The organism is Sulfurimonas sp., assembly GCF_029027585.1.
Taxonomy (GTDB): domain Bacteria; phylum Campylobacterota; class Campylobacteria; order Campylobacterales; family Sulfurimonadaceae; genus Sulfurimonas.
The window spans coordinates 2,422,202-2,479,872 of sequence record NZ_CP093397.1 but is presented as its reverse complement, the minus strand read 5'-3'; the positions used below and the strand labels follow the sequence as shown (position 1 = coordinate 2,479,872).

Here is a 57,671-nt window from a genome sequence, read left to right as displayed (position 1 = left end):
TATCTCGCCGAGTAAGCTATCTTGGCTATACAACGCTTCTTTAATAGTACTATCGATACTTAACTCATCTAAAATTATTTCCATTTCTACATTAAAGAGGCTATCTAACAACGATATGACTCCTAAAAAATAGACTTTTGATGATAAATCAACAACATCACTATTTTGAATCTGCTTTGAAACAGTAACCATCAAATTAGTTCTATTTTGAAGAAGTTGTAAAAGTGGGCTTTGTATTTCTGAGTCTTGTTCTGAAGCATTTGTAGAGTAAACCATAAGCATGAGCCACTCAGTCAATGGAGTTCTTCCCATTAGAGTAAGAATTTGACGAATTGAAGATATCTTATTTCTAAAGTGAAAAGAGCCTGAATTTACAAATTTTAGAAGTTGTAAAGAAATCGCATGATTTTTTTCAAACTCTCTAACTATATCATCAACAGTAACATTACTCATAATAAAATTACATAGATTTATCGCTTTTAGTGAATTTGGATCAAATTTCTCTTGTTTTAATATTTTTGGTTTAGAGAAAAAATAACCCTGAATAAAATCCCCTTTTAGTATTTTTGCTTTTTCAAACATCTCATGAGTTTCAACCTTAGTAAATATTATTTCAACAGGATACTCACGCAATTTTTCAACCGTAGATGCTAAACTATTAATATCTACTTTAAAATATGAAATATATTTAAGTAGTTTAGAAAATTTTTTAATTATATCTATGGATAAGAGAACATCATTAATGGCTAAGGTATAGCCCATTTCATATAGTTTAATAATTCTTTGTTCTACAAATTCATTCAAATCTATATTTGCTCCAATAGCAAATATAAAATGCTCTTTTGGAATGCAAAGAACAACATCATGCATTAGAAATTTTTTATCAGCTTTTATAAATGCTTTGTGTTCTCCTAAAAGATTTTTAACGCCAAACTTGTTTAGTACATTGCTTAAAACTGTAACGGTTGCATGCCTATCATTTTTAATATTTGAACTTTGAGTTGAATCTCTATAAAGTAGTTCATAAGCAAAAATATTCTCATTCATATCTAAAATTGGCTGTCTTGCAATATATAAACTTGTATTCATTTCTACTCTTTGTCTAGGTATTTCTTATTATTATACAAGAATATTCTTAAGCATACAGCAAGTCAAAGATAGATACTATATAGTATACTATATATTTGAGGTAAATATGAAGCCAAAAGATGAAATAACTAGAAGTCTTCTTATCGATAGAAATACTTGGGACGAATCAATGAAATACTCAAGAGGACGATACAAAATGAGTTTAAGTAAAGTCATAGAGTCACTTCTACAAGAATGGCTAGCTAAAGAGAAAAGAAAGCCTTTAGATGATGAAAGACAAGGTAAATTTTTTAATTAATATTCTTAAATTTACCTAGCATAAGCCCTATTTGGTGCAGAGCTTTCGTCATAATCTAAAAGTTTTAAAATACTTTTTTTATTCATCTTTCTTGCAAAATCAACAGCACTAAAGCCCTTTACATCAACAGCTTCCTTATCTACACCCTTTTGTAAAAAAAGTTCTGCTATTTCTGCCCTTCCATAACAAGCAACCCCCATCAAAGGAGTAAATCTACTTCTTCTGTTTGTTCTATTTACATCTATACCTTTGTCTATCATATAACGAACCAACTCGATAGAGTTAAATGCAATAGCATTATCTAAGATACTAACACCTTCATCATCAAACTCATCTATATCAGCACCATTATCTATTAGTAGCATTAACAAATCCATATCACATCTTTTTTGAAGTGCGTATGCTAAAACAGACTCTCCACTTTCATTCATCTCATTTACATTTCCACCATCTCTGATGAATTTTTTAACACTTATAAAATCATTATCTTTTAAATATTCTATCCATTTATCCATAATGGAAGTATATATAAAACTTTATTAGTACTTTTTTAGTATAATCCCAACATAAAATTACTTAAGCGAGAATTCATGGAAATCATACAAACAACAGATGCCTTTAAAGCATTGATACAAGATATAAAGTCAACAACAGATGGATATAGAGATCCTTTGGCATTTGGTATATGTAGAGTAGATTTAGGTCAGCTAAATGTAGAAAAAACTCTTCAAGCAACTTACCCCCTTATAAATTGGGATGAAAATTTTGGCAGTGCGACTATTTTTGTAAGAGCGTTAGCAGAGCAAGGTAAAGAGGTAGATTTTTCAAAAAGTGAAATTGTTTTTGATATTAATCTAGAATTTTTAAGAAATTGTTTAAAAGCTTTTACTCCATATTCTGATGAAGCTTACGGAGATGCTCACAAAAACATACAAGTTATTTCTGCACTTTATGCACAAATAGTGAATAGTGGAAGTTTTGAGGGAGAATTTAAAGTAACATTTATTTTTGATGATGCTCCATTGCAAAGTGTTGAGGCAACTTATCTTAAGTTGTATGCACTTTCTCAAGCAAAAGTTCCTCTAAGAGATTTAAATCTGGATGGTGCCTTCGGAGCACTTCCAAATGTTGCTTGGTCAAGAGGTGAACCAATCGAACTTGAGTATTTAAGAGAGTTTGAAATAGAGTTAAAACTTGCAAATGAGTATCCGCATATCGATTTTGTTGATAAATTTCCAAGATTCTTACAACATATCATTCCTCAAGACAACACAAGAATACTAGATACTTCTAAAGTAAGATTTGGTGCACAACTAGCTGCTGGAACAACAGTAATGCCTGGTGCTTCATATATCAACTTTAATGCAGGAACTACTGGTTCTGTTATGGTTGAAGGTCGTATTTCTTCTTCTGCTATCGTAGGAGATGGTTCTGATGTTGGCGGTGGAGCGTCTATACTTGGCGTACTAAGTGGAACAGATGGAAATCCTATCTCTATTGGTAAAAATACACTTCTTGGAGCAAACTCTACTTGCGGGATTCCTCTTGGAGATGCTTGTATCATAGATGCTGGTTTATCTATTTTAGAAGGTACTAAAGTTGGCATCTATCCAGCGGAACTTAAAAAAATCATGGAAGTAAATACAAACACCAATATGAAAGGCGAAGTTTTCAAAGCTAAACAACTAGCATTTTTTAATGGTATCCACTTTAGACAAAATTCAATGACAGGTGAAGTTACAGCTTCTCGTTCAACAAGAGAAATTAAATTAAACGCTGATTTACACTAAATTTCTTACATAAACTTACTTTTAGTTTCTTAATACTATAATGAATATTAGGTAAAAGGAGTAAGTTTATGAATATCTCAAATAACATTTCATCAATACAAGCTCATCAAACTATGATGAATACAAATGCAAACAATATTGCAAATGTAAACTCCACTGGCTATATACCTTCTGACACAAAAATTATAAATCAAGAAAATTCTGTATCAACCCACACTAGAAAAGCAGATAACAATGGCTCGACAAATTCTCAAACTGACTTAAGCAAAGAGTTACCAGAACAAATAGTCATCGAAGATGCAACTGAAGTTAATGTGACGGCTATTAAAACGCAAGACGAGATGCTTGGCACACTTTTAGATATAAAGGCTTAGTCCTAGCTATTGCGTTAAAATATTCATACTTTGTAAATTTTTTAAAATCTCAGACTCTTTATCAAAATCATCAATATTACTTCCTACTTTTAAAGTACTAAAAATAGCTTTTCCAACAACTACTCTACCCTCTTTACCTTCTTTATTTGTTTTAATGCCCCAAACATTATGAAAAATAATGATTTCCCCATTAAAAATACCTACATATAAAACAATATGCCCTTTTTTATATAAAAGAGTTTCAAACGGAACGGCTTTTTCTTTGATTATTTTAATTTTTTCTTCATTATTTAGATGCTTTAGTGAAATGATTTTACCAACTTTTGCTTGTTGAGATGAGTTTCTAGGTAGCCAAATTCCAAAAGGCGCATATAAGTCACGAAGCATTGAAGAGCAATCTCTTTGTCCGTAGATGCCACCCCAACCATAATTAGATTTAAACATTTCACTCATTATGTTTGTGAGCGCTTTTTTATTTAAACTTAAAACATCTTTTGTTGCGATACTTTTTGATATTTCAACTCTTTGAAACATCGCTTTAGTGTTTTTGTATGAAGAGATAGCTAAAGCTTCATATTTATTTTCATCTTCAAATATGATGGCTAACATCATTCCTATTTTTGAGTGAAATAAGAAAGTTCCATCTTTAGAATAAAGAGGGATATTTTCTTTTATAAAAAAAACTTGCTGGGCTTTTTGCCAAGCATCTACATGTTTTTGCGATAAAAAAACCATTTCACTTGATTTTATCCAACCAGAAGTAAAACTACTAAAAACATATACCCACTCTTTATCTTTTGAATAGTGGGAAACAAATAGTGGTTTGTTTGCATGAAGTGTGCTATTTTGCAAATAATCAAAAGGAAAACCCTCTCCTGCGATAGTTGGGTCTTTAAGTAGTGGTTTAATCGTCGGGAAAGCTCTTATATTTACTTCCCTTAAAGTTATTGCTTTTTTATTTAAAGTTGCGTAATCGCTAAAGTTTGCATTTTCTAACATCTCATCAAAAAAATCTTGTTTTAATAACGCAAAATTTTCTCCATAACTAGTACCAACTTTATAGGAATAAAATGGCCATTTAACTTCTTCTACACTTTCTCTTGGCTTAGAGTTGTTCCATACATTAAAGTAGTACTTTTCATATTTTTTTTGAATTTTGTATATTCTTACACTTAAGTTTAAATCTTTTGTAAAAAAATCCACATCTTGAGGAATAAATTTTAAATCAGATATTTCTATATTTTTCTTTGTTTGTTTCTCTTTTATATTTTCTTTTACTTTAACTTCTGATGAAGAACATGCACCAAACAACAACGCTATAAAAACTAAAACTATATATTTCAAATTATTTTTTCCTATATTAATCAACATCACCAAATCTACAAACAACTCTTCCAATTACCTCTATTTCATTAGGGTTAAGCGTTTGAGTTGAGTAAACTTTATTGTCAGATATTATATCTATTTTTCCATCTATTCTTTTTTGAACACGCTTTATAAAGAGTCCAGCTTCTGTTCTGACAGTAAATATACCGCCTCTTTGAAGGTCAGTTTTTGCTCTATTTATAAACACTATATCATTATAACTAAAAGTAGGTTCCATAGAATCACCAGAAACATTTATGGCTTCAATATTTTTTATATCTTTATCTCCGCCAAGCATAAAAACAAACTGCTCTGGAATCTCAAGTTCTTCTATCTCTTCGCATTGCTCATCTGTTCCGCCACCAGCACTTGCATTAACATCACTATAGTATTTAATCATATAGTATTTATTTGTAGCCTCTACAAGACTCTCAGGTGACTGACCATACAGCATCCAGTTTATTGATATACTTCTCAATGCACAAAAATCCATTAATTCACCAAATGGAACCTTATTTCTTTTTTTCATTGTTGCAAAGTTCATTTGAGATACACCAAGTATATCAGCTACATCTTTGTCAAATATTTTCTTAGAATTATACTCAGCAGATACAATGCTCTTAATCTCTTCAACTATTTCCAAAAAACTTTTCATTACATTTCTCCTACATTTTTTTAAATTATAATACATTTTTGAAAGAATGTCAAAGAAAGTATGACAAAATGTCATACTTTTTAGTAATTTACTAAAAAAATTGTAATATTTTGTAAATTAAATAAAGGATATGAAATGTCAATCATTATTATTAACGCTCAAAGCCTACTTGAAAGGTTTGAGAATTCTATTGAAATGTGGGCTAAAAAGTTTTTTAATCTTTAAGTTCGTCTTTTTCTCGTTTTTCGTATTTACTTTTGTGGTAACCACCTAAAATAAAAATCATAAATAATACAAAAAGTATCATCATTATTGCATTCATTATCCACATTATAAACTTCCTTTAAAACTAGTGTAATTTTGTCTTATAGCGTCATATAAAACTATACCTGTACTTATTGCTAAGTTTAGGCTTCGCCCCTCATTAGTCATTGGGATAGTTATATTTTGCTCTTTGTATTTGTTTAAAATCTCTTCTGGAATTCCTGCTGTTTCACTTCCAAAAAATATAAAGTCACCATCTTTAAACTCTGCTTCAAAGTATGGTCTGTTCGTTTTTGTTGTTGCAAAGTGTGCGTTATTTTTTATGTCGTTGTTATCAAAAAAATCATCTATACTTTCCCAAACATGCAAATCTAATTTGTCCCAATAATCAAGCCCTGCACGACGCACAGCTTTTTCATCAATATCAAAAGCAATAGGTTTAATGAGATGCAAAGAAGCACCTGCATTTACACACAAACGCCCGATAGCACCTGTGTTATTTGGAATCTGAGGATTTACTAAAACGAGATTAAACAAGTGAACTCCTAAAATATAACTGTTTTGTTTGCGTAAACAAAAATTCTATCTTCAAGTGCTAGTTTAAGTGCGTGAGATAGAACCACTTTTTCTGCATCTTTACCAGAGCGTTGCATATCTTTCCAGCCATAAGCATGATTTACATGTATAACTTCTTGAGCAATAATTGGACCTTCATCAAGGTTGTTATTTACAAAATGAGCAGTAGCCCCAATAATTTTTACACCTCTATCATAAGCCTGTTTATAAGGGTTTGCACCTATAAATGCAGGTAAAAATGAGTGATGGATATTTATGATTTTATGCTCATAAGTTTCAACAAACCTAGGAGTTAAAATGCGCATATATTTTGCCAAAACAATATAATCAACACTCTCAAAAGAATCTATACATTTTATGATTTTTTCTTCATGTTCTGGACGCTCACAACCTTCATGTGAAATACAAACAAAAGGTATATCAAATTTGTTTACTAAAGATTCTAGTTTATCGTAGTTAGATATAACAGCCACTATATTAGCATCTAGCTCCCCTGCCTCATGACGAATTAAAATATCTCCTAGTGCATGTAGCTCTTTTGTTGCCATTATGATTATATTTTTCTTTTTAGGTTTTACCACTCTTACACTGGCACTTTGAGGCAATGTGTTCTTAATAGCGTCACATAAACTATCAGCATCTATATCTCCCTCAACAACACTTCTCATAAAAAATTTATTATTATCTCTATCAACAAACTCACTATTTGAGATTATATTTAAATTATTGTTGAAAAAAATTGTAGATACTTTATAAACTAAACCTTTCTCATCATTTGCATCTATTAATACTATATATTGACTCACGCTTTTTTTCCTTTTTCTAACTCTTGTGTTCTTTGTTCTATGTTTGCTAAAGCGTACTCTAAAAAATTAAGAGTCATATCTAGCTTAGCTTCTATATTTGTATTGTTTGGAGCTTGAAAACCTTCAAACAATACAAGAAGTCTTTCTTTCATTGAATTTAAAAAAAATATTTCTCCATCAGTTGTAGGAATAATTATCTCTTGTATTTTTGGTGTTAGTTTTGATCGAGTCATCTGAACTTGTTTGATTTTTTTTGGCTTTATTGAACTACTTAAAACTTTTTTAGTCATTTCATTATCTTCCATCTCTGCCAATGTTGATAATATTGCATCTTTTAATTCCATTATTTTAATAACCACCTTTCAAATTCATTAAATTCAACATCTGCTTCCATTTTTAGAAAAAACTCTTTCATTTGCGTATTTACATTCAAAAACTTTCTTCTCTCTCCAGATAATCTTTTTATAGCGATTTTTGCTTCACTATTTGTAGGGTTTTCTTTTAAGATATTTTTGTATATATCCAAGGCTTCATCTTTAAGTCCTTGAAGCTCATAAATATTTGCTAGTGTAAGAGTTTGCATCTTTGTTTAAAATCTATTTTGAGATATAGTTGGCAATGATAGAGCCGATTTCACTAGTTGAACAAACTTCTTTAGCATCAAATTGTGCTAAATCTTGCGTTCTATAACCTTCTCTCAGCGTTCTCTTTATTGCTGCATCAATTTTATCTGCTGCCTGAGCTTCATCCAAAGAATATCTAAGCATCATAGATGCAGATGCAATAGTAGCAATAGGATTAGCTATACCTAAACCTGCAATATTTGGAGCTGAACCATGAATAGGCTCATAAACACCTATTTTAGAACCTATAGATGCTGATGGTAAAAGACCGATAGAACCAGATAGCATACTAGCTTCATCACTTAATATATCTCCAAAAATATTTCCTGTTAGCATTACATCAAACTGTTTTGGGTCACGAATAAGTTGCATCGCCGCATTATCAACATACATATGACTTAGTTCAACTTCTGGATACTCTGCTGAAATTTCAGTAACAACATCTCTCCAAAGTTGAGAAACATCTAAAACATTTGCCTTATCAATAGAGCAAACTCTTTTGCTTCGTGTCATTGCAATTTGAAATGCTTGATGTGCGATACGCGTAATTTCTGATCGAGTATAAACCATAGTGTTCCAGCCCTTATCTTCATCACGACCTTTAGGCTCACCAAAATAAAGACCACCAATAAGCTCACGAACAACCATCAAATCAACACCTTTAATCACAGATGGTTTAAGCGAAGATGCATTTATAAGTTCATCATAAACGATAGCAGGACGGAGATTTGCATAAACACCAAGCTCTTTTCTAAATCTTAAGAGTCCACTTTCTGGTCTTAACTCTCGAGCAAGATTATCCCATTTATCTCCACCAATAGCACCAAAAAGTACAGCATCTGAGTTAAGTGAAATATTGATAGTTTCGTTTGGAAGAGGGTTTCCTGTCATATCGTAAGCGATACCACCCATAAGAGCCTCTTCATACTTAAAATGAAAACCTGAACAAGCTGAAACAGCATCTAAAACCTTCACTGCCTCATCTATTATTTCAGGACCTATCCCGTCACCTTTTATTATTGCAATTTTATAGTTTTTCATTATTTACCTTTAATCTCATTTTGTGCAAAGTTCATTAATCCACCAGCATCTATTAGTTCTTGCATAAACTCAGGAATAGGACTAAATTTATATGTTTTATTTGTTGTTTTATTTGTGATTGTTCCAGCATTCATATCTACGCTCACTTCATCACCTTCACTAATCTCACTACTTTGTTCAAGTTCAAAAATAGGAAGACCCATATTAAAAGCGTTTCTATAAAAAATTCTTGCAAAAGTTGGAGCGATGATAGCAGCAACTCCAGCAGCTTTTAGTGCTATGGGAGCGTGTTCTCTTGAACTTCCACAACCAAAATTATCGCCAGCTACTATGATGTCGCCTTTAGCCAGTTTACTTACAAAGTCTGGAGCAGAATCTTCCATAACATGAAGTGCTAGTTCTTCTGGTACAGAAGTATTAAGATATCTCGCAGCTATAATTAAATCCGTATCAATATCTTTTCCAAATGTCCAAACTTTTCCGCTAATATTTGCTTTTTGCATATAAATTCCTAGATTTTATATAATATTTTGGGATTATATCCAAAATGATATTTCAATCATATAAAGTAAGATTTTTTGACCATCACATAGTTATCAAGTTCACAAATACTTATAATAATTAACTTATTTTTAATCAAAAAAGGAGTATTGTTCCATAAATTCCCCAAAAGAGTTAAATCTTGGGTAAAAACACAAAAGGATGTATACATGAGTGACCTTATTGAAGGGTTTTTAGGTAAGTCTGTGGATGGTAAAAAGAGTAGATTACCAGCAAAGTTAGATTATATTCAAAGTGCAACAGGGTTGTTTTTAGGTTTATTTATGTGGGGGCATATGTTTTTTGTATCAACAATTTTGATAAGTAAAGACTTTATGTACACACTTACAAAGTTTATGGAAGGAAGTATGTTTTTTGATGAGCCTAAACCAGGTTTAGTATCTCTTGCTGTTGGTACTATTTTTATTATATTCATCATTCATGCTGCTATGGGGTTAAGAAAACTTCCAGCAAACTTTAGACAATGGCAAATTTATAGAACTCACATGAAAATGATGAAGCATGACGAAACTAGCATGTGGTTTATCCAAGCTGTTACTGGTTTTTCAATGTTCTTCCTTGGTTCAGCTCATTTATTCCTTATGTTAACTCAACCTGGCACAATTGGACCATACGGTTCAGGCGACAGAATGTTAACACTGTGGCCTTTTTATCTTATGCTTCTTTTTGCAGTAGAACTACATGGAAGTATAGGTCTTTATCGTCTCTGTATTAAGTGGGGATGGTTTGAAGGTGAGGATGCAAAGAAAACAAGAAAAACTTTGAAAAAAGTAAAATGGATAATAACTGTCTTTTTCTTAGTTCTTGGTCTTGCTACTCTTTTAGCATACTTAAAAATCGGTATGGACCATTCAGATAGAGCGGGTGAAAGATACCATCCAACTACACAAATAGAAAAAAATTATAATGTAAACACAGAGGTAAAAGCATGAATGTAAAATATTGCGATGCGTTAGTAATCGGTGGTGGATTAGCAGGTCTTAGAGCTGCGGTTGCTTCACAGTCAAAAGGTTTAAGTACAACAGTTTTAAGTCTTGTTCCTGTTAAGCGTTCTCATTCAGCTGCTGCTCAAGGTGGTATGCAAGCGAGTTTAGGTAACTCTAAAATGAGTAGAGGTGACAATGAAGATGTTCACTTTGCAGATACTGTAAAGGGAAGCGATTGGGGTTGTGATCAAGAAGTAGCTCGTATGTTTGTTACTACTGCACCAAAGGCTATTCGTCAATTAGCTGCTTGGGGAGTGCCTTGGACAAGAATCACAAAAGGTCCAAGAGAAGTTGTAATGAATGCTGAGAGAACTACTTTAGTTGAAGATGAAGAAGTGCATGGTTACATTCACTCCCGTGACTTTGGTGGAACTAAAAAATGGAGAACTTGTTATACAGCAGATGCAACAGGTCATACAATGCTTTTTGGTGTTGCTAATGAAGCTTTAAAGCACAATGTAAACATTGAAGACAGAAAAGAAGCCATTTCACTTATACACGAAAACAATCGCTGTTATGGTGCAATCGTAAGAGATTTAGTTACTGGTGAGCTTAGTGCTTATGTTGCAAAAGGTACTTTAATCGCAACTGGTGGATATGGAAGACTTTACAAGCAAACTACAAATGCTGTTATTTGTGAAGGTATCGGTGCAGCAATCGCTCTTGAAACAGGAATAGCAACACTTGGAAATATGGAAGCTGTACAATTTCACCCAACACCAATCGTTCCATCAGGAATCCTTCTTACTGAAGGTTGTCGTGGTGATGGTGGTATTCTTAGAGATGTAGATGGTTACAGATTTATGCCAGACTACGAACCAGAGAAAAAAGAACTTGCTTCTCGTGATGTTGTAAGTCGTAGAATGCTTGAGCATATTAGAAACGGCAAGGGTGTTAAATCTCCTTATGGTGACCACTTATGGTTAGATATTTCTATCTTAGGTCGTGAGCATATTGAAAAGAACTTGCGTGATGTTCAAGAAATTTGTCAAATTTTTAATGGAATTGATCCTGCTGATGAAGGTCCAAAAGGTTGGGCTCCAGTTCTTCCTATGCAACACTATTCAATGGGTGGAATTAGAACAAAAGCAACAGGTGAATCTCAAAAACTAGATGGACTTTTCTCTTGTGGAGAAGCTGCTTGCTGGGATATGCATGGTTTTAACAGACTTGGTGGAAACTCAGTTAGTGAAACAGTTGTTGCTGGTATGATTGTTGGTGATTATTTCGCTGATTTTTGTTCTTCTAATGACATAGATATTAGTTCAAAAACTCTTCAAGCAAGTATTGATGATAAAGAAAAATATATGCATGACCTTGTTAATAAAGAAGGTAAAAATGATATATTTGAAATTAAAAATGAGATGAAAGCTATCATGTGGGACAAAGTTGCGATTTTCCGTGATGAAGAAGGTCTTACAGAGGCAGTTCATAAATTAGAAGAACTTTATAAAAAATCACTTGATGTTAAAGTAGAGTCAAAAACTCTTTGCGCTAATCCTCAACTTGAAGAAGCGTACAGAGTTCCAATGATGCTTAAACTTGCTCTTTGTGTAGCTCTTGGTGCAAAAGAGAGAAAAGAAAGTCGTGGTGCTCACTACAGAGAAGATTACCTAAAGCGTGATGATGCAAACTGGTTAAAAAGAACTCTTGCTTCATGGAATGAAGGTGATACTTTACCAACTCTAACTTATGAAGACTTAGATATTATGAAAATGGAAATGCCTCCAGCATTTCGTGGTTATGGTGCAAAAGGTATGATGATTGAGAATGACTTAAGTGTTAAGCGTCAAGAAGAAGTAGATAAGATGCGCGAAGATATGGAAGCAGATGGTAAAGATAGAATCGAAATTCAAGATGCTATTATGCCTTTTGAACTACAACCAATTTTTAAAGCTGAAAATGAAAGACTTGGAGATAAAAAATGAGCAGAACAGTAACTATAAAAGCATTAAAATACAACCCTAACTCAGTAGCATCTAAGCCTCACATGGTTGAGTATAAGCTAGAAGAAACTGAAGGAATGACTCTATTTATTGCTCTAAGTAAAATCAGAGAAACAATGGACCCAGATTTATCTTTTGACTTTGTATGTCGTGCAGGTATCTGTGGAAGTTGTGGAATGATGGTAAACGGAACTCCTCAACTTGCTTGTCGTACTCTTACAAAAGATTATGATGATGGCGTTCTTGAACTTTTTCCAATGCCAGCTTTTAAACTTCTAAAAGATTTATCAGTTGATACTGGTAACTGGATGAATGATATGAGTAAAAGAATCGAGAGTTGGATTCATACAAATGAAGATGTTGATATCTCAAAACTAGAAGCTCCATCTGACCCTAAGATTGCAGAAGAAGTTTTTGAAATCGATCGTTGTATCGAATGTGGTATCTGTGTTGCAGCTTGTGGAACTAAGCTTATGCGTCCTGATTTTGTTGGTGCTGTTGGACTAAACAGAGTAGCAAGGTTCTACGCTGATCCACATGATAATAGAACTGATGAAGATTATTATGAGCTAATTGGTGATGATGATGGTATCTTTGGTTGTATGTCACTACTTGCTTGTGAAGACAACTGTCCTAAACACTTACCGTTACAAAGTAAAATAGCGTATATGCGCCGTAAACTAGTAGCACTTCGTTAAAACTTACCTAAAGGATGATATGAATTTATCATCCTTTAAAAAGAGAGTCCATGCATATAATAAATGATTTTTTTCTTCTAACTTGGAAAGAAGATGCAAAACAACTGTTTTCGAGTCTTGGTGATATTAAAACATTTTTAACATCTACTTTAAAATCAAATCACGAAGCTTTTTGTGATTATACTTCCATCTTACTTATCGTAACTCCATCAAATATAGATAATTTTTCAGATATATCTGAGGCACGAGAGGCTATGAAGTTTCTTGTTGGTCTAAATGAATGGGATAAGCAAAGAGTTCAGTATATTCAAAAAGAGCTTCTCTTCTTTTTAAATGCAAATGGCAATATCAAACTAAATAAAGAGATACAACAAAGATTTGACAGACTAAGAAAAGAAAACATTATAGGTTATGAAATAAGTAGACGACTTATAAGCTTATTAGCTCTCATAGAAGTAAAAGAAGAAGAAATTCAACCCATTCATGTAGTAAAAGCTAAAACTGGTTCAAACTTCTTTGAAAGTGCTTTAAACTCACTCTGTACTGCGGTTGATAATCTAAAAAATGGCGTAGAAGATGAGTATCTGTATGAACGATTAACAATCATACCTAAAAAGATAAGAAGTGAAAAATTTTCTATCGGAATAACAGGTGTTATGAATGCTGGTAAATCTACACTTTTAAATGCTCTTTTGGGCAAGGAGATATTGGGGACTTCTGTTATACCTGAAACAGCAAATTTAAGTATTATAAAGTACGCAAAAAAACCAAGTGCAAAGGTTAACTTTTGGACTAAAAGTGAATGGGAAAATATAGAAAAAAGTGCCCTTACTCTTGAGAGTATGAAACCTTTTATAAAAGAAACAAAAGAACACTTCAAAGATAATTTGAATACCTATATTACAAGTGATGGTTTTAGTGCTAAGATAAGCATAGACGAACTCCCTTCTTATACTTCAGCAGAACATTCAGGTAAAAAATGTAACTTAGTTAAAAGTGTTGAGCTATACACAGATTTAAAGTTTGTGGAAAATGGAGTAGAAATTGTTGATACTCCCGGATTAGATGACCCTGTAATCCAAAGAGAAGAGATAACAAAAGGCTATCTTTATGAGTGTGACTTGATGTGTCACCTAATGAATGTAAATCAATCAGCGACACAAAAAGATATAGAGTTTATAACTGACACCCTGCTCTATCAAAGCATTGCGAGACTCTTAATCGTTATAACTCGCATAGATACCGTAAGTAAAAAAGAGCTAGATGAAGTTATTGAATATACAAAACAAAGTATAAAAACAAAACTTAAAAATTTAAATAAAGAAGCACAATTTAATTCAATAATAAATAAGATTGATTTCATTCCAATTGCGGGGAAAATGGCACTTATGCATCGCATAGGTAAAGGTGAAGAAGCTACAAAAATCGGCTATCCACTTGAAAAAACAGGAATTTTAGAAATTGAGAGTTATCTAAGTGATGTACTTTTTGGAGATAATTCACAAAAGGCTCTTTTAGTAATAGAGTCAAATACAAAAGAACTCATAGTCATAGCAAAAAGTTCACAAGAAACTTTAGAGATAGAGAAAAAACTACTAGGCAAAAGTGCTAGTGAGATTGAAAATGAGCATACGAAATATCAAGAAGAAATAGTAGAAATAAAAACAAAAATCACAAAACTTAATCAAGATATAAATGAATCAAAAGAAGAGTTGATAAGCTACTTCTCAACTCTTAAAAATATGTCTAAAAATAAGATGACTTCCTTGCAAAATATTATAAAAAGAAGAGTCTTAGATGATGTATCTTATGAGATACGAAAAAACAAAACAAAACCTGAGCAGAGTAGAATATCCTCTATCATAGAAACTGGCATAAAAGATGGTTTTATTGATTTGCTTCGAGATTATAGATACCAATTTCAAAAAAGATGCAAAACTCTTTTGAAAAAATACAAAGAGATTTTGAAGAATTTAAAGAAGCTGATGATAACACAGGAGATGCAAAAGAGTTTTTTGAAAAACATTTTGGAGCCTTAAATCTAGTAAGCAGCAACTTAATCTTAATAGAACAAGTAAATAGTGCCATCAAATCATCTTCAAAAAAAGATATAGATGCCTTAGATAAGAAGTGTGAAGAATTTTTCACTCAAGCTTTTAATGACTTATATGAAAAATTTAATAAAAAAATAAAAAAAATAAATATTGATTTAGTTAACCAGTTTGAAGCAACTTGTAAAGAACCTGTTAAAAAGATAGAGTTTGATATGAACACAAAAGAAGAAAACATAAAAAAAGCTAGACAAAGAGTGCAAGACAAGTCCTTTGATACCGCTAAAAGATTATCTAATATTGAGCAAAAAATAATGTTAATTCAAAAAGTCACAGATGATTTAAAACATCTTGGAGAAAATTCATGAGTAAGTTAGATCTGTTTATCGCCTCTTACAAAGATAAATTTATTGAAATCACTCCAGAGTTTGATGAAAATCTTTTAGGACTAATCAAAAAAACAAGTTACGCTATGCTTGATGAAAAAATGTCACCTAGCAAAGAGTTGCGAGATGCACTTTTGAAACTAGAAATCAGAGCTAAAGAGCCTATGAAGGTTGCTATTACAGGACAATTTTCTAGTGGTAAATCAACTTTTTTAAATGCGCTTCTTTCAAAAAACATACTACCAACAGGAATAACTCCTGTTACATCAAAAGTAAACTATATACGATATGCTGATGAATTAAAAATTCGCATACGATATAAAGATGGACGAGATGAGTATCAAAGTGTTGAAAATATTTCAAAGTTTACTGACCAAAGAGAAGTTGTAGAGGAGATAGAATACCTAACCCTTTATGTTCCACTAGAACTTTTAAAAGATATAGTTTTTGTTGATACTCCGGGTCTTAATTCTCAAGCCATTACTGATACAACAACAACGCAAAGAGTGCTAAAAGAAGTAGATGGAATCATCTGGTTATCTCTCATTGATAATGCTGGTAAACTTAGTGAAGCAAAGGTTTTAGAACAGTACCTAAATGAGTATCAAGGAAAATCACTTTGTGTTTTAAACCAAAAAGATAAGTTTGAGCCTTCTCAAGTTCAACAGAGTGTTGAGTATGTTAAAAAAAGCTTTGGGGAGTATTTTAGTGATGTTATTCCTATCTCAGCGATTCAAGCACTTGAATCAAGAAGTCATGATAAAAACACACAAACTCAAGAAGAACTTGAAGAGTTTTTAAAATCACTTTCAACTAGTTTAAAATCTTCTAACTCAATTAATATTCAAAAAGAGTATGAAAAGTATCAACAAAAAATAGAAAGTATTTTGAGTAGTGATTTGAGTAAAAATATAGACCTACTAAAAGAGTCTAATATCGAACTTGTTTTAAACTTTATTGATGAAAATATTCGCCCTTTGGCAAACAGCTCAAAAGATTTTGCTATAAAAAAAGATATAGACTTGATTTGCACAGATTTAATAGAGCAGCATAAATTATTTTTAAAAATCTACAATGAGCTAGATGCAGAACTTAAAGAGTTTGAAGTTGAAGCAGATGAAAAATTTGCAGATTTGAAAAATAGATTTACAAGAAAATTAAAAGACGCTTATAGTAGAATAGAAGAAATCATAGACACTATTGCCAATGATATATATAATCACATCGAACAAGTCACCAAAACTAGATACTCCAAACAAAAAGCAGGCTTATTGAAGAACAAAACTGTATTTGAACCTGTTGAGTACAAAGTATCTAAAATTGCCTCAGACGCTATTTATAAGCATCTGTTTTATGATGATGATATCGTCGGAAAAATGTTTAAAAAATATGTTCGGAATTTAAAAGAGATTCAAGATGAAGTGAATGAAAATAATGCTTTAGTTTATGAAATGCTTAAAAAGAAAATCAGAAGATGGCAAAATCCATATGAGTTTATAAGAAAATCAAAACAAGTTGATTCTGATATAGAGTTTGCTAATATTCGTAAATTTGCGTCTAAGGCTTATGAAAACATACTAAAACCATATAGTGATGAAATCCACTCATCTTATGCAAAAATAAGCTCAGAGTTTAATCATTTAAGTTCTGCTGTAAGTTTTAACTACCAAAATGCAACTGGAGTTTGTGTTGGATTTTTAGAAAAAAAAGTTGAGCAGTCTATAGAGCTTTATGAACAAAATCCTACAAAATTTTCTCTTTATCAGCCAAAACTACAAGAGATAAAAGAAAGGTTAAAGATTAGTTTTCATCTGTATGAACTTCAAAATATGATGAACACAAACAATACATTTTTAAATAAAAACTACGATAGATTAGTGGAAGAGTTTAAGCATATAAACAGTGAAAAGCATGACTTTTTACAACAAAGAAAAGAGCGTCATAACAAAAATATAAGTATTTTAAAAGAACTACGAATCAGTTGAGTTTAAAGCCACTCTCGTGGCTTCATTAATCAAACCTGCTGAGTCCTCTGAATCCTTTGGATAGGTACTTTTACCTATTTTTATATCTATCTTTATACTACCTTTTGCATCTACAAAAGGCTCTTTGAAAGCATTTAAAATTCTCTCAAATAAGATATCAGAATTTTTATCTTCTAAATACTCGTTAAAAACAATTAAAAAACCATTTTGTGAGATGTGAGATAGCATATCTTCATCACGAATAGACTCTAAAAGCCTATCCCCTACTTCAACTATAAATTCATTGGCTCTTTGCTCATTTCTTAATTTTACTTCTTGAAAATTCATAACTTTAACAACAGCTAATAAAAAATATTTTTTTATGTCTGTGCGCTCTTGATATTTGTTCACTTATAACTATATCAATATTACTTCTGTTTGGTAATTCTGTAACTGGATTATAGTATGCTTTTTTAATTAGGATAGATTTGTTTTCGTCATACCTTTTTATGGTACGACTTTGATGAAAGTTAAAGTAAAGACTAGTAAAAAGTAAAACTACTAATACAGATATAATATACATCATCATCTTAAGCTCTTTATGTTTTAAACTGCTCTAGTTTAGTAGAAAGTTCATCTGTTAAGCTATTTAGATGTTCAGCCGCACTTGCTATCTCTTCAACGCTTCTTGCATTTTCTGAAGATATAGAATTTATCTCTTTTATACCATCAACTATTTTATTTAGTTGATTTCCTGTAATTTCAAAATCTTCAACAACTTTATCACTTGCTACAGTAGCTTTATGAACTAATTCTGTTGTTGAATTTATTTTACCTTCAACATCTGTTGATATACCAGACAACTCTTCCATCTGCTTAGAATTTGCATTCATCTCATCACTAGCAGATGCTGTTGATTGAACAATTACATTAATAGTTGCATTTATCTCAGCCAATGATTTTTGAGTTCTCTCAGCTAGTTTTCTTACTTCATCAGCAACAACAGCAAAACCTCTCCCATGTTCTCCTGCTCGAGCAGCTTCTATGGCAGCATTTAGTGCAAGTAAATTTGTTTGTTCTGCAATATCAGAGATAACAACAAGAACATCTTTAACTTGTTCTGTGTCGCGAGAAAGCTCTTCTATTTTCATAGCTAGTTCAATTTCTGATTCAACACTTCTTTGAACTTTTGATGTAAGAATTATAATTTCATCTCTAGCATTATTTAACATATCATTAGCTTCAAGCATCTCTTGTTTTGATTCCAGTGCGTCGTTAATGGCAATTTTTATTTGCTTTTGTGTACTTGAAGCATTTTCAGTTGTTTCATCTACAATTTTTACAGATTTTTCAACATTTGAGCCAACTTGAAGAGCAGTAACTGAAAGTTCATTTGATACAGATGAGTTCTCAAAACTTGATTTCTTAGCCCCATCTACGCTATCATGAACCTTTCTTATAAATTCATTTATGTAATCAGCAACATCTTTTATCTCATCTGTACTATTGATAATAATTCTTTTAGTTAAATCACCCTCACCTTTTGCTAAATCTTTAGTTATACCAAGTATGCTTCTGATCGGTCCTACTATTATTCTATCTGCTATAAAACTAACTATTAAACCAATAATTATTGCTAAAACTAAAGAGGTAATAATTATTTTCATAGTTAAAGCCGTTATTTGATTATTTGAATCTTGACGCATCTGTTGTACTTGAGCCTCAATATTATCAATATATTCTCCAGTACCAACTATCCAATTCCACTGCTTAAATAAAATAACATAAGACATTTTAGGTACTGGTTTGTCTGAGTCTGGCTTTGACCAGCTATACTCAACCATTCCTTCTCCCTTAGCTTTTGCTACTCTAACCATCTCATTAAAGAGATAAACACCATTAGGGTCTTTTACTTTTGACAAATTTTTTCCATCAAGTGCTGGTTTTATCGGATGCATAACCATTTTAGGAGCTGTATCGTTTATCCAAAAGTATCCACTTTTTCCAAAACGCATAGCAGCTATTGTTTTTAAAGCTTCTTTTTTCATACCCATCGTAACATCTGAAACATAAGCACCCGTTCCAATTATCCATCCATAAGGTTTAAACTTTTTAACAAATGAAACTTTTGGTTGTGGTTTTTCAAAGCCAGGTTTTGCCCAGTGATAGTCAACAACACCTTCTCCTCCTGATTTTACCGCTTTAACCATGTTATTAAAAAGATAAACACCATTAGGGTCTTTAAATCTTGAAAGGTCTTTTCCATCAAGTGCTGGTTTTATTGGATGCATTATCATTCTGGAGACACTATCGTTTATCCAAAAATATCCACTTTTTCCATATCTAGCAGATGCTACTATGGATTTTAGATATTTTTGAAGTTCTGTTTTTGACATTTTGTTTTTATTTTGATTGTAAGCTTTTGTGATTATTCCAAATAAAAAGTTAGTTTGACCTTTAAGATCAGCTTCAACCTCTTTTTTTATTTTATCTGCTGCTGTTCTTTTGTAAAATGATTCAATAGATTTAATAGCAACACTTACATAGTTTTTAAGTTCATGCTCTTTACTAGCATAAGCTTCTTTTTTATACTTGACAATATTGGCTTCTGTCATAGCATTAATATTATATACAGACTGTAATATAATAGCTATAGAAACAGCAATAATTGTAACAATGATTAAAACAATAATTTTCATTTTAACAGACATAACAACTCCTTTCGTATGATATTCGGGCACCCAATTTTTTAAAACTTTTTTCATTGTATCATAAAAGTATCACGAAAGGTAATAAAAATAGTAAATTTAGTTAAAAATTGTACTATCTTTTGAGGTTATTTGTTGTTTGTAACATTTCATCACTTGTTGTGATAACTTTTGAGTTAGAATCATAAGCGCGTTGTCCAGTTATAAGGTCTGTTAATTCAACAACTAACTCAACATTACTAAGTTCCACAAAACCTTGTCTAAGTATGCCTAAGCCATCTACCCCTGGAGTTCCTTCAACTGGCTGACCAGAAGAGTCTGTTTCTAGATACAAGTTATCTCCAAGAGAGTGAAGTCCTGCTGGGTTTATATAGTTTGTAGTTAATATTTGTCCAACAACTGCTGCTTGAGTTTGTCCTGGTTGAATAACTGTAACTGTTCCGTCAGTTGCTATACTAACATTTGTTGCATCTTCAGGTATCACAATTTGAGGAACAAGAGTATATCCATCACTGTTTACCATTGTTCCGTTATCATCTATCTTAAAAGCACCATTTCTTGTATAAACTTCTGTTCCATCTGGAAGTTCAAGTTTAAAAAACCCTTTACCTGTTATGGCAATATCTAGTTGATTGTTAGTTTGCTTCAGGCTTCCTTCTGAAAATATTTTGTTAATTGCTGTTGGTCTTACACCAAGTCCGACTTCTATACCAGTAGGACTTTTTGTAACATCACTTGTAGCAGTTCCTGCATAAGACATAACCTTATACATCAAGTCAGAAAATTCTGCACGAGATTTTTTAAACCCTATTGTGTTTACATTGGCAATATTATTTGCTGTTGTATCTATCTGTGTCTGCATCGCCAACATTCCTGTTGAAGCAGTATAGAGTGATTGCATCATCTTAAAATCCTTTTGTCTATTTTTCCCGCAAAGGAACAAGTCCCTTTACTCCGCTTGCGCCACTGAGGCGACTAAAGTTACGCTTTTCTTGCTATTTTGTTAATTGCATCGCTATTCATATCGTCCATTTGTACTTTCATAGCTTTTTGGTACATTTCAACTAAACGATTTGTTTCTATCATCTGTGTCATCATTTTTACAGCATTTACATTACTCTTTTCAGTAAAACCTTGCAAAACTGCCCCTGTTTCTTCTAAGCTAAATAAGTCATCCATCCCATCATATCGATAAAGTCCATCTGCTTCTTTTTTCAAAAATGCAACATTATCAGGATTTGCAATAAAAAGCTTAGATGCTAAAACAAGATTTGTACTATTTGGAATGTTTTTATATAGTTGACCATTTTTGTCAACTTCTATGATATTTTCATCTTCATTAAATTCGATATTTCCACCTGCTTCAAAATAATCGCTAGGTAAAACTTCATGACCCTGTTTTGTTACAAGTACTCCATCTTCATTTTTAGTAAAAGAACCATCTCTTGTAAGTCTTACACCTTGAGGAGTTTTTACCAAAAAGAATAATCCTTCTCTTGAAAGCGCGAAATCCATTGGATTATCTGTGAGTTGCATATTACCAACAGAGTGGTTTGTATAAGCATCTACAACCTGAGGCGCCTTTGTTATTGTTCTATTTAAAAAAGCTGCACCATTTTCACTATGATTATCATGAGGTAACTTATCTCTTGCTTCTTTATATATACGCATAAAATCGCCTACAATTAAATTATCTTCCTTGAAGCCAACGGTATTAACATTAGCAAGATTATTGGCGATAGTATCCAAACGATTAAACTGAGTAACCATTCCTGCTGCCGCGCTATAATATCCACTTTGCATAAAATCCCTTTATTTAGCAATATTTTTTAATGTTCTAGCAAACTATGTTCCAAAAAATAATATATGAAATTTAAGACTCATTTAATCTGTTTTCGGTATAATCCACTCTTTAAAATAACTTAAATACTACACTTACTAAGGACTTCTTTTATAATGACAGCAAAAGAACTAAACAAAGCTATTGATTCATTTTTTAGCGAACGAAAATCAAAAGATTGCGCAACCTACGAATCTTTGATAGAACTTTTTGAAAAACAACCAACTACTTCACAAGCAAAAAATATATTTAATTTAATGACAAAGCATAAAACTTGTCTTTATACTTCAAGTGAACATGCAAAAAAATTAAATGATAAAGAAGCAAAAGCAAGACAAGATGCTCAAAGAAAAATGCTTGCAAATAACGAGTCTGACAAGTTTGACATACTCAAAGAACATGAACTATTAGAGTGGTCTCGCTCTGACTCTCCTGTTCGTATGTATCTTCGTGAGATGGGACAAATCCCTCTTTTAACAAAAGAAGAAGAGATAGAAATAAGTAAAAAAATAGAAGGTGGAGAGAGTATAATTATAGATGCTATCTGCTCTGTTCCTTATTTAATAAAATTTATCTTGGACTACAGAGAACCTTTAATCAATCGAGAAAGAAGAGTAAAAGAGCTTTTCAAAAGTTTTGAAGATGAAAAAGAAGATACTGATGATGGTGTCGATGCACCAGAAACCTCTCCTGAAGATGAAAAGAAAGTTTTAACAGCAAAAGATAAAAATAGAGTTGAAAAAGTTACTTTTTGTTTTAAAGCATTAGAAAAAGCAAAAAAAGACTGGTTAAAAATATCTGAAAAAGCTCCTCAGGGTGTAGATATAGAGATTACCCAAGATGTTGTTCATTATTTTCTTAGCATGACATTTAAAAAAGCTGTTTTAAAAAATAAACTACTAGATTTAGGACCAACATCTAAACTTATCAATGAACTTGTTAAAGCTATGGAAACAGCACTTAAGAGTGATGATGGTTTTGATAAAGAGCTAAAAAGACTAGAATATAAACTACCACTTTTCAATGCGACACTAAAAGCTAATCACAAAGTATTGGTAGATAAAATCCAAGAGCTTAATAAAGAAAATATTGCCGGAATGGTTCCAGAAGCAACGATGGTTAGCACATATATGGAAATTAAAAAACTTGTTCAAACAAAAGAGGCAAGTAAAAATAGTTTTGATATGGAACCCGACAAACTTTCAGATATTTTAGAGCAAATAAAACGCGGAAAAAATATTAGTGAAATTTCTAAAACTAAAATGGCAAAATCAAATCTTAGACTTGTTGTTTCTATCGCTAAAAGATATACAAACCGTGGATTACCTTTCCTTGACCTTATTCAAGAAGGAAATATTGGACTTATGAAAGCAGTTGATAAGTTTGAATATCAAAAAGGTTATAAATTTTCAACTTATGCAACTTGGTGGATTCGTCAAGCAATTAGCCGTGCTATTGCTGATCAAGCTAGAACTATTCGTATCCCAATTCATATGATTGAAACTATTAACCGTATCAATAAAATCATGCGTAAACACCTTCAAGAACATGGTAAAGAGCCTGATGTAGATAAAATTGCTGAGGAAGTTGGCTTGTCTGTTGAGAAAGTTAAAAATGTTATTAAAATCACAAAAGAGCCTATCTCTCTTGAAGCACCTATTGGTAACGAAGAAGATGGTAGGTTTGGTGACTTTATAGAAGATAAATCTTCAGTATCTCCAGCAGAATCAATCCTAAAAGATGACTTAAGAGCTCAAATAGAAAATGTGCTAGAGCAGTTAAATGAAAGAGAAAAAGCTGTTATAAAACTTCGTTTTGGAATCATGGACGATGAAAGCGATAGAACACTTGAAGAAATCGGAAAAGAACTTAGTGTTACTCGTGAACGCGTTCGTCAAATAGAATCAAGTGCTATTAAAAAACTAAAACACCCTAAAGTTGGTAGAAAACTTAAAAGCTATATAGAAGAGTAAAGATTATGACCTTTGAGCAGCAATGGCTAGAGTACGATTATAACCCTTTCGTACTTTTTAGCTCAAAAGGTAAAGTTTTATCTCTTAACTCTGAAGCTCAATTTCTTTTAGGTTCAGCATCTACGCATGAACTTTTTGAACTTGCAACTACTTATGCCAATGTAACTTTTGGCTTTAAAACAACATTTTTAGAATTAGAATTTGGCAGATATAAATTTTTTGCATTAACTATTGGTTATGAAAATGAAAATGAAATAGGTATCAAGTTATATCAAGTTCCATCATTTAAACTCAATAAGCCAAAACCTAGTGGAGAATTGACAAATATTTACACACTAGTAGATTTATGCATCTCGACAAACTCCATAAGTTCAACTACAAAATATTTAAAAGACTTTGACCCAACGATACCAGAAATCATCATAGACACAAACAGCTTTATAAAACTTTTAAATAAAGTCTATTTTTGTTTTAAAGAAAATGAAACTATCTGTACAAAAATCTTTTATAGAGTGGGTGAACATATTAAGTTTGATAAAAAGAAATATAGTATATTTTCAGTAGAGATAAAAGCAGATAATATCAATAAGACAAAAAGCAACGAGCTTGAAGTTATAGTAGCAAATACTAACTTTTATGTTGATATACAAAAAAAGATAACTATAAATATACCTATGATAACTTCTTAGAAAAAATCTCTTTTGAGCTTATGGAGCCTACAATTATGCCAAAAAGTAGAGAAGGAAGATAGACGGCAATATCTAAAAGTTCATTATTTTTAAGTGCGATAAATCCTAAAACTAAAAACAGATAAGGTACAAGCCTAAAGAGTGAAGCACCACCTTTTAAACCTTGCTTCATACTTGCAATACTTAAAGTTTTAATCTTTTTTCTTTCTTCTTTTACAATAGCTTTTAAGTCTAACTCTTCAGCTGGAGCATTATTTATTGGTTCATACCCCAGGGCACCCTCTCTGACTTCGTCATTCACCTTGTCATCATAAAGTTCGTAAGGGTCTTCTATCTCATCTAATAAATCTCTTTTTTCTTCTACCATATCTGATGATACTTGAGTATTCACTAATCTTCTATATGCAAAAGAAGAACCAATAATAATAAATAAACTACTTAAAAATGCAATTTGCACATTCATATAAAAACTAAAAGATATAAAATTAGTAGCTAAAATAATAATCTCAGATATAGTAATAAGTTTAATAACTCTTTTCACCGTAATCCTCATCATCATCTTCATCAAGTTGTTTTTTTATCGCATATCGTGGTTCTTTCGCTAAGTCTAACATTACTTTATGTTGTTTGGAGTAAGCTTTATAAACATTTAATATAGCAGCTCCAATTCCTACTCCTACTCCTATCCAAAAGAGCCAGCTTATACCTGTTAAATTTTTAAGAAGTATGCCAATACCAACACCCATAACAACTGCCACTACCATTGAGATACCTAAAGAAAGGCTATCAGCTGCTTCAATTATTGGTTTTATTCTTGGTTTGCGTTCTGGCTTTTGGCTTAACTCGTTGTCTTTAGTTTGCTTATCTATATTTTGCCCCAGGGCATTCTCTCTGGCTTCGCCATTCACCTTATCAGCCATTTTTTATAGCCTTAAAAACTTTTGCACTTGCTTCAATAGTATCTTCTATCATCTCATCAGTAGTAGCAGTTGAGATAAAACCTGTTTCATAAAGTGAACAAGCAAAGTAAAAGCCCTCTTTGAGCATCTGTGAATGAAAAGATGCAAAAAGTTTAGCATCTGAGTTACAAGCATCTGAGAAGTTTTTAACTTCCTTTTCATTAAAGAAAAAGCCAAACATACTTCCTCTTGTATCTACTTGCATAGTTATGCCACAAGCCTTAGCTTCTTCTTGCATTCCTTCAACTAAACGAGTTGCTCTTGCATTTAAAACATTTAAAACTTGTGCATTTTTCTTTAGTTTAGTTAAGGCTGCAAGTCCTGCTGCCATTGCAACTGGATTGCCACTAAGAGTTCCAGCTTGATATACTGGTCCCTCAGGAGAAAGTTTAGCCATTATTTCTGCTCTTGCGCCAAAAGCACCAACAGGCATACCCCCTCCAATAACTTTACCGAGAGTAACGATGTCAGGCTTTGTACCTGTAATAGACTCAGCACCATTTATGGATGCTCTAAAACCACTCATAACTTCATCAAATATCAACAAAGCTCCATTTTCATCACAAAGCTTTCTCAACTCTATTAAAAACTCTTTATCTGCTGGAACTAAACCCATGTTTCCTGCAATTGGCTCTATGATAATACAAGCGATATCTTTAGAGTCTTCAAAACATTTTTTTACACTTTGAATGTCATTATATGAAGCTAACAGCGTGTGTTTTGTAAAATCAGCAGGAACGCCTGGGCTAGATGGGTTTCCAAAAGTTACAGCGCCACTTCCAGCTTCCACTAAAAGACAATCGCTATGACCATGATAACAACCCGTAAACTTAACAATATCATCTCGACCTGTAAATCCACGAGCTAGACGAATTGCACTCATCACAGCCTCTGTTCCACTACTTACAAATCTTATCTTATCAATGGAATCAAACATAGAAACAACCAGAGATGCTAAATCAGTTTCTGCTTGAGTTGGAGCACCAAAACTAAGTCCTCGTTTCACAGCATCTATAACAGCTGATTCTATCGCTTCATCTCTATGACCAAAGATAAGTGGTCCCCAACTTTGTACAAAATCAACATATTTATTTCCATCTACATCTGTTAAGTAAGCTCCATTTCCTTCACTTATAAAAAGTGGCGTTCCACCAACACTTGAAAATGCTCTTACTGGAGAGTTTACTCCACCTGGGATTAGTTTTTGGGCTTGTGTAAATGCTTTTGATGATAATTCTGTACTCATATATTTGACCTTAATATTTTTTTTGTTATTATATCAAAAAAATAAAGGCATAACTTGCAGAGATCTTCTTTTGCTCTATTTGTAGCGCTACTTATTCATTTGCTACTTGTACTTTTATTTTGGTTACTTGGTAATTTTGCAAATGAAATAAAAAAACCTATAAAAACACAAGAAAAAAAGATAAAAATATCTCTAAAAGAGATGCCAAAAACAGATAAAAAATCAGGCATGACAAAAAAGAAAATTAAACCACCCGAGATAGCACCTCCGATGCCAAAAGGTTCTCAACTTAAAAAAATAATAAAAGAACCACTTGTTAAGCTAAAACCAAAAGCTAAACCTAAAAAACCAAAGTTAAATCCTAATCCCAAGCCTATAAAGCCCAAACCTAAACCAAAGCCCAAAGTAGAACCGATACCTTCTAAAAAGCCATATATTCCACTGCTAGATAAGAATGTAAGCAAAAAAAAGCCGGTAAAGAAACCAAAAGATGCTATGTCATGGATGTATGAAGACAAATCAAGCGAAGAAAAAACTCAAAAAGAAACTAAAACATACAGAGGCAGTAGTGTTAGTCAAAATGTAAAAGAGTTGTATGGCGAAGAATTTGGCAAACTAAGTCAAGGACAACAAAAGTACATTATTGATAATCAAGAAATAATGAGAAGAATAACCCAGCAAGTTCTTACTCGTGTAGCAGGTGTAAATCTTTCAAGAGATATTAGAGTGAACAGAAGTAATGTCATAGAATTCTATTTGCATCCAAATGGGGATATGAGCGATTTTAAATTTTTAGAAAAAAGTGGATACTTTGTTCTTGATGATACAACAAGAGAAACTATAAGTTACGCATACAGCAGATACCCTAGACCAAAAGAAAAAACATTGATTAGATATGTTGTATATTATAATTTAGCAAGATATTAGAAGAATTAAATTTGAGTTTAGCATGGATATATTTAATCATAGCTGGAATATTAGAATGGGGTTGGCCAGTTGGTTTAAAACTCGGTGTTACAGATGCAGGATTTAGTATTTTTATAAGTGGAGCACTTTTACTTATTGCTCAAAGAAGTATTCCTATGGGAACTGCTTATTCTATTTGGACAGGCATCGGTGCCGTTGGAACTTTTGTTCTGGGTATTTTACTTTTTGGAGAAACAGCTAGTATTCCAAGAATCTTTTTTATTAGTCTTATCGTTGTTGGAATAGTTGGACTTAAAATTGTTTCAACAAAAAAAACTTAAGAGCTTTTAGCTATAATTTAAAAAAATATAAGGCGATTACATGCACATTAAAATTTTATCTACTCTTCTGATTTCATCACTTGTTTTTTTCACGGCTTGTTCTGATGAAAAACAAGTTGTAGCAAAAAAAGAGATGCCAGCACTTGCGGTAAATACGATAACTGTAAAAAAAGAAGCTGTTCCCATATGGAAACAATATACAGGAATGACAAAAGCAAGTAGTGACCAAGATGTAAGAGTAAGAGTAGCTGGAATACTTGAAAAAATATACTTCAAAGATGGACAAGCAGTTAAAAAAGGTCAAAAACTTTTTAAAATCCAACAGAGTGAATACATAGCATCTCTAAATGCAGCAAAAGCAAAGAAAAGACAAGATGAAGCATCTTTAGCGCTTGCTACAGCTGATGTTAATAGATACCAACCTTTAGTTGATGAAGGGCTGGCTCCTCGTGCTACCCTAGAACAATACCAAGCTCAGCAAGCTGGTCTTAGAGCAGCTATTGCTGGTGATCTTGCTCAAATAAATAGAGCAAAAATAGAACTTAGTTATACAATCATAACTGCACCAATCAGCGGATATGCTAGTGCAAGACGCGTAGATATTGGGAATCTTGTTGGTCAAGGAGAGTCAACTCTTCTGACAACTATAGTGAACACTAATCCAATATATGCATATTTTTCTCCTTCACAAAAAGATGTAAAAATGTTCCAAAAATACAGGAACAAAGATAAACCAGATGCTTTTATTGAAGTTGCTGGAAGTGTAGAGCAAAGTAGGCTTAACGGGTATATAGATTTTTCAAATAATATAGTCGATCCTTTAACTTCTACTATAACAATGCGTGCAACAATTAAAAATACAAAAGGAAAAGTTTTACCTGGTACTTTTGTTTATATAAATATGTTCATAAATAATAAATACAAATTCCTTATGATTCCACCAGAAGTTATTTTTAATGATCAACTTGGAAGTTATGTTTATATTGCAGATAAAAACTCAACTATTAAAAGAGTTGATATAACTACTGATTATTCAAGTAAATACTATGTAAGCGTTCATAGTGGTCTTAAAGATGGTGATAAAGTTATAGTTTCTGCGCTTGTTAAGCTAAAAAGTGGTCGTAAGATAAAAATAACTGATGTTAGTTCAACCCAAGGGATAAAATCAGTTTTACAAAAGAATAACCTTATTCCAAAAGGTAACTAAATAAATGTTTTCTGTAACTTTTATAAAAAGACCTATACTTGCGATAGTAATTTCGCTCATCATAATGACTGGCGGACTTGTTTCAATGCTTGTTCTTCCTATATCAGAATATCCTGATGTTGCCCCTCCTACTGTAAATGTAAGTGCTACATATACTGGTGCCAATGCTTTTGTTGTTGAAGATACTGTTACTCGTGTTTTAGAAGATAAACTCAATGGCATCAAGGGTGTTATTTATATGGAGTCTTCATCGGCTGCAAATGGTAGTTCTAGTATAAATGTTTATTTTGAACCTGGTTACGATATTGATATTGGAGCAGTTGATATTCAAAATAAAGTTTCTACGGCTACAGCTTCTCTTCCTACAGAAGTAACAGCACAAGGAGTTATAGTAGATAAAAAATCTCCTTCTATTGTTTGTCTAATTGCGATAAGTGGAGATGATAGATATGATGGAAGTTTCCTTTCAAACTTTGTGAACATTAATATACTTGATGAGATTAAAAGAATTCCTGGTGTTGGTAAAGCTGAAAATATGGGTGAGAAAAAATACTCTATTCGTATCTGGCTAAACCCCGATAAACTAAAAGCTTTAAATATGACCCCAATGGAAGTAATATCTGCTGTTAAAAGCCAAAATAAACAAGCTTCTATTGGTAAAATTGGTGGAACACCTACTTTTGATGACCAAAAACAGGAGTTTATTCTCTCTACAAAAGGTAGGTTAACAGATGTTAAAGAATTTGAAAAAATTGTACTTAAATATAAAAAAGATGGCTCACTTGTCTATTTAAGTGATGTTTCAAGAGTAGAACTTGGAAGCGAATTTTATGATTGGAATGCTATAAGTGCAAAAAAACCAGCTGGACTTATCGGAGTATATCAACTTGGAGAAGCAAATGCTCTTGAAATTAGAGAAAAAGTTGAAGAAACAATGCAAAAACTTCAAAGCCGTTTTCCAGATGGCATAACATATGCAGTTCCTTACGATACGACAAAATATGTTAAAGTGGCTATCAATAATGTTGTAAACAATCTTTTTATGGCTATAGCTCTTGTTATTCTAATTATCTTTATATTTTTGGGCTCATGGCGACCTACTGTTATTGCTGCAGCAACTATTCCTGTTTCACTTGTTGGTGCTTTTGCTGCAATGCAAATTGCAGGTGGATTTAGTATCAACTTCTTAACACTTTTTGGACTTATTTTAGCCATCGGTATTGTTGTTGATGATGCTATTCTTGTTGTTGAGAATGTTGAAGTTATCATGTATAGAGAACCAGAATTGACAATGGCTCAGGTTGTAAAAAAGGCTATGATAGAACTCATTGGACCGATTATCTCAACCACCCTCGTTTTAGTGGCTGTTTTTATCCCTGTTTCTCTCCTACCAGGTATTACTGGTGCTCTTTATCAACAATTTGCTCTAACTATTGCCTTTGCAGTTCTAGTGTCATCTTTAAATGCACTTTCTCTTTCTCCGGCGATTAGTTCTATTATTATCAAAAGGCGTAAAAAAGGAGAGGAAAAGTTTATCATATTTAGAGCATTTGATATATTTTTCAAGGCACTTACAGCCAAGTACAAGATAGCAATAACTATGCTAATAAAAATTAGATACTTTATGATACTCGTAATGGGTGGAATTTTTTATCTTATGTACTATCTCTTTTCCATTACACCTACAGGTTTTGTTCCTTCTGAGGACAAAGGTATGTTGATGGTATCTGTTAATGGAAAACCAGGTACTTCTATTGCACAAACAACAAAAATAAGAAAAGAAGTAGAAGATATCATCTATTCTATTGACGGTGTAGAAAATATTGTAAGTATTGAAGGGTATAATATTATTACATCTTCAATAGATGGCTCAGCTCTAGCAATGTTCGTTTCTTTAAAAGATTGGAAAGAAAGAACAACAAAACAAAATAGTGCCTTTGGTATCATTCGGCAAATTCGGCAAAAAACAGCAACTGTAAGTGAAGCTAATATAGCGGCATTTAATCTTCCTGGTATTCCTGGTGTTGGTAATGTTGGTGGCTTTGATTTTAGACTTCAAGATTATCTATCTAGTGATTTAAATACTTTTGAGCATTTTGCAAATGAGATGATAAAAGAAGCATTTGCTGACCCTAGAATTGCGTATGCTTTCACAACTTTTGCTACTAATTATCCTATGTATGATATTACAATAGATAGAGAAAAAGCAAATGCTCTTGGGGTAAATATGAGTGATCTTTTTACAACTATGCAAGCTTATTTGGGTTCTATTTATGTAAATGATTTTACAAAATTTGGTAAAGTTTTTAGAGTTTTTGTTCAAGCAGATAAGAACTACAGAAGTTCTAAAGAAGACATAGGTAAACTCTTCGTTAAAAATAGAGCAGATAAGATGATACCTCTAGATGCCATACTTGAAGTTAAGGAGATGATAGGTCCACAAAATTTAACTCACTTCAATATGTATAGAAGTATACAAATAAATGGGGCTGCCGCTCCTGGGTATAGTTCTGGAGATGCAATGACCGCTATGGATGAAATTGCTAAAAGAATTCTCCCTCCATCGTATGGTTATGAATGGGCTGGTATGAGTTATCAAGAAACCCTTGCTGGAAATGCACAAATATATGTAGTGTTTTTTGTACTTCTCGTAGTTTTCTTAGTTCTTTCAGCTCAATATGAATCGTGGATACTGCCACTTATGATTTTACTTTCAGTGCCTATGGTTGTGGCAGGTGCTATTGCTGGACTTCATTGGTCAGGTTTACCACTAAATACATTTGCTCAGGTTGGACTTGTCTTACTCGTAGCTCTGGCCGCTAAAAATGCCATTTTAATAGTAGAGTTTGCAAAAGAACAACGAGAAGCAGGAGTAGGAATTATTGAAGCTGCCATAAATGCAGGAAGTCTTCGTTTTCGTGCTATTATGATGACTATTCTTTCTTTTCTTTTTGGTATATTTCCTCTTGCTTTTGCAACAGGAGCAGGAGCTATAACCCAACAATCTATCGGTATAGTTTTAATGTTTGGTATGATTGCTGCAACTTTTATATCTACTCTTTTTGTACCAGTTCTTTATGTCCTACTTGAAACTATGAGAGAGAAATTTGTTAGCGTTGAAGATGAAATAAAAAGAAGGGAATCTATATAAATGTATAAACTAATACTAATAATTTTACTAACTTTAAGCATAGATGCTAAAGAGATATACAGTGTTGACAAGCTAATTTTGGAAGCATTGAAAAACTCTCCTGACTTAGATATAAGTGCTTCAGAGTACAAAGCTTCACAAAGTAGATATGACAAGGCTTTTTCAGGTTATCTGCCTAAACTTGATTTACATCTAAATGCTGGTCAAACTAGTATGAGTGACATGGCTAATAACCCAAATAATATGATAGATGATACTCTTATGTTGGGAAAATTATCTCTAAAGCAAATCATTTATGATTTCGGTAAGACAGGCGGTAGTGTAGATAGTTTTAAATATGATTCGGACTCTTATCTAAATGCAAATGAGCAAAAAATATCTGATAAGAAAATGGATGTTAAAACAACTTATTATCAAGTTTTACAATCCATCGCACTAATAAATGTAAACAAAGAAAATGTAAAACTAAATGAGATTCAACTTTACCGTTCAAAAAAATATTTTGAAGCTGGGATACGAACAAAGATTGATGTTTCAGACGCAAAAGTTGAACTCATAAAATCTCAACTAGACTTGAAAAAAAGTCTTTATGACTTAAAACTTTCCTATGCTGATCTTGACGAAGTTGTAGGCTTTGAAGAAGTAGATAAAAGATATAAAGTTTACTCTAAAGAGTTAGTTTTAGAAACTATTTATGAGTCTTTATCGGATTATGATTTAACACTTATTGACTCCATAAATTTTGCATATAAAAATAGATATGAGTTAAAAAAATATCTATCAAATATACAATCAACTAAAGCTAGTGGCGAAATTGCTTCGTCTGAGTACTATCCACAGTTATATTTTAATGCTGATTATACAAAACAAGAAGTTGATAAATTAAAAGTTTTAATGCCAGAGCAACAATGGAATGCTATGTTAAACCTAGACTGGAACATCTATCAAGGTGGAGCTACCTCTGCTTTTACTCAAGAACAACAAATCAACCTAAGTATTTCCAAATCACAACTTCAAAGTTCTAAACTATCTATCAAAAAAGATATTACACAAGCTTATATAAATATACATAAAACAAAAGACTCAGTAGAGTTATCTCAAAGTCTATTAGAAGTTTCTAAAGAAAAATTTGGACAAGCCCAACAAAGATATGAACACGGCTTATCTGACTACATAGAGCTTCAACAAGCAAGACAAGGCTACATAGATGCTAAATCATCTCTAGTGGTTGATTATTACAACTATTATGCTGCAATTGCTACCTTAGACAACGCTATTGGAAAGTAACTTATACTCCATTACTTAACTTAGCATCATAACCCATACTTTTTTCAAGCTCTAACCAAGAATTTTCTTGGCTTGAGTTCTTGCAAAGAAAAGAAACAGGTTTGATTCCCATTGCTTTACAAGTCACTAAAAAATGAGAAAGCATATACTTCATAGTAGGATTTTGCAAGTCTATTATAGAATTACTCAACTGCATATCTTCTAGTAAATTTTCAACATCAAGATAAAAAGTGCTAACTCTAAGCTCGCATCTAAGAGTTGATAAATTATGCCAAGACTCTGAGGTTTGAATATTTAAATGCAACTCTATATCCTCATTTAACAAAGCTAAAACATTTTTAACTTCTTTATCATTATTGATATTTGAAACAACTATAGCATCTGGCATAAACTGATTTAAGTATGTTATCTCTTCATATCCACCATCATTTAAAGAATTTACTTTTACTATTATTTTTTTTTCATACTCTTTATATTGAGTTAGATATATGGCACAAAGGACTAAAGAAAAATGTCTGTTTTCTTCCGCTGGTGTCTTTGTTAAGTCTAGCATTATACACTGAGCATCTATAGTATCTATAGTGTTTAATTGTTGTATATCACTACAATCTAGTATTCTTACTTTAGAAAAGTTACTCGAAGTGTTCAAAACTCTAAACGAAGGTATAGCTAATTTATCAAGGGCTTCTATATCTTTGCTATTATAAAGTTCTTCTAAGTTATTTAGCATTTTTTTTGCCTTTATTTTCTTGTAAATATAAGTAAAGTGCCTGAAGTTCTTTTTTTGTCAAAAAGTATCTTGGCATTCCATTTTTTCGTTTATTTAAAGCTTTATAAAAGAGTGCGAAATCAAGTTCATTTATTGCAGGTCCCATAAAAGTTTTTGATTCATTTTTATCTATATATTTTGCAATTAGTTTACCTTCACCTTTAGCTCCATGACAAAGATGACAGCCTATGCCTCTTGGGTTTTTATATAACTGTGAAGCATACTCCATAGGAGTTATAAAAGTAGTTTCTCCAAAGAGAAAAATCGGAAAAATAAAAAGCAATAAATATTTCATAAAGCGATCCTTTAATATATAGTGGTATAATAACAAAAAAATAATTTAAGAGGTTTAAATGCAACTTCTCGATGGTAAAACACTTTCAAAAAAGATAGAAATAATAGTAGCAGATGAAGTAAAAAACTTTAAAAAAGCAACAAATAGCGTACCTGGTTTAGCAGTAGTTTTAGTTGGACAAGATCCAGCAAGTGCAGCTTATGTAAATATGAAAAAAAAGGCTTGCGATAGAGTAGGCTTTTACTCTGTCACACACGAGATGCCAGAAGATATTTCTCAAGAAACCATTGAAAATACAATATCAATGATGAATGACAACCCAAGCATAGATGGTATTCTTATTCAACTTCCCCTTCCATCACAAATAGATGAAACAAAGATTTTAGAATTAGTAGCTCCAAGCAAAGATGTAGATGGTTTTCATCCTTTTAATGTTGGTAGATTAACAACAGGACTTGATGGTTTCGTGCCTTGTACTCCACTTGGTGTTATGGAACTTTTTAAAGAATACAATATCGATATAAAGGGTAAAAACTGTGTAGTTGTTGGTGCTTCAAATATCGTAGGAAAACCTATGGCTTCTCTACTTTTAAATGCAGATGCAACTGTTGAAATTTGTCATATTCATACTGATAACTTAAAAAAGCATACCCTAGATGCTGATATATTACTAGTAGGAGTTGGTGTTATTAACCTTATAACGGAAGATATGATAAAGTCAGATGCTATTGTTATAGATATTGGCATAAACAGAGCAGACAATGGTAAACTTGTTGGTGATGTTGATTTTGCTAATGTTAGTGAAAAATGCTCATATATAACTCCCGTTCCCGGTGGAGTTGGTCCAATGACAATAGCAATGCTTCTAAGAAACACACTAAAAGCTGCAAAAGCTCACGCAAAAGAAAGAGTATAAATGAAAGAACTTTTACTAAAAATTTATAAATTTTCAAACTCTTGGACTGGAACTGTAACCATAGTTCTTTTTATCATATTTTTTATAGCTCAAGCCTTTAGAATTCCATCAGGAAGTATGAAAGACTCTCTTTTAATAGGTGACCATCTTTTTGCTAAAAAATTTGCTTATGGCTTAGCTATGCCTCATATTCCTTTTATTGAGATGTCCATCATGCCTTGGAGTGATAGACTTCGTCTAATAGATGGAGATACTCCTAAGCGTGGAGATATAGTTATATTTAGATATCCTCACAATACTAAGCAGCACTTTGTTAAAAGATGCGTAGCTCTTCCCGGTGATGAACTTTTTGTTTCAGAAAAAAATCTTTTTGTACATCATAGTGAAGGTGATGAGTGGATAAAAGAGAATTTTAAAGATTTTGAAATTATAGTTTTTTCTGGAAAACTTTGGGTTAAAAATCCTTACAAAAAAGCGCATCCAGGGATTCACAATGATGAAAAAATCATAAATAATGGTAGATACCCTATGCAACTTTTTTATTTTCCACCAACAACAGTTCAAAAAGACACTTATTTTATGATGGGTGATAATCGCGATCATTCAAATGACAGCCGTTTTTGGGGTCCAGTTCCTTATGAAAATATTGAAGGAACACCTTGGTTTATTTACTTCTCAGTAGATGAGAACTGGGAAATAAGATGGGACAGAATAGGTAAAACTCCAAGCGATCTTGAAGAACCGAGGCATCTAGACCTTGCAATAAAAGAAAGACTTAAACTAGATAAAGATGACCATGGAATCTATTGATTTACTAAAAATATTAGCAGCAGTTTTAGCTCTTGGAGTGGCTATTATCGGGCATGAAATCATGCATGGATTGGTAGCTTACATGTATGGCGATACAACAGCCAAAAACGCTGGAAGATTATCTATAAACCCACTCACTCATGTTGATTTAGTTGGTACTATCTTGGTTCCAGCATCTATGTACTTTATACCTATGCTTCTTGGTGGAGATAGTGGATTTTTGTTTGGTTGGGCAAAACCTGTACCTATAAATACAGCTACTGTCATAAGAAGAGGTGGATATAACGCTGCAATGCAAGTTGATTTAGCTGGTATAGTTTACAACTTTACATTAGCTGCTTTAGCATCTATAGTTTTAGTTTCTATGGGTAAACCAACAAGCCTAGATGCTTATCTTTTTGCATATCTTTTTGTTACACAACTGCTAATTATAAATGTTGTTTTAGGAGTATTTAACCTTATTCCTATCCCTCAGTTTGATGGAGCACATTTTTTAATGCATCTATCGCTAAAGTACAAAGTAAACACTGTAGCAGAGTTTTTTTACAAAAATGAAAGATATGGAATTTTTATGGTTCTTATTCTTTTAATGACGCCACTAAAAGATTATCTATTGTTACTGCCTGTACAAACAATATTGAATCTACTAATATCATAAAGGAAGAAAAATGAAATTTTTTGTAGCAACAGACCACGCTGGAGTCGACTTAAAAGACTATACAGTGGAACTTTTAAAACAAAAGGGGCATGAAGTCATAGATTTGGGTCCATGCTCAACAGATAGAGTTGATTATCCTGATTATGCGCATAAACTTTGCGAGGAAGTTTTAGATGATGAGAGAACTCAAGGCATCTTAATCTGTGGCTCTGGAATCGGAATGAGTATGGCAGCAAATAGACACCAAGGCATAAGAGCAGCACTTTGTCACGATGCTTATACTGCAACAGTTGCAAGAGGACATAATGACGCTAATGTTTTGTGTTTTGGCGAACGAATAGTTGGAAAAGGTGTAATGGAGTCTATCTTAGATGCATGGATAGGTGGAAGTTTTGATGGTGGAAGACATATCGGTCGCGTAGCCAAAATAGAAATCGGAGACAAACAATAATGTTTTGGGAATGGTCACTTTTAACACTTTTATCTATATTGTCAATTTATTTATTTGTTAAAATGTTTTACTTTAAAAGCATTACAAATAAAGAACAAAGAGGTAATGACTTAATGAAGCTAACACTTCAAGAGGCTGAAATCCTCATAAGAAAATACCAAATACAGCTACAACGCGCTTTAGGAAATGTTGATATTTTAAGTGATGAGTTAAGTAAACTAAGAAATGAACTTAAAGTTTTAAAACAAAGAAACACTAAACATAGACAAGAAACAGATAGATTAAACGGAAAAATAAAAGCACTTGAGAGTCGTATAGACGCTCTACTATAAAGGACAATAAGATGACATTAAGCAATACAGAAAGAAGAATAATAGAAGACTCTATAAGAAATATAAAAGATTTTCCAAAAGAAGGAATAGTTTTTAAAGATATAACAACTCTTCTTAATAATAAAGAAGCTTATGGCGTTTTAATGAATCATCTTTACCAAAGATATAAAGAGTATAACTTAGACTACATAGCAGGTATAGATGCTAGAGGTTTTATATTTGGTGCGGCTTTAGCACAGATGCTTGGACTCGGTTTTGTACCTATTCGCAAAAAAGGTAAACTTCCATATACAACTTATAGTGAAAAATATGCTCTTGAGTATGGCATCGATGAGATTGAAGTTCATATAGATGCTTTTAGCGGTGTTCAAAACGCAAGAGTTCTTATGATAGATGATCTCATTGCAACTGGTGGAACTGCAAATGCAGCAGCAACACTTATAAACCAAACTGGTGCAAAATGTATAGAGTCTTGTTTCATAATCGGTTTAACTTTTTTAAAGGGCATTAAAACACTTGAAGAAAAAACTCCTGTTTATTCTTTAATAGAGGTTAATTAATGTACATACCAACTGCGTCAAAATACGACCCAGATGAAAATGGTCACTTTGGAATTTTTGGAGGGCGTTATGTTCCTGAAACACTTATGCCAGCACTTTTAGAACTAAAAGATGAATATGAAAAAATAAGATTTGACAAAGAATTTTGGTCTGAAGTTCACTACTATCTGAAAGATTATGTAGGTCGTCCCTCCCCTTTATACTATGCAAAAAACATATCTGATGAACTTGGCGCTAAAATCTACTTAAAAAGAGAAGATTTAAACCATACAGGTGCGCATAAAATTAATAATGTTATAGCTCAAGGTTTAATGGCAAAAAGACTTGGATATAAAAAAGTCATAGCTGAAACAGGTGCTGGACAACATGGCGTTGCAACTGCTACTATCTGTGCTTTACTTGGTTTAGAGTGTGAAGTGTTTATGGGTGCAAAGGATGTTCACAGGCAAGAGTTAAATGTTTTTCGTATGAAATTGCTTGGTGCTAAAGTAAATGCGGTTGAGAGTGGTTCAAAAACTCTAAAAGATGCGATGAATGATGCTATTCGCCACTGGGTTACAAATGCTAGAGATACTTTTTACATTATTGGAACTGTTGCTGGTCCGCACCCTTACCCTATGATGGTTAGAGATTTTCAAGCTATTATTGGTTATGAAGCAAGAGCACAGATTCTTGAAAAAGAAAATAGACTTCCTGATTATGTTATTGCTTGTATTGGTGGTGGTTCAAACGCTATTGGTATGTTTCAACATTTTTTAGAAGATGATGGGGTTGAGTGTATTGGCATTGAAGCTGGTGGACTAGGAATAGAAACTAATAAACATGGATGTTCTTTGAAAAAAGGTCGCCCTGGAGTTTTACATGGGCAGATGAGTTATACACTTCAAGATGAAGATGGGCAAATACTTGAGGCTCATTCTATTTCAGCAGGACTTGATTACCCTGGCATCGGACCAGAACACTCTTTTCATAATGACAATAAAACTATAACTTATGACAACATAACAGACCAAGAAGCACTAGACTCATTTGTTTGGCTTTCACAAAAAGAGGGAATTATCCCCGCTTTTGAAAGTTCTCATGCAGTTGCATATCTTAAAAAACTACCAAATATAAAAGATAAACTCATTATAGTAAACCTTTCAGGTCGAGGGGACAAAGATATGATTCAAGCTAAAGATATACTACATTTTGATTAAAAGGTTAAAAAATAATGAATATAGAACTATTAAATAAAAATATAACAGATATAAAAACAGAAATATTAGTAGAGTTTTTAACAAGCCAAAACTTAGAGGGGCATCTAGATGCTGACATATTAAATAAAGCAGGATTCAAAGCAGAACAAGATTCTATCTGTTTTTTACATGAAAAAGGGATTTTATTTTGTGGTATAGAGAGTAAAAAAAGTGATGCCGTAAGAAGCGCTACTGTAAGCATGATAAAGGCTCTTAAAGCTTCAAACTACACAGATGCTAAACTTAGTGTATTAAAAAACAGTACGCTTCAAGCAATGGTTGAAGGCATTATTTTAGGTTCTTATGAATTTAACAATTATAAATCTTCTGTAAAAGAAATAAGTCTAAAAAATATTTCACTTGCAACAAATGAACTTGATTTTGATGAACTCAAAAAGACTTTTGATGAAGCAGTTATAATCTCTAAAGCAACTTGTTTTACTCGTGATATTGTAAATACCGCTCCTCAAGAATTAAACCCTGAAACTTTAGCTATTTTAGCTAGTAAACTAGCAAGTGATAATAACTTAGAATGTGAAATATTTGGCGAAGATAGACTTAAAGAAGAAAATATGCATTCAATGCTTGCAGTTGGTCGAGCATCTATCCATGAAAGTCAACTCATTCATCTAACATACAAACCAGCCAACCCTAAAAAAATCATCTCTCTTGTTGGAAAAGGTTTGACATATGATAGTGGTGGGCTAAGCCTAAAATCCGCAACTTCTATGGTAACTATGAAAATGGATAAAGCAGGTGCTTGTGCGGTACTTGGAATGATAAAAGCGGCAAGTGAATTAAAACTAGATGTTGAGATTCACGCTTTTGTTGGTGCTGTTGAAAATATGATTGGTGGAAATGCTTATAAACCTGATGATATTTTAGTATCACGCAGTGGAACTACTATTGAAGTTAGAAATACAGATGCTGAAGGTCGCTTAGTTTTAGCAGATGTTTTAACTTATGCTCAAGATAATGTTAAAGCCGATGGTATTTTTGACTTTGCAACGCTTACTGGTGCTTGTATGGTAGCTCTTGGACAATACACAACAGGACTTATGGGACATTCTCATAAACTAAAACATGACTTCTCAAAAGCAGGAAGTGCATCTGGAGAGCTCATAGGCTCACTTCCATTCAATAGACATCTTAAAAAACTTCTAAAAAGTGAAATAGCGGATATATCGAATGTATCTTCAAAACCTTATGGTGGGGCAATAACAGCAGGTCTATTTTTAGATAAGTTTATTAAAGAAGAAAACAAAAACAAATGGATGCATTTTGATATAGCAGGTTCAGCTTACACCGAGAGTTCTTGGGATTGTAATGTTTATGGTGGAACTGGGGCTGGTGTTCGTTTAATGAGCGAATATCTGAGAAATTTATAATATCTGTAAATAAAGATTATTTAGATATTATTACAAAATTATTTTAAAGGTTAATCATGGGTTTAAGTATAGGTCTTGTAGGACTTCCAAATGTAGGTAAATCAACAACTTTCAACGCACTAACAAAAGCACAAAATGCAGAAGCGGCAAACTACCCGTTTTGCACAATCGAGCCAAACAAGGCAGTCGTTCCTGTTCCTGACAAAAGATTAATTGAGTTAGCAAAAATTGTTAATCCTGAAAAACTTCAATACTCTACTTTAGATTTTGTAGATATTGCAGGTTTAGTAAAAGGTGCTTCTAAAGGTGAAGGTTTAGGAAATAAGTTTTTATCTAACATTCGCGAAACAGAAGTTATCTTACAGATAGTAAGATGTTTTGATGATGAAAATATCGTTCATAATGAAGGAAGTATAGACCCTTTAAGAGATGTAGAAATCATAGAAACTGAACTAATCTTAGCTGATGTGGAAGTTTTACAAAACAGGATACAAAGACTAAAAAAACAAGCAAAAGCGGACAAAGATGCGAAAACTTCATTAGAAATGGCAGAAGTTCTTGTTGAGTTTTTAGCTGATGGAAACTTAGCTAGAAACTTCCCTAAAGCTGATACTGATACATATAAACTACTCAATAATGAAGTTAGATTTTTAACAGATAAAGAGATTATGTATGGTGCTAATGTTGATGAAAATGGTCTCTTAGAAGATAGTGAATATGTTAAGGTATTGACTAAACATGCCCATGAAAACAACTGTGAAATCATAAAACTTTGTGCTAAAGTTGAAGAAGAACTAATTGATTTAGAAGAAGATGAAGCAAAAGAATTTTTAGATGAATTAGGCGTTAAAGAGTCTGGGCTTGAACAAATAATCCATAAAGGCTTTGATAAACTTGGTCTAATGTCTTACTTTACCGCCGGCGTAAAAGAAGTTCGTGCTTGGACAATTCGTAAAAACACAACAGCACCAAAAGCCGCAGCAGTTATACATAATGACTTTGAAAAAGGTTTTATCCGTGCAGAAGTTATTGCTTATAATGATTTTGTAGAACTTGGTGGTGAAAATAAAGCTAAAGAAGCTGGCAAGATGAGATTAGAAGGAAAAGAATATATCGTTAATGATGGTGATGTTATGCACTTTAGGTTTAATAATTAACAGTTAATTCTGATATACTTCTTCCTATCAAAATAGGAGAAATAGAATGAAAAAACGAATAAACCCTTTAATGTTATGCGCCATAGCTGCTATGGTGCCATTTAGCCTAAGCGCCAAAGATATGAATCATGGTGTTCATAATACTGTTACAGATAGTGTAATTGTTTCACAACGAACTTCACTAGCAAAAAATACTAAAAATGTAGGCTTTGGACCACAATCACCTCGCGATATAGATGCACTTACGGGTAAAAATGAAAGAGCATTCGGCTCAGCACCTACTTATAAAAAAATGAATTTATGTAATATTCATTTTCATAAAAATGCAGAGCATAAAGGTGGAGAATTTACTCTTTATGCAGGTAATGGAGATGGTCACGGTTACCAAAGTGGATATAAATATTCATTTAAACTAAGTAAATCTGAACTAAAACCAACTAAACATGAAGCTTGTCAAAGTAAGCATGGTGGGCTTAGCTCTGGCGACACTATTGAAGTTCACTATGTGTACTCAACTGCAAAAGTAAAACCTGGTCCAACATTAGGCTCATGCTTAAGTGACTCAATTAAAAACCCTCAATTACGCGTAGAAACTCAAGTTTATGTTCTTGTTAATGATAAAAATGCTCTTAATTTTAATAACTTAACTAAACATGAAGTAGTTAATGGTCTGCATCAAGCTACAAATATACCATCAAATACAGGTACTCCTATTCAATATGCTGGGTCAACCACTGGTCCTTCTTATAATGAGAAAGGATCTCCATTTCAAGTTACATGGAGTGTTCGTCCTAAAGTAGCAAAGGTTAACATAGATTCTCTAAATGATTGGTGTAAAGGTAATACTTTTAATGAAAACCATGCACATGGTGTACGAAATCTTGTTATAAACCCTGATTTACTTTCAAAAATCAGTAAATAACTAACTAATGGTTCATACGCATCATAGTATGAACCATTGTATCTTTAAGTCTGCTCACACCCGCATCAAAATTATTTAAACTTTTATTTTGTAGTTTTTCAAACTCTATCTTAGCTTTTTTAAAAAGTTTGAAAAGTCTTTTTATTTCATCTTCATTCTTTTCATTTTTATTTTTTTGGCTTTCATATTTTCTTTTTAATTCCATTAGTCTAGCATCTGCTCGTTCTACTTCTTTATTTTTTACACCTTGGGCTATTTTTACTCTTTTGTAAAGTTGAGAGAAATCATGCATCGATAAAATTTGTTTATTTTTTATCATATCACTTTTTAGAACTTTTTCTATAAGTACGCTGGTGGCTTTATCGTTTTTTGCACTTGAGACTAACTCTATAAAAGTGTTTGCCACTTCTTCAAATATTTGTCTTTTATATTTTTTATAGTAAGTTACTGATAGAGAATGGATAAAGATTACTCTAGTTTTATCTTGCAAAGCTTCTATTGCTTCTTTTTTGGAGCAGTATAATATATTTGTAGCAAAAGTTAGCCATTCATTTGCTATTTCATGAAAAATTATATTTACAATTTGAGAAAATTTAAAATCTCTATACTCTTTTATATGTAAAAAGTTTAGCTCATATTTTAACTTTTCTCTTACAAGTATATTTGAGATTATTTGCATTATTTCAACTCTATCATAATGAGAAGAAACATGTAAAACTTCCCACTCAAAAAGAGTTTTATCGCTAAATATTTTCTCTATATACTCTTCTTTTTCTTCTTGGCATCTATACATTTTTGGCTATTGTTTGTCCATATTTAACATCTGTATAAGCTATTTCTTCTAGTTCTAGCATACCTTCTTGCGCTAAAACAACAATAGTTGAACCCATCTCAAAACATCCAAAATCATCACCTTTTTTTAGATGTAAGTCTTCATACTTATAAAGCGTTGGCTGCAGAGAACTTGTATTTGTTTTTATATTTGGTTCAAAAGAAACCTGCATAACACCTACATTAAGCGCAGCTACTAAAATCATATAAAATCTCTTACAATTTGTAGCTTCACAAAGTAAAACTACTCTCTCATTTTCTATAAAAAGATTAACTCGCATTTTAAGAGATGAAATATTTACAGGATAGAACTTACCAGGGATATGGACTGCTTTTAAAACTTGTAAATCAGTTGGTATATGATAACGATGATAATCTTTTGGAGAAAGATAAAAATTTATAAATTTTCCATTGTCAACTATGCTTTTTTCTTCATCACTAAAATTATCTCCAAGTAAAGTATGACAATCATATCTCATACCTTTTATTTGAAGTGCGTCTTCGTCATTTAAATCACCACATTCTGATATATAAGAATCACATGGAGAAATAAAATCAACCTTTCTTTTAGAAAATTCTCTATCTTCTCTTAGTTTTCTTGTAAAGAGTGCATTTAAAGATTTATATGTTGAGCGGTCATAAAAATCACTCATATCTAAACCCATTAAACCAACATAAGTATTATTAACAATACCTTGAATTTTTGGAGAAAATTCTTTACTCGCAAATTTACCAAATTGTTGTGAAATTAAAGATGTTATATGTCTTTTGTTCATTTTTTACCTTTGTTAGTTTATTTTTCTTTTAGCAATCTCTTCTATTAAAACTGTTGCGTATGAACCTTTTGGAAGCGTAAAATTCATCTCGTAGTGAGCTTCTATGGGCTTATGTCTTCCTTCTATATCCTCTGGGAAAACCCAAGCATATCTTCTCGCTCCATCTGCGTTTATCTCATCATCAAAATCTTTTTCTATTGTTCTTGATATTCCTGATGATATTTTGACTTTTTTACCGCATAAAAGCCCTGTAATCGAGATACCTCTTTTATCAAACCTTTCTAAATCTTCTTCATTACCAAGAAAATCAAAAAGTCTTCCATGAGGATAATGCTCCATAATATCGCCACTTACAAGCTTAAATGGATGCTTTTGTTGTTTTAGTTTTCTCACTTCATCATTTGGCATATTTAAAACAGACTCAAGTTCTGAAACCTCAAAACTACTTACAAGTCTATTTATCTCCAATCTTCGACTGAGCCAAAGGTTAAAAAGATGACTTTGATATGAATTTATAAGCAGTTTTCTTACTCTAGGATTTCTTTCTTTTGCCTGTCCTTTAGCAATCTTTTCGCCTATGATATGATTATCTCCATCATTACCAAATCGCTGATAACCAAAATAGTTTGGCATCCCAAATTTAGCTATATTTTTTAAGGCTTCATCCATTTTAACAGCACTTGTTGGATTGACTTTTTTAACCTTTATAAAAAACCTATTTCCTTTTAGATGCCCTATTCTTATCTTGTTATTATGGTAAGTTTTAGAAACTATTTTTATACCTTCATGCTCAAAGGCTTCTAATTTTTCTTCATGTTGCTTATGAATTGAGATGTATTGTTTAGTCATTGCATGTTTATCTTTTAAACCTGCATAACCAATATCTCTATTTTTAATACCTAAAAACCTTGCAAATATCCCAATAAGCTCAGGAGTTGTAAGATTTTTCTTTCTTACAAAAAGAATTAAGTGTTCCCCTTCTCCTGAAAACTCATAAAGAGGTATCTCTTCTACGACAAAATCACGAGGACTTTGCTTAAAATGAAAGTCTATACTAGAATGCTCTAACGAATAAAATCTGTCCAATTATTTACCTTTAAAAATGATGTTGTTTACATTTTGCACTATATCTACCTCTTGAGGCTTTTGCAAAAATATTAAGTGGTGTTCTTGTTTGTTCTGCTCTTCTTATTAAAGCTTTTTTATTTCTTTTATCAAAAGCTACCAACATTTCATATTCTTCCCCACTACAAGCAAGATTATTTGATAGCTTTTTATAAAACTTATAGCCAAGGTTATTTACTTGTGATAGTTTACCCAAATCACTAAACAAACCATCTGATATATCCATACCACTACTTAAAAATCTTTGTGAAGCATGAATAAATTTATCTCTTAGTTGTATGTTTACAAATTTAGATTTTTTATGTAACTTACCTAAGTTAAAAAGTAATTGTAAATCTTTTTTACTTTTCCCTAGGTTACCTGTGTAGGCAAGTAAATATCCATTTTTCATACCTGATCTTAAAAGAGGTTTTTTTGTATGTGAAATTATCGTAATCGTAATGTCTAGTTTAGTATTACTAATAGTGTCACCACCGATAATCTCGATACCAAACTTAGATGCCACATCTTTAAATCCAGATGCTAACTCTCGCATCTGTGCTTTTGTGATATTGTTTGGCATTGCTACACTTAAGAGTGCATATTTTGGTTTAGCATTCATCGCAATAGCATCTGAGATATTAATCATCATAGCTTTTGTAGCAATTTGATAATGGTTCATCCACTCTATTTTAAAATGTACATCTTGAAAAAAAGCATCTTTTGAGTAGACTTTTCCATCTATCAAAGCACCGTCATCGCCTATGTGTTTATTATTAAACTGAGATATAAAATAACTTTCTTTCATTTAAATCAACTTCTTTAGATGTGCCTTAAGTAAGGATTAAAGGCTATAAATATAAAATACCTATAATTATATCATTTTAGGAAGAAATATATGAAACATTCTATTAAAAAAATATTTGCAAACTTATCAGTATCTTTAATTTTGATTAGCTTATGTGTTACGCTACTAACACTTTTAATAGTAGAACAAAATAGCTCTTTTTCTAAAATAAATAATCTGAAAAATCAAAAAATTATACTTCACTCTTTAGCAAACTTAGAAAAAGCGGATATAGAACTAGCGCTTATTCAGTTTAACGGCAAAGGCACTCAACTTCATTTTGAAATAGATAAGCTTCGCAGTTTAAGTAAATATGATTATAGTGGTAAATTTATCTTAAGAAATACAGATGAATATACATCTGACCTAGATACTCTATCTAGACTTACTACAACATTTAATGATATAGCGCACAAATACTATATTAAAAACTTAGAAAATAAAGAAGAGAAAGGTAAAGATTTACAAAATGCTCTATATACTGTAAATAAGCACTTAGATGCAATTATATTTAAAAATCTTATATATGATGAAAGAAAATTCTTTGTACTTCAATATTTAGCTATTTTTACATTTATACTTGTGTTTTTCACTATGGTCTGGTATAGAGGTAGACTAAGTTCTATCTATCAAGATATCTTGCATCTATATGCTATTGATAAAAGTAAAAAAGAATATATAGTATTTTCACAAGAAGCAGATGCTATACAGCTTAGAATGAACCGAAAACCAGTTGTAACAGATAATCCTGCGATGCTTGACCCAGTAACTCAGATAAACAATCATAAAGGAATGTTAAGTTCATATAGTAGTAAAAAAGGGATGAAAGACAGTAACTTTACTTCTGTGACTATCATAGAAATAGATAATTTTTCAAAACAAAAAAGAGCTTTTTCTCAAGAGTTTACTCAAGCTATACTTAAAAAAGTTGCTTTTACTATGTCACTTCACGAACAAGCAACGGATGTTATTGCTAGAACTGACTATAATCAATTTACAGTTATTTTATCTAGAACTTCAAAAGAACAATCTTTTAAAGATATAGAAATAATTAGACAAAGTATATCTGAGATAAAATTTAAAGCACCCGGTGGAAGTCCTATAACTATCACTGTTTCAGGTGGTTTCATCATTAAACCAAATAATCAGCACCTTGATGAAGCACTAAAACAAGCTAAAGAAGTTTTAATTCATGCAAAAAGAAATGGTAACAATTCAATCGCACAAATACGAGATTTAGCAGAGCTCGAGCTATAGCCAAAGCGTTACAATAAGTTACTTTTTTTGGGTACACTACACATTGATTGTTTCTTTTAGTAACAATATAAAACTTCCTTATTTCAAATCTAATGTTTATCATATACAAAGGCATCTAAGGATATAATCATCATTATTTTTACAATTTTAATTTAAGGAAAGCTAATGAGTATTCCTATTTATACTTACGATGCAATAATTGTTGGTGCTGGTTTAGCGGGTTGTGCTGCAGCTAGACAATTACAAAAAGCAGGAAAAAAAGTTGCTGTTATTACGAAACTGCACCCACTTAGAAGTCATTCAGGTGCGGCTCAAGGTGGTGTTAATGCAGCCTTTAGTGATGAAGACAGTGTTGAACTACATGAGTTCGATACAGTCAAAGGTTCTGACTATTTAGCAGATCAAGATGCTGTTGAGTTTATGTGTCAAAAAGCACCTCAAACTATCAGATGGATAGAGAGAATGGGTGCAGCATTTAGCCGTACACCTGATGGGAAAATCGCTCAAAGACCTTTTGGTGGACAAAGTTCTCCTCGTGCTTGTTTTGCAAAAGACAGAACAGGTTTAACTCTACTGCAAACTATATATGAACAAGCTCATCGAACTGGTGTAAAGTTTTGGGATGAATGGTACGCTGCTGATATTATCTATAAAGATGGAAAAGTAAGCGGTATAGTCGCTTTTAATATTAGAGATATGCAAGTTGTTATTTTTAATGCAAAATCTGTAATGTTTGCTACTGGTGGATATGCTCGTTCATATAAAATAAACTCAAATGCACATGCAAATACTGGAGATGGACTTTCTATCGTTGCTCGTCATGGTCTTCCTTTAGAAGATATGGAATTTGTACAGTTTCACCCATCAGGACTTTCTGGGAATGGTGTTTTAATCTCTGAAGCAGCAAGAGGAGAAGGTGGTTATCTTCTAAACTCTCTTGGCGAAAGGTTTATGGATAAATATGCTCCTAATGCAATGGAATTAGCATCTAGAGATGTTGTAAGTCGTGCTATTTTAAATGAAATCAGAGAAGGTCGCGGAGTTGGTCCAAGAAAAGATGCTGTTTATATAGATGTAACGCATCTGGGCAAAGATTTAATTATGGAAAAATTACCTGAACTTCGTGATTTAGCTATCACTTTTTTAGGTCTTGACATGATAAAAGAACCTATCTTAATTTCTCCTACTGCTCACTACTCTATGGGTGGTATTCCTGTAAATATCGATGGTAATGTTCGCTTAAATAATGATGAATTTATTGAAGGTTTTTATGCTGCTGGTGAGTGTGCTTGTGTTTCAGTTCATGGAGCAAACCGTCTTGGCGCAAACTCAGTTTTAGAAGCTTTACTTTTTGGTCGCTTTGTTGGTAAAACAATGGTTAAAGAGATAGAAACTATCGAGCTTCGTCCTGCAACCGAGGCAGATGCGCAAGTAGCTTTAAATGAGATTGATTTTGTACTTACCAATAACGGTAAAGAAAAAGTACCAAACCTTAGAAAAGAGCTTCAACAATGTATGACAGATAATGCTGGTGCATTTAGAACTAAAGAACTTCTTGATACTGCAGTGACTACAATTAAAGAGATTCGTCAAAGATTTAAAGACATTCGCATTAAAGATAAATCAAGTGTTTTCAATACAGAACTTCAAGAAGCGATAGAACTAGGTCACATGATTGATTATAGTGCTTTTATAGTTGAGAGTGCGCTTGCAAGAAAAGAAAGTCGTGGTGCTCACTATAGAGAAGATTTTGAAAGTCGTGATGATGAAAACTTCTTAAAACACACAATGGCTTATATGGATAAAGATGGTGAAATCAAACTTGAATATATGGATGTTAAACTTGGAAAACATGAACTACAAGAAAGAACATACTAAGGAGAACTTATGAGTATCAATAAAATAACTACACAACAAGTAAACTTCAAAGTATTTCGTTTTAATGCGGATGAAGATTATCTTCCATACTATGAAAATTATACTATGGAAGTAACTTCAGAGGAAGTTGTACTAGATATACTAAACAGAATTAAATGGGATCATGATGGTAGTTTTTCTTACCGTCGTAGCTGTCGTCATGGAATTTGTGGAGCTTGTGCCATAAAAGTAAATGGTCGTGCTACTCTTGCATGCAAAGAAAGCATGAACAAAATGATAGAGTTTTTTGGTAATGAACTTACCATCGAACCACTAAGCATTAAAAGAGCTATAAAAGATATGATTATAGACAAGGGTGACTTTTGGGAGAAACATGATTCTGTCCACCCTTACCTTATCTCTGATGTTGATGAGCATCCAGAGCATGAACATCTAGTTACTCCCCAAGAAGCGGAAGAGTTAAATGAAGCTGACCTTTGTATTCAATGTGGAGCATGTCACTATGCCTGTCCAGTTGTTGAAGTGAACGAAGAGTTTTTTGGTCCAGCTGCTTTTGCTAAAGCTTATCGTTTTGAGGCAGATGTGCGTGATGATACTCATGTTAAAAGACTTGTAGAACTACATAAAGAGAAGCAAGGTCTTTGGGATTGCGTAAAATGTTATGAGTGTGCTGAAGTTTGTCCAAAAGATGTTAATCCAATCGATAAAATAACTAAACTTCACCATATGCTATTTCGTGAAGGTGTTGCAACTTCAAATGTAGCTACTCGTCATGCTGTTGGTTTCATGCACTCTATCAAAAAACGAGGTGTTTTAGATGAAGGAGAGTTAGTTCTTTACTCTGAAGGTCCTAGTGTTATTAAACATGTTCCTGTAGCTATGAAGATGTACAAAAAAGGTAAAATAGTTATGCCTTGGGCTGTACCAAAATCTGATAATCTTGATGAAATTCAAAAACTTATAAAATCATCATCGACATCAAAGTTCTAAGGGTGAAAAATATGAAAAAACTAAAATATGCACTTTTTACAGGATGTACTGCTAAACAAAGTACTCCAGAGCAAATGATGTCAACTTTAGCAGTTGCTAAAAAATTAGATATAGAACTTGTTGAACTTACAGAAGCTTCATGCTGTGGTGCTTCACATCTACAAGATTATGATGATTTTTTATCTCTAGTTTTAAATGCTAGAAATATTGCTTACGCTGAAAAACATGAACTTACAATGGTTACCATCTGTAATACCTGTCAATTAAACACTGCAATGACTAAACATCGTCTAGATAATGATGAAAATTTAAAAGCAAGAGTAAACGAAAAGCTAAATGAAGTTGGCTTAGAATACAAAGGTACTTCTAATATAATTCATTTTCTTTATGCTATTATAGACGATATTGGTCTTGATAAAATAAAAGAAATGGTAGTTAGACCTCTTAGTCAATTTAATATTGCACCATTTTATGGTTGTCATAACATTCGTCCATCTGAACTTCAAAACAAAACACATAAAACTGCTGAAAACCCTTACAACCCTACTTCACTTGATGATTTAATCATTGCCTGTGGTGGTCATACCGTAGATTATGAGCAAAAAAATAAATGTTGTGGTTTTCATGTTGAGCTTCAAGCACCTAAAACTGCTTCTATCTTAGCAGGAACAGCTATAGCTGGTGCAACAGATGGTAATGCTGACTGGATGGTAACTCCTTGTCCACTATGTCATCTAAAGCTTGATACTCAAATGAAACACTCAGGGGATGCAGTAGGTCGTGAACTAAACCTTCCTGTGCTTCATATGCAACAGATGATAGGACTTGCACTTGGTTGTGAAACAAGTGAACTTGGTCTTGAGCATCATGTAAGCGAAGTCACATTTATTTAGTACGCCAAAGGAAGGCACCACACTTTTGCTTTAGCAACGGTGGTGTCAGCATTTAGTGCTAGAAATTCCTTTGACTACGCTAACGCTTAGTTCTCCTCAGCGGATAACTCACGCACCTTGGTGCTTTTTATATTGCCTCAAAATCTCTTTAAAAGTGAATTATAATGTCAAACTCAATAGAAATAATCTCATGGAATGTTAATGGTATTCGTGCTGTTGGCAACAAAGAAGCTCTAAAATGGATAGATGAAAGACAACCTGATATTTTATGCCTCCAAGAGATAAAGGCTTTAGAAGAACAGATACCACAAGAGCTTTTTGAAAAAAACTATCAAGATATTTTAGTCAATTTCGCGACAAAAAAAGGTTATAGTGGCACTATGACTTGGAGTACTTTGAAAAGTGACTACAACTCTACTTGCAAAAATATAGATACTCTAGCAGAAGGTAGAATAGTTGAAACTCATTATGAAGATATAGTTCTTTTTAATGTTTATTTTCCAAATGGTCAAAAAGATGAAATAAGACTTGCATATAAAATGAAGTTTTATGATGATTTTTTAACTTACTGTGAAAAACTAAAAGATGAAGGAAAATCTATCATAATTTGTGGAGATGTAAACACAGCACACAAAGAGATTGACCTTAAAAATCCAAAAGCAAACTCTAAAACATCAGGCTTTTTAGAAATAGAGAGAGCATGGATAGATAAACTCTTAGAACATGGCTACATAGATACTTTTAGATATGTAAACGGTGATGAGATTGATAGATATAGCTGGTGGTCTTATCGTTCTGGCGCTAGGCTCAAAAATGTTGGTTGGAGAATAGACTACTTTTTTATAAGTGAAGATTTAGCAGAAAACTTAGAAGATGCCTTTATACTAGACTACATAGAAGGCTCTGATCACTGTCCTGTTGGGATAAGACTAAGTATTTAACTTACTTAGCCTTTGGTCTAAAAACTTTTATAACATCTTCATTCACCTCTAAAAATGGACCTTCAATCAAGTCTATACAGTATGGTACCGCAGGAAATACAGCATCTAAACATTCACGAATAGACTTTGGTTTTCCAGGGAGGTTGATGATTAAAGATTTTCCTCTTATTCCTGCTGTCTGTCTTGAAAGAATAGCTGTTGGAACATACTGTAAACTTACTTGACGCATAAGCTCACCAAAACCAGGCATCATTTTCTCACACACATTCTCTGTTGCCTCAGGAGTAACATCTCTTAAGGCTGGTCCTGTTCCACCAGTTGTTACAACCAAGCAACAACCTTCATCATCACATAATTTTTTAATTGTATGCTCTATTACATACTGGTCATCAGGGATACATCTATACAATATCTCAAATTCACTCTTTAGGTAATCCTTCATAGTATCTTGAATTGCCACACCTGAAATATCTTCATATATTCCCTTACTAGCTCTATCACTAGCAGTTATGACACCTATTTTAATTTTACTCATTTTATTATTTCCTTTAAATTTAGTTTCTCAAAAAACTTTGTTTATTATAATATATTCTAACTTATCTGTAAAAAATGGTTTGCATCTTTAATATATGTAACTGTTGCTATTTCTAAAAAAAAATCTTTTACACTAAGAGCATCTACTATACTATCTTTACCACCTAAATAAACCTCTATTTTAACACCCTGCTCTTCAAGTTCTTTTAACTCATCAAGATTCCATGTATAAAAAAGTAATTCATCAAGTTCTTCTATACTACTAACTCTATTTTGCACTATTTTTTTTTCATAAGGCTCAAAACAAGAGTTTAAAAACTTCTTTAAATATATTATCTTATTTTTAGAGTATGCTCTCTTTTGAAGTCTTTTAAATTTTTCATCTTTTGACTGAAAAAAAGCTGGAGATAAAAGTTGTAAAGTATCAACTCTTTGTCCAGATGCCAACTTTTTTTTCGCCTCTTTAAATGCTTTTATCGCTCCATAAGAAAAACCACAGATGCTATATGATGAAGTATTTAAAAAATCTTCTAAAAGATACTCTTCATTTAGTAGAGAAAAACCGCTAAAGAACAGCATCTATCTCTTTTTTTACATCTATTTTGGAGATGCTTTCTCTTTCATTTAAAATCAACTCAACCCCACTCATAGCCTTACTCATAGACTCAATAAAAATTTTAGTTTCATCATATAATCTGTTCATCAAAGTCAACTCTTCATCTTCTTTAGATATTAAATTGTCTCCCATTCCATACTCTTGTAGCATCTTTTTTACTAACTCTTTAGCTTCATCTAAATCTATTTTAGCACTACTTGCGTGTTGTGAATACTTCAAAGAACAAGCAACCATTCCAGATAAAAGCATTTTAATTCTTGATTCTAACTCATATTGAATAAGTGGTTCATCGATGCTTGGAGTTAACTTTTCATTTGAAAGCATTAACTTCTCAAAAGGTAAGTCAAAGTAGGTAGCGCATATAACTTTTGCAGCTTGGTAAGTTACACGAAATGCTTTTTGTTTTTCACTCAACATTTGTAACTTCTTTTTACCAAACATCACTCTATCTTTTACTTGATGAAAATGTTCTATGTTAACTTGAAAATCATTTTGTCGCATTGCTAAAAGTGCAGCTTCATTTACTAAAGCAGCTAAAGAAGCTCCATTAAAACCAACCGTCATATTTGCTACTGCATCTACTTCTAACTCATGTGGAACTTTTTTAAGATACTTTTGTAGTATAGATGCTCTTTCTCTTTTTGTAGGAAGTTCAACAAATACTCTTCTATCAAACCTACCAGCACGAAGAAGTGCTGAGTCTAAAACATCTATCTTATTTGTAGCTGCTAAAACTATTACACCGCTCTTACTCTCAAAACCGTCCATCTCTGTTAGAAGTTGATTTAGCGTTGCTTCTCTCTCATCATTTCTTGTGCCATCTCTTTGTTTTCCAACAGCATCTATCTCATCTATAAAAATTATAGAAGGAGAGTTGTTTTTTGCAGCGGTAAAAAGTTCATGAACTCTTTTTGCACCCATTCCTACATAAATCTGAACAAAAGAAGCACCACTTTGATAGTAAAACGGAACTCCCGCTTCATGTGCAACAGCTTTAGCTATCATAGTTTTACCAACACCTGGAGGACCAACTAAAAGAACACCACGAGGCATTCTTGCACCAAAACTTTTATATTTTTTAGGATTTCGCATAAAGTCTATAATCTCTTCAAGCTCCATCTTAACATCGCTAATCCCACCAATATCACTAAACTTAACATCACTTTTTGTAGCTTCTACGGGAGAACTTTCACCTATATCTACTTTAGCACTTTGTCTAACACCACCACCTTCTACAAGTGGCTCTCTTTTTTGCCACCATCTAACAAGCAATGTTCCACTTCCTAAAATCAACACTCCAAAAAGAAAATATACTAAAATATTTGCTCCTGTATCTACTTTAACCTTGTAATCTATAAACATCTTTGGAGTAACTTGAGAAGATGCAATTTTATAAAAATTATTATCAGTTTTTAAAAAGACAAAATCTTTTGTCACTGTAACATTAGTTACTGTATGATTTTCTAAGATTGACCTAGCATCTTTTAAAGTAATCTCAGATGCATTATCTCGAAGAATCGCAAACAATATCAAAGCTATAATAAAAAAAGCTGAAACATAAAGTAAAATTCTGTTTGTTTTAGAATTTGGCATAGTTAAACTCTCCTCGTCTTTCGTAATCTTTTATATTTATCCAGTTACCCAATAAGTCTTCATTTGAATCAATAACTATTTTATTGAAATGCTGGTCATAACCTACAAAAAGAGAGTCTTTTTGACTCTCAACTAAAATCTCTAGTTCCCCATCAAAAGCTTTTCTAAAATCTAAATTTTTACTCTTTACAATAGCCTCTAGCTCATGCAATCGTTCTTTTGCAAGTTTGCCATTTACATCAAGTTTCATTTGTGCTGAGGAAGTTGAATCTCTTTTAGAGTAAGAAAAAGCGTGTAGATGCGTTAAAGGTAATTTTTTAACATTTTGAATCGCTTCACTCCAAATCTCCTGACTCTCTCCTGGATGTCCTGTTATAAAATCGGTACCAATCGCAAAACCTTTAGATGCTAAAAGTTCAAAAAGCTCTTTATCTTGTTTGTAAACATTTCTTCTATTCATTATCTTTAGCATTTTAGGAGAAGTATGCTGAAGTGCAATATGCAGATGCTTTTCAAGCCATGGTTCATCAAGAAGCTCTTTAAACTCATCATCTATCTGAATAGGCTCAACACTTCCCAGTCTTACGCGTCTTACACCTCTAATTTTAGATATTTTTTTCATCAATTTAGCCATAGAACTATCTGTTTTTTGTCCATAACTACCAACATTTGTTCCAGTTAAGATAAACTCTCCAAAACCGTTCAAAGCAAGTCTTGTGATTTGTTCTAAGATTTTGCTCTCATCCATACTTCTAGCATTCCCTCGAACAAACGGGATGATACAGTAAGAACATCTAAAGTCACAGCCTTCTTGTATCTTTATAAAAGCTCTACTTTTACCTACAAAATCATCAACTACCGCTTCATCTATATGGTTTAAATCTCCAGCATCATAAAAAGGTTTTTCTTGTGAAAGTAAAGAATCTATTTTAAGCTTTTCACTTTGACCAAAAACACCATGAACTCTACCAGATGCTAAAAGACTCTCTCCCTTAGTATGTGCCCCACAACCTGTTAAAAAGATTTTGGCACTTACAGTTTTTTCTATATGAGAAATATATGAGCGAACATGCGTGTCTGCCCCATTTGTAACCGTACAAGAGTTTATAACTATGGCATCAGCTTCTTCTTCATTTTGTGTGATTTTATACTCCTTTAAAGCACCCATCATCACTTGCGAATCATAGAGATTTGTTCTGCATCCAAAGGTCTTAAAGTAGACTTTCTTCATAGAATCTCGTTAGTATTAAAAGGAGCTTGTTTTGGCTCACTTTGAATATGTAGTTTTTGCGTAGGGTATGCGATAGTTATATCATCAGCTGCGTTAAAAGCATCTACAATCTCAACTGAGATAACACTTCTTAAGGTCAAAGTAGCATAAGCATTTGTTAAATACCAAGAATCAATAGATATACCGTTTGGCTCTATAAAAGAAAAAATTCTAGGCTCTACATTTGTGTTTTTAAGACTATATTGATTTCTAAGTTTATTTAATTGTTTTCTTGTAATATCAGTATAACCTTTAGAATACTTTTTAACTATTTCTTTAGCTAAATGCATCGCTTTTTTATGATTTGAATCAAAAGTGATAGTTAGATGAACACCATCCCAAACAGTTTTTAGTGAAGAGTGCGTATAGTTAGCTATCATACGAGTAAATACAAAGTTATTTGGCACAAAGATTATTCTTCCTGCTCTCCTGTTTTTCATAATTGCCGTTAGCGTAATATCTTCTAAAATTGTCATACGAAGTAATGAAATATCCATCACATCACCAACATACTTCATACCATCCATATCAACTCTAATTCTATCCCCAACATGAATACTTCCACCTATTACGATAACAAGCCAACCCAAAATACTCATAAACCAATCTTTCATAGCAATAGCAATACCAGCAGATGCAAACCCCAAAATAGTTACTAAATAACTGACATTTTCTATATAGTTAAAAAATAAAATCAAAATAATAATAGTTACATTTATAAAAGTAATAAACTTGTTTGCCATATAAAAGCGTTCATTGTCTGTTATATATTTTTTAACAAAAAGTCTTAAAATAAAAAATACAAAAAATACAATAAGGACAACAACCCCTATCTTACCAAGTTTGATAACTTGAACTTCTATAT

59 protein-coding genes (2 of these 59 running past the window's edge) are annotated in these 57,671 nt (G+C 32.4%); 31 read left to right on the top strand and 28 right to left on the bottom strand.

Annotated features, from left to right (window positions below):
- On the bottom strand, positions 1–1,089 hold the 5' portion of the coding sequence (locus tag MOV50_RS12820; protein WP_321778293.1) for an EAL and HDOD domain-containing protein. 150 nt of this gene lie to the left of the window's left edge; the window shows 1,089 of its 1,239 coding nt (coding positions 1–1,089); the start codon lies at positions 1,087–1,089; its stop codon lies beyond the left edge, outside the window.
- A 106-nt stretch (positions 1,090–1,195) separates the two neighbouring features.
- Here MOV50_RS12820 and MOV50_RS12815 point away from each other — a divergent pair, with 106 nt between their 5' ends.
- Entirely contained in the window at positions 1,196–1,387 is a 192-nt protein-coding gene (locus MOV50_RS12815; protein ID WP_321778292.1) for a hypothetical protein, read from the top strand.
- Between the two features lie 11 nt (positions 1,388–1,398).
- On the opposite strand, the gene MOV50_RS12810 is transcribed toward MOV50_RS12815, so the two are convergent.
- Positions 1,399–1,902 (bottom strand): ankyrin repeat domain-containing protein, encoded by a 504-nt coding sequence (locus tag MOV50_RS12810; RefSeq protein ID WP_321778291.1) that lies wholly within the window; start codon positions 1,900–1,902, stop codon positions 1,399–1,401.
- Positions 1,903–1,977: 75 nt separating this feature from the next.
- On the opposite strand from MOV50_RS12810, the gene MOV50_RS12805 reads away from it, so the two are divergent.
- Both MOV50_RS12805 and MOV50_RS12800 read left to right on the top strand, forming a co-directional pair.
- Positions 1,978–3,177 (top strand): tetrahydrodipicolinate N-succinyltransferase N-terminal domain-containing protein, encoded by a 1,200-nt coding sequence (locus MOV50_RS12805; protein WP_321778290.1) that lies wholly within the window; start codon positions 1,978–1,980, stop codon positions 3,175–3,177.
- 68 nt (positions 3,178–3,245) lie between these two features.
- Entirely contained in the window at positions 3,246–3,551 is a 306-nt protein-coding gene (locus tag MOV50_RS12800; protein ID WP_321778289.1) for a flagellar basal body rod C-terminal domain-containing protein, read from the top strand.
- A gap of 6 nt (positions 3,552–3,557) precedes the next feature.
- Here the strand turns inward: MOV50_RS12800 and MOV50_RS12795 are convergent, their stop codons facing one another.
- The 8 genes from MOV50_RS12795 to MOV50_RS12760 form a co-directional block, all read right to left on the bottom strand.
- Positions 3,558–4,895 carry an SH3 domain-containing protein gene (locus MOV50_RS12795; RefSeq protein ID WP_321778288.1) on the bottom strand — a complete coding sequence of 446 codons (1,338 nt, stop codon included), beginning with the start codon at positions 4,893–4,895 and terminating at the stop codon, positions 3,558–3,560.
- A gap of 16 nt (positions 4,896–4,911) precedes the next feature.
- Positions 4,912–5,571 (bottom strand): LexA family transcriptional regulator, encoded by a 660-nt coding sequence (locus MOV50_RS12790; protein ID WP_321778287.1) that lies wholly within the window; start codon positions 5,569–5,571, stop codon positions 4,912–4,914.
- A gap of 330 nt (positions 5,572–5,901) precedes the next feature.
- Positions 5,902–6,372 (bottom strand): tRNA (cytidine(34)-2'-O)-methyltransferase, encoded by a 471-nt coding sequence (locus MOV50_RS12785; protein WP_321778286.1) that lies wholly within the window; start codon positions 6,370–6,372, stop codon positions 5,902–5,904.
- A gap of 8 nt (positions 6,373–6,380) precedes the next feature.
- Complete coding sequence (purU, locus tag MOV50_RS12780; protein WP_321778285.1) at positions 6,381–7,217, bottom strand: formyltetrahydrofolate deformylase; 837 nt, start codon at positions 7,215–7,217, stop codon at positions 6,381–6,383.
- Positions 7,214–7,561, bottom strand: coding sequence for a CiaD-like domain-containing protein (locus MOV50_RS12775; RefSeq protein ID WP_321778284.1), 348 nt, complete (start codon positions 7,559–7,561; stop codon positions 7,214–7,216). Before MOV50_RS12775 ends, purU begins: the two co-directional genes overlap by 4 nt.
- Positions 7,561–7,800, bottom strand: a complete 240-nt coding sequence (locus MOV50_RS12770; protein WP_321778283.1) for a tetratricopeptide repeat protein — start codon at positions 7,798–7,800, stop codon at positions 7,561–7,563. Before MOV50_RS12770 ends, MOV50_RS12775 begins: the two co-directional genes overlap by 1 nt.
- Positions 7,801–7,813: 13 nt before the next feature.
- A complete protein-coding gene (leuB, locus tag MOV50_RS12765; protein ID WP_321778282.1) occupies positions 7,814–8,881 on the bottom strand; it encodes a 3-isopropylmalate dehydrogenase in 1,068 nt (355 codons plus the stop codon).
- Positions 8,881–9,384: a 3-isopropylmalate dehydratase small subunit gene (locus MOV50_RS12760; RefSeq protein WP_321778281.1), complete on the bottom strand. Its 504-nt coding sequence runs from the start codon at positions 9,382–9,384 to the stop codon at positions 8,881–8,883. Before MOV50_RS12760 ends, leuB begins: the two co-directional genes overlap by 1 nt.
- A 207-nt stretch (positions 9,385–9,591) precedes the next feature.
- Here MOV50_RS12760 and MOV50_RS12755 point away from each other — a divergent pair, with 207 nt between their 5' ends.
- Genes MOV50_RS12755 through MOV50_RS12730 form a run of 6 tightly spaced genes read left to right on the top strand, consistent with a single transcriptional unit; the run spans position 9,592 to position 17,494 of the window.
- Positions 9,592–10,374, top strand: a complete 783-nt coding sequence (locus MOV50_RS12755) for a fumarate reductase cytochrome b subunit (RefSeq protein ID WP_321778280.1) — start codon at positions 9,592–9,594, stop codon at positions 10,372–10,374.
- Complete coding sequence (locus MOV50_RS12750; protein ID WP_321778279.1) at positions 10,371–12,356, top strand: fumarate reductase flavoprotein subunit; 1,986 nt, start codon at positions 10,371–10,373, stop codon at positions 12,354–12,356. The genes MOV50_RS12755 and MOV50_RS12750 overlap by 4 nt, the downstream gene beginning before the upstream one ends.
- Positions 12,353–13,072, top strand: a complete 720-nt coding sequence (locus tag MOV50_RS12745) for a fumarate reductase iron-sulfur subunit (protein ID WP_321778278.1) — start codon at positions 12,353–12,355, stop codon at positions 13,070–13,072. The genes MOV50_RS12750 and MOV50_RS12745 overlap by 4 nt, the downstream gene beginning before the upstream one ends.
- A gap of 50 nt (positions 13,073–13,122) precedes the next feature.
- Positions 13,123–15,111 carry a dynamin family protein gene (locus tag MOV50_RS12740; RefSeq protein WP_321778277.1) on the top strand — a complete coding sequence of 663 codons (1,989 nt, stop codon included), beginning with the start codon at positions 13,123–13,125 and terminating at the stop codon, positions 15,109–15,111.
- Positions 15,003–15,491 (top strand): hypothetical protein, encoded by a 489-nt coding sequence (locus MOV50_RS12735; protein WP_321778276.1) that lies wholly within the window; start codon positions 15,003–15,005, stop codon positions 15,489–15,491. The genes MOV50_RS12740 and MOV50_RS12735 overlap by 109 nt, the downstream gene beginning before the upstream one ends.
- Positions 15,488–17,494 (top strand): dynamin family protein, encoded by a 2,007-nt coding sequence (locus MOV50_RS12730; RefSeq protein ID WP_321778275.1) that lies wholly within the window; start codon positions 15,488–15,490, stop codon positions 17,492–17,494. The genes MOV50_RS12735 and MOV50_RS12730 overlap by 4 nt, the downstream gene beginning before the upstream one ends.
- On the opposite strand, the gene MOV50_RS12725 is transcribed toward MOV50_RS12730, so the two are convergent.
- The 4 genes from MOV50_RS12725 to MOV50_RS12710 all read right to left on the bottom strand — a co-directional run bounded on the left by MOV50_RS12725 (position 17,480) and on the right by MOV50_RS12710 (position 21,984).
- The gene (locus tag MOV50_RS12725) at positions 17,480–17,884 is read right to left on the bottom strand and encodes a diguanylate cyclase domain-containing protein (RefSeq protein WP_321778274.1); all 405 of its coding nucleotides are present in this window, start codon (positions 17,882–17,884) and stop codon (positions 17,480–17,482) included. The two genes, MOV50_RS12730 and MOV50_RS12725, sit on opposite strands and share 15 nt — an antisense overlap.
- A 188-nt stretch (positions 17,885–18,072) precedes the next feature.
- Complete coding sequence (locus tag MOV50_RS12720) at positions 18,073–20,184, bottom strand: methyl-accepting chemotaxis protein (RefSeq protein WP_321778273.1); 2,112 nt, start codon at positions 20,182–20,184, stop codon at positions 18,073–18,075.
- A 112-nt stretch (positions 20,185–20,296) separates the two neighbouring features.
- Entirely contained in the window at positions 20,297–21,085 is a 789-nt protein-coding gene (gene flgG, locus MOV50_RS12715) for a flagellar basal-body rod protein FlgG (RefSeq protein ID WP_321778272.1), read from the bottom strand.
- A gap of 77 nt (positions 21,086–21,162) precedes the next feature.
- A complete protein-coding gene (locus MOV50_RS12710; protein ID WP_321778271.1) occupies positions 21,163–21,984 on the bottom strand; it encodes a flagellar hook-basal body protein in 822 nt (273 codons plus the stop codon).
- Positions 21,985–22,137: 153 nt separating this feature from the next.
- Between MOV50_RS12710 and rpoD the strand changes: the two genes are divergently transcribed.
- Positions 22,138–23,994 (top strand): RNA polymerase sigma factor RpoD, encoded by a 1,857-nt coding sequence (gene rpoD / locus MOV50_RS12705; protein WP_321778270.1) that lies wholly within the window; start codon positions 22,138–22,140, stop codon positions 23,992–23,994.
- Between the two features lie 5 nt (positions 23,995–23,999).
- Positions 24,000–24,683 (top strand): hypothetical protein, encoded by a 684-nt coding sequence (locus MOV50_RS12700; RefSeq protein ID WP_321778269.1) that lies wholly within the window; start codon positions 24,000–24,002, stop codon positions 24,681–24,683.
- Here the strand turns inward: MOV50_RS12700 and MOV50_RS12695 are convergent.
- From MOV50_RS12695 to hemL, 3 genes are read right to left on the bottom strand one after another with little or no spacing between them, the layout of a single operon-like run.
- On the bottom strand, positions 24,667–25,224 hold the full coding sequence (locus MOV50_RS12695; RefSeq protein WP_321778268.1) for a hypothetical protein: 558 nt from the start codon (positions 25,222–25,224) through the stop codon (positions 24,667–24,669). The two genes, MOV50_RS12700 and MOV50_RS12695, sit on opposite strands and share 17 nt — an antisense overlap.
- The gene (locus MOV50_RS12690; RefSeq protein WP_321778267.1) at positions 25,208–25,603 is read right to left on the bottom strand and encodes an AtpZ/AtpI family protein; all 396 of its coding nucleotides are present in this window, start codon (positions 25,601–25,603) and stop codon (positions 25,208–25,210) included. The genes MOV50_RS12695 and MOV50_RS12690 overlap by 17 nt, the downstream gene beginning before the upstream one ends.
- Complete coding sequence (gene hemL / locus MOV50_RS12685; protein WP_321778266.1) at positions 25,596–26,888, bottom strand: glutamate-1-semialdehyde 2,1-aminomutase; 1,293 nt, start codon at positions 26,886–26,888, stop codon at positions 25,596–25,598. Before hemL ends, MOV50_RS12690 begins: the two co-directional genes overlap by 8 nt.
- A 54-nt stretch (positions 26,889–26,942) precedes the next feature.
- Between hemL and MOV50_RS12680 the strand changes: the two genes are divergently transcribed.
- The 5 genes from MOV50_RS12680 to MOV50_RS12660 are packed head-to-tail and all read left to right on the top strand — an operon-like array spanning position 26,943 to position 33,780.
- Positions 26,943–27,815 carry a hypothetical protein gene (locus MOV50_RS12680; protein WP_321778265.1) on the top strand — a complete coding sequence of 291 codons (873 nt, stop codon included), beginning with the start codon at positions 26,943–26,945 and terminating at the stop codon, positions 27,813–27,815.
- Positions 27,816–27,826: 11 nt separating this feature from the next.
- Complete coding sequence (locus MOV50_RS12675; protein WP_321778264.1) at positions 27,827–28,135, top strand: DMT family transporter; 309 nt, start codon at positions 27,827–27,829, stop codon at positions 28,133–28,135.
- A gap of 40 nt (positions 28,136–28,175) precedes the next feature.
- Positions 28,176–29,342 carry an efflux RND transporter periplasmic adaptor subunit gene (locus MOV50_RS12670; protein ID WP_321778263.1) on the top strand — a complete coding sequence of 389 codons (1,167 nt, stop codon included), beginning with the start codon at positions 28,176–28,178 and terminating at the stop codon, positions 29,340–29,342.
- Positions 29,343–29,346: 4 nt separating this feature from the next.
- Positions 29,347–32,493: an efflux RND transporter permease subunit gene (locus MOV50_RS12665; RefSeq protein WP_321778262.1), complete on the top strand. Its 3,147-nt coding sequence runs from the start codon at positions 29,347–29,349 to the stop codon at positions 32,491–32,493.
- Positions 32,494–33,780, top strand: a complete 1,287-nt coding sequence (locus tag MOV50_RS12660) for a TolC family protein (protein ID WP_321778261.1) — start codon at positions 32,494–32,496, stop codon at positions 33,778–33,780. It abuts the gene before it with no gap.
- Between the two features lies 1 nt (position 33,781).
- Here MOV50_RS12660 and MOV50_RS12655 read toward each other — a convergent pair whose 3' ends face one another.
- Together MOV50_RS12655 and MOV50_RS12650 are read right to left on the bottom strand one after the other, a co-directional pair.
- On the bottom strand, positions 33,782–34,510 hold the full coding sequence (locus MOV50_RS12655) for a CoA ester lyase (RefSeq protein ID WP_321778260.1): 729 nt from the start codon (positions 34,508–34,510) through the stop codon (positions 33,782–33,784).
- Complete coding sequence (locus MOV50_RS12650) at positions 34,500–34,844, bottom strand: c-type cytochrome (RefSeq protein ID WP_321778259.1); 345 nt, start codon at positions 34,842–34,844, stop codon at positions 34,500–34,502. The genes MOV50_RS12655 and MOV50_RS12650 overlap by 11 nt, the downstream gene beginning before the upstream one ends.
- 58 nt (positions 34,845–34,902) lie before the next feature.
- Here MOV50_RS12650 and folD point away from each other — a divergent pair, with 58 nt between their 5' ends.
- The 10 genes from folD to MOV50_RS12600 are packed head-to-tail and all read left to right on the top strand — an operon-like array spanning position 34,903 to position 43,276.
- Positions 34,903–35,760, top strand: a complete 858-nt coding sequence (gene folD, locus MOV50_RS12645) for a bifunctional methylenetetrahydrofolate dehydrogenase/methenyltetrahydrofolate cyclohydrolase FolD (RefSeq protein ID WP_321778258.1) — start codon at positions 34,903–34,905, stop codon at positions 35,758–35,760.
- Entirely contained in the window at positions 35,761–36,570 is an 810-nt protein-coding gene (gene lepB / locus MOV50_RS12640) for a signal peptidase I (RefSeq protein WP_321778257.1), read from the top strand. It begins immediately after the preceding gene.
- Entirely contained in the window at positions 36,557–37,228 is a 672-nt protein-coding gene (locus MOV50_RS12635) for a site-2 protease family protein (RefSeq protein WP_321778256.1), read from the top strand. The genes lepB and MOV50_RS12635 overlap by 14 nt, the downstream gene beginning before the upstream one ends.
- 10 nt (positions 37,229–37,238) lie before the next feature.
- A complete protein-coding gene (rpiB, locus tag MOV50_RS12630) occupies positions 37,239–37,679 on the top strand; it encodes a ribose 5-phosphate isomerase B (RefSeq protein WP_321778255.1) in 441 nt (146 codons plus the stop codon).
- Positions 37,679–38,011, top strand: coding sequence for a hypothetical protein (locus tag MOV50_RS12625; protein ID WP_321778254.1), 333 nt, complete (start codon positions 37,679–37,681; stop codon positions 38,009–38,011). The genes rpiB and MOV50_RS12625 overlap by 1 nt, the downstream gene beginning before the upstream one ends.
- A gap of 11 nt (positions 38,012–38,022) precedes the next feature.
- Positions 38,023–38,571, top strand: a complete 549-nt coding sequence (locus tag MOV50_RS12620; RefSeq protein WP_321778253.1) for an adenine phosphoribosyltransferase — start codon at positions 38,023–38,025, stop codon at positions 38,569–38,571.
- The gene (trpB, locus tag MOV50_RS12615) at positions 38,571–39,770 is read left to right on the top strand and encodes a tryptophan synthase subunit beta (protein WP_321778252.1); all 1,200 of its coding nucleotides are present in this window, start codon (positions 38,571–38,573) and stop codon (positions 39,768–39,770) included. Before MOV50_RS12620 ends, trpB begins: the two co-directional genes overlap by 1 nt.
- Before the next feature lie 14 nt (positions 39,771–39,784).
- Positions 39,785–41,197 (top strand): leucyl aminopeptidase, encoded by a 1,413-nt coding sequence (locus tag MOV50_RS12610; protein ID WP_321778251.1) that lies wholly within the window; start codon positions 39,785–39,787, stop codon positions 41,195–41,197.
- Positions 41,198–41,253: 56 nt separating this feature from the next.
- Entirely contained in the window at positions 41,254–42,354 is a 1,101-nt protein-coding gene (gene ychF / locus MOV50_RS12605; RefSeq protein WP_321778250.1) for a redox-regulated ATPase YchF, read from the top strand.
- A gap of 46 nt (positions 42,355–42,400) precedes the next feature.
- The gene (locus tag MOV50_RS12600) at positions 42,401–43,276 is read left to right on the top strand and encodes a delta-class carbonic anhydrase (RefSeq protein WP_321778249.1); all 876 of its coding nucleotides are present in this window, start codon (positions 42,401–42,403) and stop codon (positions 43,274–43,276) included.
- Positions 43,277–43,280: 4 nt separating this feature from the next.
- On the opposite strand, the gene MOV50_RS12595 is transcribed toward MOV50_RS12600, so the two are convergent.
- Genes MOV50_RS12595 through MOV50_RS12580 form a run of 4 tightly spaced genes read right to left on the bottom strand, consistent with a single transcriptional unit; the run spans position 43,281 to position 46,795 of the window.
- The gene (locus MOV50_RS12595; RefSeq protein ID WP_321778248.1) at positions 43,281–44,069 is read right to left on the bottom strand and encodes a hypothetical protein; all 789 of its coding nucleotides are present in this window, start codon (positions 44,067–44,069) and stop codon (positions 43,281–43,283) included.
- Positions 44,062–44,883 carry a phosphatidylserine decarboxylase gene (locus tag MOV50_RS12590; RefSeq protein WP_321778247.1) on the bottom strand — a complete coding sequence of 274 codons (822 nt, stop codon included), beginning with the start codon at positions 44,881–44,883 and terminating at the stop codon, positions 44,062–44,064. Before MOV50_RS12590 ends, MOV50_RS12595 begins: the two co-directional genes overlap by 8 nt.
- Before the next feature lie 12 nt (positions 44,884–44,895).
- Complete coding sequence (gene truD, locus MOV50_RS12585) at positions 44,896–45,969, bottom strand: tRNA pseudouridine(13) synthase TruD (RefSeq protein WP_321778246.1); 1,074 nt, start codon at positions 45,967–45,969, stop codon at positions 44,896–44,898.
- Between the two features lie 10 nt (positions 45,970–45,979).
- Positions 45,980–46,795: a thiamine-phosphate kinase gene (locus MOV50_RS12580; RefSeq protein WP_321778245.1), complete on the bottom strand. Its 816-nt coding sequence runs from the start codon at positions 46,793–46,795 to the stop codon at positions 45,980–45,982.
- A 90-nt stretch (positions 46,796–46,885) separates the two neighbouring features.
- Here MOV50_RS12580 and MOV50_RS12575 point away from each other — a divergent pair, with 90 nt between their 5' ends.
- From MOV50_RS12575 to MOV50_RS12555, 5 genes are all read left to right on the top strand, one after another.
- On the top strand, positions 46,886–48,091 hold the full coding sequence (locus MOV50_RS12575; protein WP_321778244.1) for a GGDEF domain-containing protein: 1,206 nt from the start codon (positions 46,886–46,888) through the stop codon (positions 48,089–48,091).
- 165 nt (positions 48,092–48,256) lie between these two features.
- A complete protein-coding gene (gene sdhA, locus MOV50_RS12570) occupies positions 48,257–49,969 on the top strand; it encodes a succinate dehydrogenase flavoprotein subunit (protein WP_321778243.1) in 1,713 nt (570 codons plus the stop codon).
- Positions 49,970–49,978: 9 nt separating this feature from the next.
- Positions 49,979–50,959, top strand: a complete 981-nt coding sequence (locus MOV50_RS12565; protein WP_321778242.1) for a succinate dehydrogenase iron-sulfur subunit — start codon at positions 49,979–49,981, stop codon at positions 50,957–50,959.
- Positions 50,960–50,970: 11 nt separating this feature from the next.
- A complete protein-coding gene (locus tag MOV50_RS12560; RefSeq protein ID WP_321778241.1) occupies positions 50,971–51,852 on the top strand; it encodes a CoB--CoM heterodisulfide reductase iron-sulfur subunit B family protein in 882 nt (293 codons plus the stop codon).
- Between the two features lie 164 nt (positions 51,853–52,016).
- The gene (locus tag MOV50_RS12555) at positions 52,017–52,793 is read left to right on the top strand and encodes an exodeoxyribonuclease III (RefSeq protein WP_321778240.1); all 777 of its coding nucleotides are present in this window, start codon (positions 52,017–52,019) and stop codon (positions 52,791–52,793) included.
- A gap of 1 nt (position 52,794) precedes the next feature.
- Here the strand turns inward: MOV50_RS12555 and mog are convergent, their stop codons facing one another.
- The 5 genes in view from mog to MOV50_RS12530 are tightly spaced (at most 56 nt apart) and all read right to left on the bottom strand, a layout consistent with a single transcriptional unit that may run on beyond the window.
- Positions 52,795–53,328: a molybdopterin adenylyltransferase gene (gene mog, locus MOV50_RS12550; RefSeq protein ID WP_321778239.1), complete on the bottom strand. Its 534-nt coding sequence runs from the start codon at positions 53,326–53,328 to the stop codon at positions 52,795–52,797.
- A 56-nt stretch (positions 53,329–53,384) separates the two neighbouring features.
- Positions 53,385–53,906 (bottom strand): pimelyl-ACP methyl ester esterase BioV, encoded by a 522-nt coding sequence (gene bioV, locus MOV50_RS12545; RefSeq protein ID WP_321778238.1) that lies wholly within the window; start codon positions 53,904–53,906, stop codon positions 53,385–53,387.
- Entirely contained in the window at positions 53,893–55,536 is a 1,644-nt protein-coding gene (locus MOV50_RS12540) for an ATP-dependent metallopeptidase FtsH/Yme1/Tma family protein (protein ID WP_321778237.1), read from the bottom strand. The genes bioV and MOV50_RS12540 overlap by 14 nt, the downstream gene beginning before the upstream one ends.
- On the bottom strand, positions 55,523–56,767 hold the full coding sequence (gene mtaB / locus MOV50_RS12535) for a tRNA (N(6)-L-threonylcarbamoyladenosine(37)-C(2))-methylthiotransferase MtaB (RefSeq protein ID WP_321778236.1): 1,245 nt from the start codon (positions 56,765–56,767) through the stop codon (positions 55,523–55,525). Before mtaB ends, MOV50_RS12540 begins: the two co-directional genes overlap by 14 nt.
- Positions 56,764–57,671 carry the 3' portion of a mechanosensitive ion channel family protein gene (locus MOV50_RS12530; RefSeq protein WP_321778235.1) on the bottom strand. The gene runs 712 nt beyond the window's last position, so only the last 908 of its 1,620 coding nucleotides appear in the window; its start codon lies off the right edge, out of view — the gene reads right to left on this strand; its stop codon occupies positions 56,764–56,766. The genes mtaB and MOV50_RS12530 overlap by 4 nt, the downstream gene beginning before the upstream one ends.

What these genes read in the sequence shown, in the direction of transcription:
- MOV50_RS12590 (WP_321778247.1), bottom strand. Translation starts at nt 44,883, where the DNA reads ATGAACAAAAGACATATAACATCTTTAATTTCACAACAATTTGGTAAA.
- folD (WP_321778258.1), top strand. Translation starts at nt 34,903, where the DNA reads ATGCAACTTCTCGATGGTAAAACACTTTCAAAAAAGATAGAAATAATA.
- MOV50_RS12635 (WP_321778256.1), top strand. Translation starts at nt 36,557, where the DNA reads ATGGAATCTATTGATTTACTAAAAATATTAGCAGCAGTTTTAGCTCTT.
- MOV50_RS12810 (WP_321778291.1), bottom strand. Translation starts at nt 1,902, where the DNA reads ATGGATAAATGGATAGAATATTTAAAAGATAATGATTTTATAAGTGTT.
- mog (WP_321778239.1), bottom strand. Translation starts at nt 53,328, where the DNA reads ATGAGTAAAATTAAAATAGGTGTCATAACTGCTAGTGATAGAGCTAGT.
- MOV50_RS12665 (WP_321778262.1), top strand. Translation starts at nt 29,347, where the DNA reads ATGTTTTCTGTAACTTTTATAAAAAGACCTATACTTGCGATAGTAATT.
- MOV50_RS12660 (WP_321778261.1), top strand. Translation starts at nt 32,494, where the DNA reads ATGTATAAACTAATACTAATAATTTTACTAACTTTAAGCATAGATGCT.
- MOV50_RS12740 (WP_321778277.1), top strand. Translation starts at nt 13,123, where the DNA reads ATGCATATAATAAATGATTTTTTTCTTCTAACTTGGAAAGAAGATGCA.
- MOV50_RS12790 (WP_321778287.1), bottom strand. Translation starts at nt 5,571, where the DNA reads ATGAAAAGTTTTTTGGAAATAGTTGAAGAGATTAAGAGCATTGTATCT.
- MOV50_RS12745 (WP_321778278.1), top strand. Translation starts at nt 12,353, where the DNA reads ATGAGCAGAACAGTAACTATAAAAGCATTAAAATACAACCCTAACTCA.
- MOV50_RS12655 (WP_321778260.1), bottom strand. Translation starts at nt 34,510, where the DNA reads ATGCTAAATAACTTAGAAGAACTTTATAATAGCAAAGATATAGAAGCC.
- MOV50_RS12560 (WP_321778241.1), top strand. Translation starts at nt 50,971, where the DNA reads ATGAAAAAACTAAAATATGCACTTTTTACAGGATGTACTGCTAAACAA.
- MOV50_RS12565 (WP_321778242.1), top strand. Translation starts at nt 49,979, where the DNA reads ATGAGTATCAATAAAATAACTACACAACAAGTAAACTTCAAAGTATTT.
- rpoD (WP_321778270.1), top strand. Translation starts at nt 22,138, where the DNA reads ATGACAGCAAAAGAACTAAACAAAGCTATTGATTCATTTTTTAGCGAA.
- MOV50_RS12625 (WP_321778254.1), top strand. Translation starts at nt 37,679, where the DNA reads ATGTTTTGGGAATGGTCACTTTTAACACTTTTATCTATATTGTCAATT.
- trpB (WP_321778252.1), top strand. Translation starts at nt 38,571, where the DNA reads ATGTACATACCAACTGCGTCAAAATACGACCCAGATGAAAATGGTCAC.
- MOV50_RS12805 (WP_321778290.1), top strand. Translation starts at nt 1,978, where the DNA reads ATGGAAATCATACAAACAACAGATGCCTTTAAAGCATTGATACAAGAT.
- MOV50_RS12575 (WP_321778244.1), top strand. Translation starts at nt 46,886, where the DNA reads ATGAAACATTCTATTAAAAAAATATTTGCAAACTTATCAGTATCTTTA.
- MOV50_RS12710 (WP_321778271.1), bottom strand. Translation starts at nt 21,984, where the DNA reads ATGCAAAGTGGATATTATAGCGCGGCAGCAGGAATGGTTACTCAGTTT.
- MOV50_RS12800 (WP_321778289.1), top strand. Translation starts at nt 3,246, where the DNA reads ATGAATATCTCAAATAACATTTCATCAATACAAGCTCATCAAACTATG.
- sdhA (WP_321778243.1), top strand. Translation starts at nt 48,257, where the DNA reads ATGAGTATTCCTATTTATACTTACGATGCAATAATTGTTGGTGCTGGT.
- MOV50_RS12735 (WP_321778276.1), top strand. Translation starts at nt 15,003, where the DNA reads ATGCAAAACTCTTTTGAAAAAATACAAAGAGATTTTGAAGAATTTAAA.
- MOV50_RS12760 (WP_321778281.1), bottom strand. Translation starts at nt 9,384, where the DNA reads ATGCAAAAAGCAAATATTAGCGGAAAAGTTTGGACATTTGGAAAAGAT.
- MOV50_RS12750 (WP_321778279.1), top strand. Translation starts at nt 10,371, where the DNA reads ATGAATGTAAAATATTGCGATGCGTTAGTAATCGGTGGTGGATTAGCA.
- MOV50_RS12610 (WP_321778251.1), top strand. Translation starts at nt 39,785, where the DNA reads ATGAATATAGAACTATTAAATAAAAATATAACAGATATAAAAACAGAA.
- rpiB (WP_321778255.1), top strand. Translation starts at nt 37,239, where the DNA reads ATGAAATTTTTTGTAGCAACAGACCACGCTGGAGTCGACTTAAAAGAC.
- MOV50_RS12690 (WP_321778267.1), bottom strand. Translation starts at nt 25,603, where the DNA reads ATGGCTGATAAGGTGAATGGCGAAGCCAGAGAGAATGCCCTGGGGCAA.
- MOV50_RS12580 (WP_321778245.1), bottom strand. Translation starts at nt 46,795, where the DNA reads ATGAAAGAAAGTTATTTTATATCTCAGTTTAATAATAAACACATAGGC.
- flgG (WP_321778272.1), bottom strand. Translation starts at nt 21,085, where the DNA reads ATGATGCAATCACTCTATACTGCTTCAACAGGAATGTTGGCGATGCAG.
- lepB (WP_321778257.1), top strand. Translation starts at nt 35,761, where the DNA reads ATGAAAGAACTTTTACTAAAAATTTATAAATTTTCAAACTCTTGGACT.
- MOV50_RS12650 (WP_321778259.1), bottom strand. Translation starts at nt 34,844, where the DNA reads ATGAAATATTTATTGCTTTTTATTTTTCCGATTTTTCTCTTTGGAGAA.
- bioV (WP_321778238.1), bottom strand. Translation starts at nt 53,906, where the DNA reads ATGCTGTTCTTTAGCGGTTTTTCTCTACTAAATGAAGAGTATCTTTTA.
- MOV50_RS12600 (WP_321778249.1), top strand. Translation starts at nt 42,401, where the DNA reads ATGAAAAAACGAATAAACCCTTTAATGTTATGCGCCATAGCTGCTATG.
- MOV50_RS12755 (WP_321778280.1), top strand. Translation starts at nt 9,592, where the DNA reads ATGAGTGACCTTATTGAAGGGTTTTTAGGTAAGTCTGTGGATGGTAAA.
- MOV50_RS12540 (WP_321778237.1), bottom strand. Translation starts at nt 55,536, where the DNA reads ATGCCAAATTCTAAAACAAACAGAATTTTACTTTATGTTTCAGCTTTT.
- MOV50_RS12720 (WP_321778273.1), bottom strand. Translation starts at nt 20,184, where the DNA reads ATGTCTGTTAAAATGAAAATTATTGTTTTAATCATTGTTACAATTATT.
- MOV50_RS12815 (WP_321778292.1), top strand. Translation starts at nt 1,196, where the DNA reads ATGAAGCCAAAAGATGAAATAACTAGAAGTCTTCTTATCGATAGAAAT.
- MOV50_RS12730 (WP_321778275.1), top strand. Translation starts at nt 15,488, where the DNA reads ATGAGTAAGTTAGATCTGTTTATCGCCTCTTACAAAGATAAATTTATT.
- MOV50_RS12595 (WP_321778248.1), bottom strand. Translation starts at nt 44,069, where the DNA reads ATGTATAGATGCCAAGAAGAAAAAGAAGAGTATATAGAGAAAATATTT.
- leuB (WP_321778282.1), bottom strand. Translation starts at nt 8,881, where the DNA reads ATGAAAAACTATAAAATTGCAATAATAAAAGGTGACGGGATAGGTCCT.
- MOV50_RS12555 (WP_321778240.1), top strand. Translation starts at nt 52,017, where the DNA reads ATGTCAAACTCAATAGAAATAATCTCATGGAATGTTAATGGTATTCGT.
- MOV50_RS12700 (WP_321778269.1), top strand. Translation starts at nt 24,000, where the DNA reads ATGACCTTTGAGCAGCAATGGCTAGAGTACGATTATAACCCTTTCGTA.
- MOV50_RS12770 (WP_321778283.1), bottom strand. Translation starts at nt 7,800, where the DNA reads ATGCAAACTCTTACACTAGCAAATATTTATGAGCTTCAAGGACTTAAA.
- ychF (WP_321778250.1), top strand. Translation starts at nt 41,254, where the DNA reads ATGGGTTTAAGTATAGGTCTTGTAGGACTTCCAAATGTAGGTAAATCA.
- MOV50_RS12620 (WP_321778253.1), top strand. Translation starts at nt 38,023, where the DNA reads ATGACATTAAGCAATACAGAAAGAAGAATAATAGAAGACTCTATAAGA.
- MOV50_RS12775 (WP_321778284.1), bottom strand. Translation starts at nt 7,561, where the DNA reads ATGGAATTAAAAGATGCAATATTATCAACATTGGCAGAGATGGAAGAT.
- MOV50_RS12670 (WP_321778263.1), top strand. Translation starts at nt 28,176, where the DNA reads ATGCACATTAAAATTTTATCTACTCTTCTGATTTCATCACTTGTTTTT.
- mtaB (WP_321778236.1), bottom strand. Translation starts at nt 56,767, where the DNA reads ATGAAGAAAGTCTACTTTAAGACCTTTGGATGCAGAACAAATCTCTAT.
- hemL (WP_321778266.1), bottom strand. Translation starts at nt 26,888, where the DNA reads ATGAGTACAGAATTATCATCAAAAGCATTTACACAAGCCCAAAAACTA.